The organism is Pseudomonas sp. 2024-210 (genome assembly GCF_045062345.1).
Classification (GTDB): domain Bacteria; phylum Pseudomonadota; class Gammaproteobacteria; order Pseudomonadales; family Pseudomonadaceae; genus Aquipseudomonas.
The window spans coordinates 225,279-282,949 of record NZ_JBJGEJ010000004.1 but is presented as its reverse complement, the minus strand read 5'-3'; the positions used below and the strand labels follow the sequence as shown (position 1 = coordinate 282,949).

Here is a 57,671-nt window from a genome sequence, read left to right as displayed (position 1 = left end):
CGCTGGGTAAAAAGGTCACATTGACTGAAGATTGGTCTGGCGATGACTTTGACTCACTGTACGTACTGACCCTGACCTGGAAAGACGGCAAAGCCACCCTGACCAGCCGCCTTGATAAGCAAGGCCTTGATCATGGCACACAGATCTGTCCAACCTGATTAATGCACTCACCCTTTTGAATTCATAAGTGAAAACGCCCACACTCTGACGCACTCTTTGGAAAAATTGCTGTCATACCCGGCAATTACTGCTCCAAACAGTAGTTGAACCGAATCTGACACGATCAACCCCTTATTATTTGCGAACGACTCAAGGACTGGCATGAAGCTCAACGTTATAGGTTTGCCGTGGGTCATGGTGGCTGTATTGGCATTGGCGGGCTGCGCCACCCCCACACTGGTGACCTTGCAAAATGGCACGCAATACCTGACTAAAGATCTGCCCAGTACAACCAACAAGGATGGTTATTACGAGTTTGTGGACATTGCCGGCAAGCCCATCAAGGTCAAGGCCGATGATGTAGCCACCGTCAAATCCGAATAATGCAACGTCTCGGCCGGCCTGCTTCATGCGCTTTTGCGCGCTCGGAACAGGCCGCCAAGATTGCTTTGTGCCATCATCAAACGCCCGTGCCAGAGCGGTTAATTAAGGTTTAGTTAAGTTTGGCCCGCTACTGTGGCCTTGAGTCACCCCTGACTCGGACTTACTTACCCGGCTCTGCCACAGAGGATGAATGATGGATCATAAAGTCACACAGCTGCAGGCTGCAGCAACTGCCCATCCCGAAACGGAGCATGTCGACGCAGCGCTGCAGCAGATCGTAGAAGGATTTTTGCATTTTCATCACGAGGTCTTTCCCCAACAAAAAGACCTGTTTAAAAAACTGGCGACGGCGCAACGACCACGGGCCATGTTCATTGCCTGTGCCGACTCCCGAATCGTTCCCGAACTGATCACCCAAAGCGCCCCTGGCGATTTGTTTGTCACCCGTAATGTCGGCAATGTGGTGCCGCCTTATGGCGAGATGAATGGCGGCGTCTCCACCGCCATTGAGTACGCCAATCTGGCACTGGGTGTTCAGCACATCATTGTCTGCGGGCATTCTGATTGTGGCGCCATGCGCGCCGTGCTCAACCCACAAAGCCTGGGCAAAATGCCCACCGTCAAAGCCTGGTTGCGCCATGCCGAAGTCGCCAAAAGCATGGTGCAAGACCACTGCAACTGCACCACTGAAGCTGACAGCATGCATGTCCTGACCGAAGAGAACGTGATCGCTCAGTTACAGCACCTGCGAACTCACCCCTCCGTGGCGTCACGCATTGCCAACGGCCAGTTGTTTATCCATGGTTGGGTCTACAACATCGAAACCAGCCAGATTAAAGCCTATGACGCAGAACAGGGGCTCTTCCTGCCTTTGGACAATGCACAGGCAATCCCTTGCGCGACCCCTAAGGCGCGTTTCTAAACCATCACCCACGGGTTAAGGCAGTGGCCGCTCTTCAAGCCGCCAGGTTTCGCTGCGCCTCAACAGTCCTTAGGGAGAATCATCATGCGTGCTGCTCAACTGAAAGCGGTATTGCCACGGGAGCTGCTGGCCTCTGTGGTTGTATTTCTGGTCGCCCTGCCCTTGTGCATGGGCATTGCCATCGCCTCCGGTATGCCACCGGCCAAAGGCTTGATCACCGGCATCATCGGCGGGCTGGTGGTGGGCTGGCTGGCCGGTTCGCCCCTGCAAGTCAGTGGCCCGGCAGCCGGTTTGGCCGTGCTGGTGTTCGAATTGGTTCGCCAGCATGGCATCGCCATGCTCGGGCCAATTCTGCTATTGGCCGGTTTTTTACAACTGGTGGCTGGACGGCTTCGTCTGGGCTGCTGGTTTCGCGTGACCGCCCCGGCCGTTGTCTACGGGATGCTCGCGGGCATTGGTGTGTTGATCGTGTTATCGCAAGTGCATGTGATGCTCGACGGTGTGCCCAAACCCTCAGGGCTGGACAACCTTTCGGGCTTCCCGGCAGCCGTCGCTCAAGCCATTCCGAGCCTTGGCTGGCAAGCCGGTCTGCTGGGCCTGAGCACCATGCTGGTGATGTGGACATGGGACAAATGGCGCCCACAAAAGCTGCGCTTTGTGCCCGGCGCCTTGCTCGGCGTTGGTTTGACCACCGGGGTCAGTCTGCTGCTGGCCTTGCAGGTCAAACGCGTTGAAGTCCCGGACAACCTGGCAGAAGCGATTGACTGGTTGCGCCCTGCTGATCTGTTGAACCTGGCCGACCCCAACCTGCTTATCGCAGCCTTTGCGGTCGCCTTTATCGCCAGTGCGGAAACCCTGTTATCGGCGGCGGCGGTCGATCGCATGCACAACGGCCAACGCTCTGATTTCGACAAGGAACTGACCGCCCAAGGCGTGGGCAACATGCTGTGTGGCCTTGTCGGTGCGCTGCCGATGACCGGGGTCATCGTACGCAGCTCAGCCAATGTTCAGGCCGGTGCAACCACGCGTCTTTCAGCGATTTTTCATGGCGTGTGGCTGCTGGCCTTTGTAATGCTGCTGTCCAGTGTGCTGCAAAGCATTCCAATCGCGAGTCTGGCGGGCGTATTGGTCTATACCGGCTTTAAGCTGGTCGACCTGAAGGCTTTTCGCGGTTTGGCACGTTATGGTCGCATGCCGATGTTCACCTACGCGGCCACCGCGCTGGCAATCATCTTCACCGACTTGTTGACCGGAGTGCTGGTCGGTTTCGGCCTGACGCTGGCAAAACTGGCGTGGAAGGCATCGAGGCTCAAAATCAGTTTGGTTGACTTGCCGCAAGCAGACGAAATGGAATTGCGTTTGAACGGTGCTGCGACCTTTCTCAAAGTGCCTGCCTTGACTCAGATACTGGCCAAGGTGCCCGCTGGATGCACCTTGCATGTGCCGCTTAACTACTTGAGCTATATCGACCACGCCTGCCTTGAACTGTTTGAAGAGTGGGGCCGGGCCAATGCGGCCAAAGGGTCTAAATTGATGATCGAACCTCGTGGCCTCAAACGCCGGTTGGAGGGGCGCTTGCGTACAACGACGGGCATAGGGTCGGCCCCTGCGCAAGAGACTCTCGCGTAGCAGCTGCCGAAGGCTGCGTTCGGGGGCGGCTACAGGTTTGCAAAGCTCAATTGCGGTTCGGTAGGCGATGCCTGTGGCCGCTGACGAGGCACGAAGGCTGCGTTCGGCGGCGCAGCCGTCGTCAACCTGTCCCACCGCATACTCCGGATTTACGGCGACTGCGTCGCCGATCGCAGCCTACGGCAGCGGCTACAGGTTTGCAGTGTGCGGGCTGGCCAAAATCAAACTGCGGTAATGCCCCGGGTTAGAGCCGCTCCATTTGCGAAAGGCCTTGTAAAACGAGCTGGTGTCGGCAAAACCCAATCGCTGGGCAATGTCGGCAAAGCTCAATTGCGGTTCGGCCAGCCACTGGATCGCCAGCTCCTTGCGCACGCCGTCTTTGAGCCCTTGATAAGTCTGCCCCTCGTCGGCCAAGCGCCGACGCAGGGTGGACGCTGACATGTGAAACCCTTGCGCCACACCCTCTGTTTCCGGCCACTGGTCGGCAGGCAACAACCGCAGATCCTGTTTGATCTGACTGGCCAAACTGAGCGGATCCCGGTATTTGACCAGAATGTTGGCGGGCGCTTCTGCCAGAAAGCATTGCAGCTCCTGCGCCGTGCGTTTGATGGGCACATCCAGACAGTCAGCCGCGAAAATCATGCGCGTACGCGGACGATCAAAACGCAGATTTTCGGAAAACATCACGCGGTAGTCATCGCAGTAATCGGGGGCTGCACAGCGCAGTTCAATGGCCAGAATCGGAATCCTGCGCCCGGCCAACCAGCAGGCTACACCGTGCACAATCATCCAGTAGGTAAAGTAGGTGAAGGCACGATTGGGGTCGGTGGCAGGCTCGTGCAAGACAATCTCTGCCAGGCTTTGCTGACGAACCAAGTGGGCGGGCAGAAGCTCCAGCATCAACGACAAAAAGCCCAGCATCAGCTCCACCCCTTGCGCCAGGGTGGGCTGGGCCATGGCCGCGCGACACATGAATTCAAGGCTGCCGGCCCTGAGTTTGCGCGGGTCCATGCCAAAAAACTCATCGTCCTGACGCCGCGCCAGCAGTCGCCACAGCCGTGCATAGACCGTGGCCGGTACACGGGAATCCAACCGATTCAAGAGCGCCGGGGCGATCCCGACCTCGAGCAGCACGTCGTCTCTGCGACTCGGTGACGCGCAACTGTGCAACAGCGCTTCGCGCACCAGATGCATGGAGATGGTGTCTTTATTCAACATTGGCCTTGATCCAAGCCCGTGACCGGCAGAAGCCGCTCATCTTAAAAGGCTCGGATCAAAAAGCCAGCACCACAGCGCATCGTGGCTCAATCAGCGATTGTCCACCGTGGTGATTTCACGACGCTCGGCCATGCTCTGAGGCACGCTGGCTTCATCGGTGAAGAATTGCTGATACCACTCGCGCAGCTGATAGACCGGGCCATCACCTTCCGCCAGCACCGGGTTATTGATGCGAATCTTGTGGGTCCAGATATCCACGTCCTGATAGAACGAGTCACGGTTGCGCTGCACGTAGTCAATGGCCAGTGCTTCGTTTTGCTCATCCGTCCAGCCCGGTACTTTTTTCACCATGCAGCCGAAACGCAGTTCAAAACTGTTGGGACCAATCGGTATATGGCAGTTGAGCAGGATCGACTTGATTTCTATCCCGTCGAACATGGCACTCATGCGGGTGAAGTGCGTGGCCGGGCCAAAATAGGCCGACTCGGCGACCAAATCACCGCCCAGACGCTCAGAGTCACCATGGAAGATCTGATGGGCGATATGCCCTTCAAAAATGTTGTGAAAGTACTTGGTCGGGGTGCCGTGAACCGGGCCGAAATGCTGTGCATCTACCAGGTTGTCGACCAACTCGCGAGGGTTGGTGTTGATGATCAGCTTGTCCATGTGCCAGGAATGCAGCCACTCGTCGCTGTCCATCTCCGGCAGGTGCGGGATAACCACGTCATCAGCGGGCGGTTTACCTTCAGGGTTGTTCCAGACAAACAGCAGTTTATTCACTTCGCAGGTCTGCCAGGCACGGGTTTTGGCTTTGGGTGGAATGCGCTTGCAGTACGGAATTTCAACGCATTTACCACTGGCGTCGTACTGCCAATGGTGGAACGCGCACACCACACGATCGTTTTCAATCGTGCCTTGGGACAGGTCAGCGCCCATGTGCGGGCAGTGGGCGTCGAGCACACTGATCTCGCCCTTGGACGTGGCGAAGGCGAGTAAACGGGTGCCGAACACATTCAGGGTATGCAGCTTGCCATCACGGTACTCATCGGCATCCCCCAGACAATGCCAACCGCGGCCAAAGCGCGGAGCCAAGGCATTCTCGACGTGGATTTCAGCGAGTTTAGTCATTTTTATTATTCCTCAGGTTAAAGGGCCAGGGCGCCTGCCTGAGTGATCTTCCCCGAGGAGGGAAGCGTGCTCATCGTTCACTTGGACTAGGTAAAGCTTTTGTAGCCGCTGACGAGTAATGCGAGGCTGCGATCGAGCGCGCAGCGGTCGCAATTCAGGGTTCTACGACGGCTACGCCCCCGAACGCAGCCTTCGTTCCTCGTCAGCGGCTACAAGCAACAGACTGCCTCAGCGCCAATCAGCCACAATCCCGTGCTCACGGGCAAAGGGCTGGCAGTGAATGGTTTTACGCTGATGATCAACCGCGGCCTCATCAGTAGCCAACCACAGCATGACCGCCGCAGGGACTTCAGGTGGCGCCGACCCTGCACGCAAGGCAATCACGCCTTTGTCACCGATGGTGGCGCGCAAGGCATCCGTGGTCACAACGCCGGGGTTGAGGGTATAAGCACGAATCCCCTGGTCGCCCAATTCCACTGACAAAATTCCCGACAACCTCGACACGGCCGCTTTGCCAGCGCCATACGCATACCCCCATCCGCCCTTGCCTGCCGCCACCGGCGGGTCACTTTCACCGGCCCCCGAGGTGACATTGATGACCACTCCGCCGCCCTGCTCCAGCATCTTGCCCACCACGGCGCGGGTCAGCAGAAACGGGGTCATGACATAGCCTTGAAACACTCGCTCCAGTGTCTCGGGCTGCAACTGCATAAAGGGCAAATTAAGGTCACTGCCCTGATAAATCGCGTTATTGACCAGTACATCGACCCGGCCATACTCGGCAAACACCGCCTCGCTGGCGGCCAGTACGGAGTCACTGTCCAGCAAGTCCATCGGCACCACCAACGCCTTGCGTCCCAGTTCACGAACCGCCGCTGCGGTGCCGTTCAAGCTGCCGGGCAGTGCCGTGCCGTCTGGGTTGCGCAGGCCATGAGCATGGCTTTGGCCCTCCTCCAGGCTGCGGGCGCTAATGGCCACATCAAACCCTGCACGGGCAAACGCCAAGGCGGTTTCGCGACCAATGCCGCGGCTGGCGCCGGTAATAAATGCCACCTTTCTCATGGGTCATCCTTAAAAGTCAGAAACGTTGCGCACGAACCATCGCGTCCATACCGCCATCGACAAACACCACGCTGCCGGTGACAAAACTGGCCTGCGCGGATTGCAGAAACGCCACCACAGTGGCGATTTCTTCTGGATGCCCGGCACGGCCCAGGGGCGCCACAAACTCACGCACCGACTTGCCAAACCGCGCGTCATCCTTGGCCGCCTGATGCAGCGGAGTTTCGACGGCACCCGGCGCAACGACGTTCAAGCGAATGCCTTGGGCGGCCCAGTGCACCGACTTGAGCCGCGCTTGACAGGTCACGGCGTACTTGGAGCTGGCATAGGCAATGTGCGGCTGGCCCAGAGTGTCGGCTAACGTCAGTGCTTGCGCCTCGTCACCGGCGAGCATCGCACTGACCATCGGCTGCTGGTCTGCACCGGCGTGTGTCGCCGCCACCGAGCCAATCACCACTGCGGCCGGATGCTGACCTTTAGCCAAGGCGTCGGCCAAACCGTCGAGCAGCTCACTGACACCAAAATAGTTAACCGCCAGCACCAGACTGCTGGACGTGGCTGTCACCCCCAAGCCTGCACAGCACACCAACCCGTCAAGCACCCCGTCGGACTGCTCAAGCACCTGTGCCACCGCCGCCTGACGACCCTCACGGGTCGACAGATCAGCGACCACCTCGGCATTGGCGCGGTCTATTCCAATGATGCGGTGGCCTGCGGCGCGCAATTGGGCACACACCGCAGCGCCGATTCCAGACGCAGAACCGCTGACAGCTGTAACGGGCATAAGACATTCCTTGATGATGCAGGCACGATCCGTGCCTGACTGACGAGTAACCGACAGGGTGTTGGGTCCCCCTATCGGCCAATAGGCAACGCTTAAGCGCTTTGACGAGCCGCGCGCGCCAACTGCGGCGCCGGGACAATCACCGACTCAACTGCGCGCAAGGCGCACTTGGGCTTTCCCAAGGCGACCACACTGTTCAGTAAAATCCTCACCAGCTCGGTCTGACGACGCACCCCGGTTTTGGAAAAGATCGAACGTAAATGAGCCCGCGCCGTGTTGCGGCGTATGTTGAGGTTTTCCGCGGCTTCTTCCAGAGACAAGCCGTTCGCCAGCTCCATCGCCAATGCGGTTTCAGCTTTGGTGAGGTTGAACAGTTGCTTGGTGACGACCTCACTGGCCAGCGATTTGCCCACCGAGTCGCGGATATAGATCACCGCCGCAGGTTTGCTTTTGCCTTCGGCCCATTCCAGTGAGGGAATCGCTTCCACCACCAGGCCCAGACTGACCTGACCCGAAGGCCGGGTCACAGACATGGCGTCTGCCGTCACCCCACCGTCGCGCACTTCAGGGCAAAAGGCGTGCTTGATGAGGCGTTGCAACTCGCGGTTGTCACTCGGGTAGGTGGCTTCCAGACGGCCACCGACCACCTTGAGGCCATCGGCGCTTTTAAGCATTTCTTCGGCGACAGGATTGAGGCGCAGCACCTTGCCGCTCTCGTCGAGCACAATCGTGGCCACCGAGAGCCGATTGATGGCTTGGGCGTAAAGCTCGCTCATGGACTCACTGCGGTCCAATAAGTTGTGCAAGTGCAAGGCCCGACGCAAATGCGGCAGGAACATGGCGCACAAGGCGCGCTCTGCATCAGAGAATTTAGGCGACGATTTTGGCCGGGTGATGCGAAAGCGCAACTTGCCGCCGTCCGGCGTGGAGATGTCAGCGCCCATCACATGAAATACGTTTTGCGGGCCGCAGTAGGCTTTGAAGTAAGCCGATTGCACCCAGTCAGTCTCGGTCATGATGTCTTCGACCGTGAACACCTGATCCAGCGCCTGGCCAATAAAAGGCGTGTTGGTCTGTGGATACGTCTGGTAGGTCAGCTCACCTTCACCCTCAATATCACCCGCCACAATCATCAGGCCCAAATCAGGCTGATCGGGCACGCGTAAAATCAACGTCGCGTAGTTGGCCGCAAACATGCTGCGCACGGCACACAGGGTGCGACCCATCACTTTCGGGTCCAGTGCGCCATCATAAAAATTGCCGACCATTTGATCGTAATCGGACAATTCGAGCCCCAGACTGGCCAGGGTTTGGTGATTCAAGGTCACTTTATCCACGGACTTTCCCTCGCAACGGGCAAGGCTCAATGGCCTGCCCTTTTTATTGTTCTTATTACTCGCGCCACAGCGTAAGAAAACTCCTTAACAGCTGTGTGAAAAAACCAAGCGTGTCTTTATGCTGCTTGCCACTCCACTCCGTCAAGCCCTCTATTTCAACGGTTTGACGCGTCTTTAGCGGCCACGCTCTGTTTGAGTGGGTAATGGCCCGACGATGCACTTTTAAGGGGCACTTTTACCTTCACCAGCGGCCGTCCCAAGTTGAACCAAGCGGCTAGCGCGGGCAGCAGGAAGATCGCACCTAACACATTGACCAGGAACATAAATGACAGTAATACGCCCATGTCTGCCTGGAACTTGAGGGGTGCGAATGCCCAGGTACAGACTCCGATGGACATGGTCAGCGCGGTAAATACCGCTGCGGTTCCGCGCTGACACATCGCCTCATAAAAAGCATGGCGCAGGTCCTTGCCGTCCCGCATTTCATGAGCGATCCGCTCATACAGGTAAATCCCGTAATCCACCCCTACGCCGACACCCAATGCCATCACCGGCAAGGTGGCCACTTTCAGGCCGATGCCCAGCGTCGCCATCAAGGCATTGCACAAGATGGCCACAATCGCCAAGGGCACGAGAATGCACAATACGGCGCGAAACGAGCCGAACGTCAGCCAGCAAAACAGCGCGACCGACCCGAACAACGCCGCCAGCATGATCACTTCGGCCTGCTTGACCGCCTCATTGGAGGCCGCCATGACCCCGACATTGCCGCCCGCCATCAAGAACTGCACTTCATTGCTCTGCAGCCCGGCGATGATGCGCTGGGTTTCGTTCACCACATGGCTGACCGTTGCACCTTCATGATTGGTCAAAAACACCAGAATCTGCATGCGCTGACACCCTTCAGTCACCAGCCCGTCATCCGGCATGTAAGCGCGTGCGCCTTGGCTCAGGCCGCGTTCGGAGCCTGGAATGGCCGACCAGCGCGGATTGCCTTCGTTGTTGCCGGCAATCACGTTTTTGCCCATGCCTGCGACGCTTTGCACCGACTGCACGCCCGCCACGCTGCGTATTTGAAAGTCAAACGACTCGATGGCGCGCATCACCTGCGGTGCCAAACAGCCCTCTTCAATGCCCTTAACCTGAACAAACACCGACATCACATCCAGGCCAATGGAATAACTGTTGATGATCTTCTGGTTATCCTGGTTGTAACGCGAGTCGGCACGCAGCTCCGGCGCACCGGCGCCTATGTCCCCGGTGGCCAGATCCCGCGCCTTATAGGCACCTACTCCGAGCAGCAACAAGCTGATCGCAAACACCGCCAACGCAGGTTTAGGCTCGGCCAGCGCCGACAACCGCCACCACAGTGCGTGCTTGCCTTGCGCCGCTTTAAGGCCCTGGGCCAAAGCCCGGGGTTCAAGCTGCAAATACGAGAGAATGATCGGCAGCATCAGCTTGTTGGTGATGATCATCAGCATCACCCCGATGCACGCTGTCACCCCCAGCTCATGCACGATGGGAATATCGATCAGCATGATCACGCCAAAGCCCAGTGCGTTCATCAGCAACGCCAGCGAACCTGGAATGAAAATCTTGCAAAAGGCCGTGTGCGCCGCCTGTACTGACGGGCTCCCGGCAAGAACGTCCTGTTTCCAGGCGTTGGTCATCTGCACCGCATGAGACACCCCAATGGAAAAGATCAGAAACGGCACCAGAATCGACATCGGGTCGATGCCCAGGCCCAGCAACGGCAACAGGCCGAGCAACCACACCACGGGCAACAGCGCCACCACCAGCGCAACCACTGTCAGCCGCCAGGAGCGCGAGTAAAACCACAGCATCACTCCGGTTATGACAAAGGCAATCACAAAAAAGCCGATGACCGTGGTCAACCCTTCAATCACATCGCCCACCAGCTTGGCGAAGCCGACGATATTGATTTCGATATCGGCATTGCTGTACTTGGCGCGAATGTCTTCAAGGTGCTTGGCGACGTCAGCGTATGACACCGACTTGCCGGTTTGCGGGTCAAGATCCTGCAAGTCGGCCCGCACCATCGACGAGGTTAAATCGTTGGCAACCAAGCGCCCGACCTGCCCCGAGCGGCCAACGTTATTGCGCACTTGGGCTAAATCATCAGCAGAACCGGTGAAGCGTGGCGGCACCACCACATCACCAAAAAAGCCCTCTTCGGTTATTTCGATGTAGCGCACATTGGCGGTAAACAACGACGTCACACTGGCGCGGCTGACGCCGTTGATAAAGAACACATCGTCCGTGACCTTGCGCAGGGTATCGAGGTACTCCGGGTTATAGATATCCCCCTCGCCCTTCCACTTCACACTGACCAGAAAGCGATTGGCCCCGGTGAAGTACTGACTGAAATTGAGGAAATTGACCATAAACGCATTACGCACCGGGATCTGCTTGTTAAAGCCCGGATCGAGTTGAGTGTGCGTAGCGCTATAACCGAGCGCGACGGTCAATACCACGAACAGTGCCAACAACCCTTTGCGCCACTCAATCAACAGGTCAGCCATGCGCTCGACCACGCGAGTGGTCGCTGTTTTATCAACATTCATCGGCTGCCTCCCAGCGCGGCAACACTGCCATCAGTGCCCTGGAACACACCGCGTTCGCCCCCCACCAGCAAGCGTTGAGAACCTGCCAACACCGCCGACGTCAACGTGCCCAACCCCGACAAGCGCGTAGCACTGACCAGATGGCCATTACCATCAAGACGCACCAGAGAACTGCCAGCACCGACAATCAACAAGCCGCCGCCATTGGGCAGCAGTGCATGGCCATATAACGGCGAGGTATTACCCACATCGACCGCAGACCAGCTCTTGCCGAAATCCTGACTGACAAACACATGCCCGCGCATACCGTAAGTGACCCAACGATCAGCCGTCAGACGCACCACCCCAAACAGCGAACCGTTATAGAAAGCAGGGAGCTTTTCCCAGCTATGACCGCCATCGGCACTGCGCATCACCAGCCCCTGCTCGCCCACCAGCATGCGCTTGCCATCGCTGCCGCCGTCCATGCCATTAAGGTGCGCACTGTCGACTTCCAGCGGCTGGGCTTGCCAGGTACGGCCGTCATCCTCGGACTGATAAAACTTGCCAAAACTGCCAAACGCCATCACGCGTTTACCGCCTGCATTCCAGATACCCAGCAAAGGCTCAGCGACCTCGGCGTCGTAACGCACCTCAGTCCAGTGAGCGCCCTCGTCTTCGGAGCGCAGAATCCAGCCATCGTGGCCCACCGCCAGAAGACTTTTATCGGCCAGTGCGACCAGCGCGGTCAGGGTCAAATCGCGTTGAGGGGTGACCACAGCCGACTGCCATGACGAACCCTGGTCATCGCTGAGCAAAATATTGCCGCGCTCGCCCACTGCCACGACCCGTTGATCGAGGTAAAGCATGCCATTGACTTGTAAGCGGTCGGGCCGCAACTGAGCGGACGCGACGTCTTGAGATGTGTGAGGGGTAAACGTGAAAGCAATGGTGGCCGCGACGATCAGGCACACCAGGTAACCGATCATCGAGCGCATGGTCGGCACCTCGCGGCGGGAGGCAAATGCTGGGCAAAAGACATGCGGCCAGTCCTCTTTTTATTATCGTGGATGCTCGAGCCACCTCGGCGGTGAGGTGGCGGGAACCTGCCTTGGATAATCAGACTGGCCGGTCATGGACACATCGTCCAAATGGCCTAGCTGAGGGCCGGTGTTGTTTTTTTGGGGGGTTCCTGTAGCTGCTGCCGAGGAACGAAGGCTGCGTTCGAGGATGCAATCGTCGTCAGGTCTTTGAGCGCGGTGTTTCTGAAAACGACGCAGCCTCGCAGAGCTCGTCAGCGCCTACATGGGGCGTAAACGCCAACCTAGTACATCCAGCAAGTCGCAGCCATCACGAAGCAAAATCATTACAACTGTGGCGATTTGTTTGAGGTCGACCTTATCGGCCAGCTCAAGGTCACGGTGGGCCAGGGTTTCCATTAATTGGGTCGCAGCCAGTATGCGGGCTGCTGCATTGGCATGGAGCACATCGGCCGGGGCGTTGCGGTCAATCAATAAGGCGGGGATCAGGCAGTCGATGGCGGTCATCGGGATAAGCGGAGTGTTCGTCATGAGTCATTTCCTAAATGTTTGATGAGAGCCACCCGATTTCGTCGCCAAACAAAAACAGGTGGCCACTGTGCGCGGGTTGGCGAGCCGGAAACATTTAGGAACCCCGGCAGATCCAAAGATCTCCCACGCACAGCAGCCATAAAGCATCGCGTTGCAAAATACACGCTCAGCCAAATATAACAACTGCTCTCTAAATGTCTTCAAGGTCGCCAAACCCGGTCGCCGTTAAGCGAGCGCTGACTATAGGCGTCGCCAAGTCTGCCCCGCAATCGGCAAACATGTACGAAACATCCCGAATTCAAGTGAGGGAAAACAGGCTTCTAGCTTTTAGCTTTTAGCTTTTAGCTTTTAGCTTTTAGCTTTTAGCTTGCAGCTTCCAACCTCCCTCCCTGCCGCCACGGAAACAGTGGGAACGACACTGGGGCCCATCACAGGAGGCTGAACGCAGGTGCTGTTATGGGGGTGGCGAGGCAGGACGCCGAGCCAGCCGCGATCGGGCCAAGGATGGCCCGTCGCGGCGGGCCCCCATAACAGCACCGGAGTGAAGGCACCGGGCGAGCCTAGGCGAGCTCGGCCGTATGGTAGGGCGCAGACCTTTTGGGTACTTTTGGGGCGTTTGCCAAAAGTACCTCGCCGTAAGGGCGAAACCCGTAGAAAGAATTTACACATCCAATGGATATGTACTCAGTGCTCCAGTTATATAAACCGCGTACATATCCATTTCATGTATCACCGCTTTCTACGGGTTACGCCCTTACGGCGTGTCACTTTGCAAAAGCGGCAAAGTAACCAAAACGCTTCCGCCCCCGCGTACGGCCCTCGCTTCGCTCAGGTGTCCCTCGCTCCGGTCCCGCTCCGTGGGCACGCCGTGACGGGCCATCCATGGCCCAACACGGCTCTCCCGGCATCCATGCCGGTCGACCCACTCCGCGAAACCTCCTCTCGGCCTCCCGAAGGGGCGGCAGATCAAAAGCCAAGTCAAAAGCCAGATCAAAGGCCGGATCAAAGGCCGGATCAGAAGCTAGATCATGAACCGAGTTATCTCGGGTTTACCCTTACGGGCGCTCGCCCGTGTGCTCATTGGCACTCAAATCCGTATTACCATCCCATCCCCCACCCAAAGCAGCAATCAACTGCACGCTAGCAATCAACCGGCTTTGCAACAGGTTCAGCACGGTGCGCTCATTGGACAAGGCCGTCGTTTGCACCGTGACCACGTCCAGATAGGCAATCAAACCCGCCTTGTACTGGTTAGTGGTCAAACGCAGCGACTCACGCGCTGACTCCAGCGCTTGCTCCTGCACCACCGACTCATCCCCCAGTACTTTCAACTGCACCATGTAGTTCTCGACCTCACGCAAACCATCGAGCACGGTCTGGCGGTATTTGGCCACGGTCTGGTCATAGATCGCTTCGTTGCGATCGACCTCTGCCGAACGCTGGCCACCATCAAATAAAGGCAAGGAAATTTTCGGACCCACCGACCAGAATCGGTTCGGTACGCTGATCCAGTCCTGGTATTGGCTGCTGCTGTAGCCACCCGACAGGCTCAAGCTGAAGTCAGGGTAATACGCCGCTTTGGCCACGCCGATGTTGGCGTTGGCCGCGATGATCGAGCGTTCCGCCGAGGCGATGTCAGGACGTCGCTCCAGCAGTTGCGAAGGCAGGCTGACCGGAATCTGCGGCAGGTTCGGCACGTCTTTGACTTCCGCCAGCTGGAACCCTGACGGCGCTTGCCCCGTGAGGACCGCAATGGCGTTTTCAAACTGCGCACGCTGCCAGATCAGGTCGATCAGGCTGGCCTGGGTGGTGCGCAGTTGGGTTTGCGCCTGGGCCACGGCATCTTTGCCGGAGATACCCGCACGGTATTGGTTTTCGCTCATTTTCAACGAACGCTGGTACGCTTCAACGGTGGCTTCGAGCAGGCGTTTTTGCTCATCAATCACGCGCAGTTGCAGGTAGTTCTGCACCAGTTCCGATTGTTGGCTCAAACGCATCGCCGCCAAGTCGGCCAGGCTGGCTTCGGCGCTGGCTTCGTTGGCTTCTAGCCCGCGACGCAGTTTGCCCCAGACATCGGCTTCCCAGCTCACACCCACTTGTGCATTCAAGGTGTCGCGGATGCCGCTGCTCGATTGGGTCAGGCTTGAACTGGAACTGCCTGAGCCTTGGCTGGAGCGGGTTTTTCCCACGCTCAGGTCGGCGCTCGGGAAGAAGGCGCCACGCGCGGTGCGCACCAGTGCCTGCGCCTGACGAAACTGCGCTTCGGATTGCGCTACGGTCTGGTTGGAACGGTTGAGCGTTTCAACCAAGGCATTGAGTTGCGCATCGCCATACAGCTCCCACCAGGCGCCACGGGCCAAGGCATCACTGGGGTTGGCTTGTGTCCAGCCCGCCGCTTCTTTGTATTCAAGCGGGGCTGGCGCTTGCGGGCGCTGGTAGTCAGGACCAATCGCACAGGCGCTCAGCAACAGACCGGTAAGCGCCAGGCTCAGCCCACGGGCAAGCGCCCAACGTTGGGACGACAGGGCCGGAGCAAGGGTAAGCAAACGAGAGGTCATAGCGAAGTTTCCAGAGCAGCATCAGTGCGTACGCCACGCCATTTGTTGAAACGGTGGCGTGCGCGGTCGAGATAGAGGTAAACCACCGGGGTGGTGTAGAGGGTCAGGATCTGGCTGAAGATCAACCCGCCAATAATGGTCAGACCCAGCGGTTGGCGCATTTCGGCGCCTTCGGCGGTGCTGAGCAACAGCGGCACGGCCCCCAGAATCGCCGCCAGTGTGGTCATCAGAATCGGTCGCAGACGCTGCAAGCAGGCGCTGCGGATGGATTGTTCGGGGCTGAGGCCCGCATGCCGTTCAAGCTGCAACGCAAGGTCGATCATCAGGATCGCGTTTTTCTTGACCACACCAATCAGCAGGAACAAGCCCAACAGTGAAATCAGGCTGAATTCGCCCCCCGTCAGGTAGATGCTCAACAACGCCCCGACACCCGCCGACGGCAGGGTCGACAGAATGGTCAGCGGGTGGATGTAGCTTTCATAAAGAATCCCCAGCACCAGGTACACCGCCAACAACGCGCCAAGAATCATAAAAGGCTGACTCTTTTGCGTGGCCGCAAAGGCATCGCCCGTACCGGCCATTTTCGCGATCACGTCTTCCGGCAGGCCCAGTTTGGCAATCGCCCGCTCAATCGCAGCGGTGCCCTGCTCCAGTGACACACCAGGCGCCATGTCGAAGGCAATGGTCTCGGAAGCAAACTGGCCTTCGTGCTCGACGCGGTCGTCTTGCAGGCTGTTTTCGTAGTGGGCAATGGTGGACAACGGTACCCGCTGACCCTCCGCGGTGATGACCTGCACCTGATTAAGGGTTTCAGGGTCCTGGGCGTATTTGGGATTGACCTCCATGACCACCTGATACTGGTTGAGGCTGTCGTAGATGGTCGAAATCTGCCGCTGGCTGTAGGCGTTGTTAAGCACCGCCGTGACCATGTTCATGTCGATGCCCAGACGCTTGGCCTGATCGCGGTCGACCACCAGCGTCACCTGCTGGGCACCGCGCCCTTCGCGAGCATCGATGGCCGTCAGTTCGGGCAGCGCTTTAAGGGCTGCCACGACTTTCGGGTACCAGGTGCGCAGTTCGTTGAGGTCGCCACTTTGCAGGATGTAGGAGTACTGCGAACTGCTTTGCTCGCGGCCACCGCCAAATTGCAAGTCTTGGTCAGCCATCAGCATCAGGCGCCCGCCAGGGACTTTAGGCAGGGTGTTGCGCAGTCGCTCGATGACTTTTTGCGCGGAAATCTTGCGCTCGGAGACCGGCTTGAGGCGCACGATCATGAGCGCGTTGTTGGTGCCGCCGTTGCCGCCGATAAACCCGGCCACACTTTCAACGGCCGGGTCGGCCAGCACCGCCTTGCGGAAGATTTCCATTTTCGGCTGCATGACGCTGAATGACAGGCCATCGTCGCCGCGCACGAACCCGATCAATTGGCCGGTATCCTGCTGAGGCATAAAGGTCTTGGGCACTGTCACGTACAACGCCACATTGACGCCAATGGTCACCAACAAGCTGAACAACGTCAGGCGTTTGTGCCGCAATACCCAGTCCAGCGAGCGCGCATAGCCTCGCATCATGCGTTCGTTAAGCCGGATGCTCCAGCGCTGCATGGCGTTTTCACTGCCCGGTACGTGGGGCTTGAGCCAGCGAGCGCAGAGCATCGGGGTCAGGGTCAGCGACACCACCAGCGACACCACAATCGAGGCGGCCAGCGTGATCGAGAACTCGCGGAACAGACTCTCGACAATCCCGCCCATAAACAGGATCGACAGGAACACGGCCACCAGCGACACGTTCATCGACAGCAAGGTAAAACCGACTTCCTTGGCGCCCATGTACGCAGCTTTCATCGGCGCGATTCCGGCGTCGATATGCCGCGAGATGTTTTCCAGCACCACGATGGCGTCGTCCACCACCAGCCCGGTGGCCAGAATCAGCGCCATCAGCGACAGGTTGTTCAGCGAGAAACCGTACAGGTACATGATGGCGAAGGTGCCGATCAACGACACCGGCACCGCTAACGTGGGGATCAACGAGGCACGGAAATTACCCAAGAACAGGAACACCACGATAATCACCAGCACCACGGCGATCAGCAAGGTCATTTCGGCTTCGTGCAAGGTGGCCTTGATCACCGGCGAGCGGTCCATGGCCACTTCCAGCTTGACGCTGGCGGGCAGCACGGCCTGCAAGGTCGGCAATTGCGCCTTGATGGCGTTGACGGTCTCGATGATGTTGGCCCCGGCCTGGCGGTTAACCACCAGCAGGACGGCCGCGTCATTGTTGAAAAAGCCACTGTTGTAGCGGTCCTCAACGCTGTCCAGCACCCTGGCCACATGATTAAGGCGCAAGGCGGCACCATCCTGATAACGGATAATCAGCGACTCGTAATCCTTGGCTTTTTCCAGTTGATCATTGGCCTGAATCTGCCAGTTACGCTCGCCATCGGACACCGCGCCCTTGGGCCGACGCACGTTGGCACTGGCAATGGTGCTGCGCACTTCATCCAGCGACACCCCGTACTGGTTCAGCAGTTGCGGCTCCAGCTCGATACGCACCGCCGGCAGCGAGCTGCCACCAATTTGTACTTCACCCACGCCCGGCACTTGAGACAGGCTCTGCGACAGGATGGTCGACGCCAGATCGTACAGCTCGCCCTTGGACAGCACCTCCGAGGTCAGTGCCAGCACCATGATCGGCGCTTGCGACGGGTTGACCTTTTTATAGGTCGGCATGCTTTTCATGCCGCTGGGCAGCAGGTTGCGCGAAGCGTTGATGGCCGCCTGCACTTCGCGGGCCGCACCGTTGATGTCGCGGTCCTGATCGAACTGCAAAATCACCCGCGTCGAGCCCTGACTGGAGCGACTGCTCATGGTGTTGACCCCGGCAATCGAGCCGAACGAGCGCTCAAGCGGAGTGGCCACCGTGGACGCCATCACCTCGGGGCTGGCCCCCGGCAAACTGGCTGAAACCACAATCACCGGAAAATCGATTTGCGGCAACGGGGACACCGGCAACAACCCAAAGCTCACACCACCCAGCAGCATGATGGCCAGGCTGAGCAGCATGGTGGCGACAGGGCGCCGGATAAACGGCCCGGACAGGTTCATAGGCTGCAGCTCCAAGCTTCAAGCGACAAGCTGCAAGTCAGAGGCTTGCGCACGGCCTGCTTTTCGCTTGCAGCTTGAAGCTTGCCGCTTATAGCTAAACCCCTCACTGCTGCACCTCACGAAGTTCAGGTTTCGCCCAACGCTGCGACAGCCGATCAAAGTACAAATAGATCACGGGGGTGGTAAACAGGGTCAGCACTTGGCTGACCAGCAAACCGCCCACCATCACCAGCCCCAGGGGCTGGCGCAATTCTGCACCGGAGCCGCTGGCCAGCATCAGCGGTACGGCGCCGAACAGCGCCGCCAGTGTGGTCATCAAAATCGGCCTGAAACGCAGTAACGCCGCCTGATAAATCGCCTGCTCCGGGGCCATGCCCTGATTGCGCTCAGCATCGAGGGCAAAGTCGATCATCATGATTGCGTTCTTTTTGACGATACCAATCAGCAGGATGATGCCGATGATCGCGATCATGCCCAGATCATTGCCACTCAGTATCAGCGCCAGCAAGGCCCCCACGGCCGCCGACGGCAAGGTCGAAAGAATGGTGATGGGGTGGATGTAACTTTCGTACAGCACGCCGAGCACGATGTACATGGTCACGATGGCGGCCAGAATCAGCAGCAAGGTGCTCGACAACGACGCCTGAAACGCTTTCGCCGCGCCCTGGAACTCGGTTTGAACGCCCACCGGCATGCCGATGTCTTTTTGCACCTGGTTGATCAATTCGACCGCTTCGCCCAGCGCAACACCGGGCGCGAGGTTGAACGACACCATCACCGAGGGGAACTGGCCGATGTGCGAAATCGCCAGTTGAGCTTGTCGTTCTTCCACTTTGGCCAGACTCGACAGCCGGACTTGCCCGCCATCGGTGGTCTTGACGTGAATCTGGTCCAACGCCTGCGGGCCGATTTTCTCGCCTTCTTTGGCTTGCAGCACCACGCGGTATTGGCTGGCCTGGGTATAGATGGTGGAAATCTGACGTTGGCCAAAGGCGTCATACAACGCGTCGGTGATATTGGCCACTGTCACCCCAAGGCGCGAGGCCGCATCACGGTCAATCACCAGATACACCTGCAAGCCTTTGTCCTGAAGGTCGCTGGCCACATCGGTCAGCTCCGGCTGATTGGACAGCGCCGTGACCAACTTTTGCGTCCAGGTGCTGAGCATCTCGGCATCGGGTGAGGTCAGGCTGAATTGGTACTGAGTACGGCTGACCCGGTCTTCGATGGTCAAATCCTGTACCGGCTGCATGTACAGGCGAATGCCCGACTGCTTGTCGACCTGCGGTTGCAGGCGGGCAATCACTTCAGAAGCCGTTTCGCCACGATCACCGTGAGGCTTGAGGTTGATCAGCATGCGCCCGCTGTTGAGGGTCGCGTTATCGCCGTCCACACCAATGTAAGACGACAGGCTTTGCACCGCAGGGTCTTGCAGAATGAGCTGAGCCAGTGCTTGCTGACGCTGGCTCATGGCACTGAACGAGATCGACTGCGGCGCTTCGGTAATCCCCTGAATCACCCCGGTGTCCTGCACCGGGAAAAACCCCTTGGGCACGACCATGTACAGCAATACGGTGAGGGCCAGCGTGCCGATGGCCACCAGCAAGGTCAGCGGTTGATGCTTGAGCACCCACTGCAACATGCGGCCGTATTCGGTGATCATCCAGTCGATGAAAGCACCGCTGGCCCGGTAGAAACGACCCTGCTCATCAGGCTTGGGTTCGGCTTTGAGCAGGCGCGCGCACATCATCGGCGTCAGGGTCAGCGAGACCACCAGCGAAATCAGAATGGCCACCGCCAGGGTGATGGCAAATTCACGGAACAAACGCCCCACTACATCGCCCATAAACAGCAACGGGATCAGTACGGCAATCAGCGACAGGGTCAACGAAATTAACGTAAAGCCGATCTGCTTGGCGCCCTTGAGCGCCGCCTGCATCGGGCTGTCGCCTTCTTCGATGTAGCGCGCAATGTTCTCCAGCATGACGATGGCGTCATCGACCACAAAGCCGGTGGCTACGGTCAGGGCCATCAGCGTCAGGTTGTTGATCGAGAACCCCGCCAGGTACATCACCCCGAACGTGCCGATCAGTGACAGCGGCACCGCAATCGAAGGAATGAGGGTGGCGCTGACACGGCGCAGAAACAGGAAGGTCACCATCACCACCAAGGCGATGGCGATCAGCAATTCCAATTGCACATCGCGCACTGAAGCGCGGATGGTTTGCGTGCGGTCGGTCAGCACTGTCACGTCGATACCGGCGGGCAGGTTGTCGGTAATGCTGGGCAGCAGCGCCTTGATCCGGTCCACCACTTCAATCACGTTGGCACCCGGCTGGCGCTGGATATTGAGCAATACAGCCTGATTTTCATTGGCCCAGGCGGCAAGGCGCTCGTTCTCGGCGCCATCGACAATCTCGGCCACGTCCTTGAGTCGCAACGGCGCGCCGTTGTTATAGGCGAGGATCAGCTCGGCGTATTCCTCGGGCGTTTTCAACTGATCGTTGGCGTCGAGCATCGACACCCGGGTCGGGCCGTCGAAGTTACCCTTGGGCTGGTTGACGTTGGAGGCATTGATCAGCGTCCGCACATCTGCGAGGTTGAGGCCATTGGCGGCCAGCGCTTCAGGGTTGACCTTGATGCGCACCGCCTGACGCTGACCACCCGCAATACTGACCATGCCGACGCCGCTGATCTGAGCAATTTTCTGCGCCATGCGCGTATCGACCAAGTCATTGAGCTTGGGCAGCAGCATGGTTTTTGAGGTGATCGCCAGGGTCAGCACCGGGGTATCGGCCGGGTTGACCTTGTTGTACACCGGCGGAGCCGGTAAATCGCTGGGCAACAGGTTGCTGGCCGCGTTGATCGCCGCCTGCACTTGCTGCTCGGCGACATCCATGTTGATGTCCAGGTTGAAGCGCAACGTGAGCACCGAGGCGCCCCCGGAACTGGTGCTGGCCATTTGCGTCAGACCGGGCATTTGCCCGAACTGGCGCTCAAGCGGTGCGGTGACCGCGCTGGTCATCACGTCAGGGCTGGCGCCCGGATACAGCGTCATGACCCGGATGGTCGGGTAATCGACCTGAGGCAAGGCCGACACTGGCAACAAACGGTAGGCAATGATCCCGGACAACACGATGGCCAACATGCACAGCGTGGTTGCGACCGGGCGCAGGATAAACAGCCGCGACAGATTCATTCGTGCGCCTTGCCCTTGCCGTTGGCTTTGGCATCCGCAGGTGAGGCATCGGCCTCAGTCCCGCCTTGCAGGTGCTGCGCCGGGGTGGCCGGCACCTCGGCGCTGTCGTTGACCACCTCTACGGCACCGCCATCACGCAGCCGGTCGGTGCCTTCCAGCACAACGCGATCACCGGGTTCAAGCCCTTCTTCAATGACCGTCACATCACCGTCGGTGGCCCCCACTTTGACGCTGCGGATCTTGACCTTGTTGTCACCGTCCATGGCATAGACAAACGAGCCATTGGTGCCGAATTGAATGGCCGCCGTCGGGGCCAGAATCGCATTTTTCAGCGTGTCGGCCAGCAGGTGCACATTGACGAACTGATTGGGGAACAGCGCCTGATCGCGGTTCTCAAACAGCGCCTTGAACTTCAACGTGCCGGTGGTGATATCGATCTGGTTATCAATGCTGCTGAGCACGCCCGTCGCTAACTCTTTGGTGTCGCCACGGTTCCAGGCTTGCACCGGCAATTGAGCGCCACTGCGGTAACGCTCCAGCACCAGTGACAGGTTGTTCTCCGGCAGGGTGAAGCTGACCACGATAGGCTCGGTCTGAGTAATCACCACCAGCGCGGTGGTGTCATTGGCGGCGACCAGATTGCCCACGTCCAGTTGTCGCAAGCCCACACGGCCGCTGATCGGTGCACGAATCTTGGTGAAGTCGAGGTTGAGTTTGGCGTCGTTGACCGCCGCCTGATTGGTTTTAACTGTGCCCTGATACTGACTCACCAGCGCTTCGGCGGTGTCCAGCGTTTGCTTGGCGATACTGTCTTCGGCATACAGGCCGCGATAGCGCTGCACATCGACTTGAGCGTTTTTCAACTGGGCCTGATTCTGCAGTAGCGTGCCTTCAGCTTGCAGCAAGGCATTCTGGTAGCTGCGCGGGTCGATTTCAGCCAGCAAATCGCCCGCTTTGACCATTTGCCCTTCCTTGAAATAGACCTTGACCAACTCGCCCGCCACCCTGCTGCGCACATTGATGGTATTGAGGGCCGTCACTGTGCCCAGCGCCTTGTAGTAAATCGGGAAGTCCCCGCGCGTCACGTCCGCCACCCGCACTGGCACGGCTTGAGTCGAACCGCCAAAGCCCGGACGCGCCATCCCCGTACGACTGGTTTGCCCGGCAGCTTGCGTTGCTTCGGTTTTTTTCGCTGACGACGGCCATAGCCACCAGCACAGGCCAATAATGACCAGCAAGACCAGCAGAGCAACCAGCCAGCGACGAGAAGAGTGGGAAACAGAGGATTGCATTGAATGATCAACCAGTTGGGCGCGAGCGCTTATTATCAGGAGGCTGAACGATAAGCAGTGTCGGCGGTTATGAAAAGGCTCTTTACCGGGTATTTACGTTACAGAGGGTAGATGACAGGAAAAGTGGCAGTTTTTACCCGCCGACTCGTAGCAGCTGACGAGTCGTGCGAGGCTACGATCGGCGGCGTAGCCGTCGTAGAACCCTTCAACTCGGTAAATCAACTTCACCACGGCAAATGGGTTGGCTGTTTCAGATACACCGTGCGCTCAGTGTTTGCGACGATTGCATCGTCGAACGTAGCCTCGCACGACTCGTCAACTGCTACAGGGGTCTGCGTGCCCCCGCCCGCTACAAAGTCCGCACCAAAAAAAACGGCCTGGCAATCAATGCCAGGCCGTTTGGGTGTTGCGTGCGGCTTACTTCAAAACAGCCAGTGCTGCTTCGTAGTTTGGCTCATCAGCGATTTCTTTAACCAGCTCGCTGTGCAGCACGTTGTCGTTCTCGTCCAGTACCACAACGGCACGGGCAGTCAGGCCTTTGAGCGGGCCATCAGCGATTGCAACGCCGTAGTTTTCGATGAACTCGCTGCCGCGCAGGGTCGACAGGTTCTGCACGTTTTCCAAACCTTCAGCACCGCAGAAACGGGCTTGTGCGAACGGCAGGTCTGCCGAGATATTCAGCACCACAGTGTTTGGCGCTTCGTTGGCCTTCGCGTTGAACGTGCGGACCGACGTTGCGCAGGTCGGGGTGTCTACGCTTGGGAAGATGTTGAGCACTTTACGTTTGCCGGCAAAGTCAGCCAACGTCACATCGGACAAATTACCTGCCACCAGCGAAAAAGCTGGCGCCTTGGCGCCTGCTGTTGGCAGTTTGCCGTTGACTTGAACAGGGGTGCCTTTAAGCGTTACTTGAGCCATGAACGATGTCCCTCTAAACAATGTTTGAAGAGGCCGAAGTTAAACACGAAACAGTCACGCCACCTATGACCCGCACACAAAATGTCACGATCAAACTGGCATAGGCTCAACGACGGACGACGCTTGCGACACGTCGCCCGTCAACAACCCCGTCTATTCGTTCTTGAGTTTCAAATAGGACTGATGCAAGTCTCTGGCCCAGCCATCGATCACGGTTTTGAAATTATCGGCCTTCAGTTCCTGAGTGTTGTTATCCAGCGGCTTGCCCGTGCCCTTGCGCACGACCTGTGCGACAACAGCCTGACTTTGCCCGTCAATCAAAACGGCCTCGGTTGACAACTGGGTTTCCTGATCACGTATACCCGTTGCAGTGCTCACCGCCGCCGCCACCAGCGCCACAGGAATGTATTCATAGGGCGCCAGGCCCTCGGTTTGGCTGCTGACGGCAGTGATAGCCGGCCTTACAACAATTACGCCCGGCCCCGGAGCGCTGGCCAAAGGCAGCGATTTGCCCAGCTCGCGTTTTAAGGCCTGATCGTAGTAGGTGGTAATGCCATTCAACGTTTTTTGCGAGATTTTTCCGGTGGGCTGAGGCGCCGGGTACAGCTGGCTCGGCTCGATGTACACGCTGGTGTATTTGTTCAAGTCGAGCTTGGGATCGATCCAGCGCATGACCTCGACACCCGAAGGCGATTTCGCCTCTTTAAGGTGACTGTAATCCTTCAAAAAACCGGAGTATTCATTCGGTTGCACCGTCTTACTGGAACAACCGACGACCCCAAGCGTGGCGAGGCACACCGCCCCAAACATTAGCCCAAGCTTCATGCTGTAACTCCTGTAGAAAATGAAACCGCACAGATACGGAAACTTAGGTATAGCTAAACATCGGCAAAACGCCGCAGATCGGGCTTGAATTACTCAGGAAAAATCGCTTGCCGGGTTGCACAATGCAGGGATTGCGCGGCATTCTGCCCGCCTGCCTTCAACGAACTTTTGATCCAAAACACACTCCATTTATATAGCCATTTCTTATTCAAGACTGAGACGCCCCATGACTTCCAAGCTGGAACAACTCAAGCAGTTCACCACCGTGGTCGCAGACACCGGCGACCTCGAAGCGATTACCCGCCTCAAACCCGTTGATGCCACCACCAATCCTTCGCTGCTGCTCAAAGCGGCCGCGTTGCCCGGTTACGCCGATTTGCTGAATAACGCCATCGAACACGCCAAGGGCGATGTCGGCCTGGCGTGCGACCTGTTCGCGGTGTCGGTGGGTAGCGGTATCTTGAAAGCCATTCCAGGGCGGATTTCGACTGAAGTCGATGCCCGCCTGTCGTTTGACGAAGCAGCCCTGCTGCAAAAAGCCAACCAATTGGTCGAGTTGTATGACAAGGCTGGCGTTGGCCGTGACCGCGTGCTGATCAAGCTCGCTTCGACCTGGGAAGGTATCCGTGCGGCTGAGAAGCTGGAAAAAGCCGGTATTCAAACCAACCTGACGCTGCTGTTTTCGTTTGCCCAGGCTGCAGCCTGTGCCGATGCGGGCGTGTTTTTGATCTCGCCGTTCGTGGGCCGGATCTACGACTGGTACAAAAAGTCCACCGGCATTGACTACACCGGCTCCGATGATCCGGGCGTGCAATCGGTCACCCGCATCTACAACTACTACAAAGCCAACGGCTACGGCACCGTAGTCATGGGCGCGAGCTTCCGCAACACCAACCAGATCGAACAATTGGCCGGTTGTGACCGCCTGACCATCAGCCCCGACCTGCTGGAAAAGCTGGCCCAGGAACAAGGCACGCTGGAACGCAAACTGGCCCCGGGCAATGCGGGCGAACCGCGCCTGATCCTCAGCGAAGCGCAGTTCCGCTGGGAATCGAACGAAGACGCCATGGCCACTGAAAAACTGGCCGAAGGCATCCGTCAGTTCGCCCGAGATCAAGAGAAACTGGAAGCGTTGCTGTCAGGTAAATAACCCGATGTACGCGTAGCAGCTGACGAGCTCTGCGAGGCTGCGATCGGCGGCAAAGCCGTCGTAAAACCATGCAACCCGGTTATTCAGGCACTCCCTGAGCGGCCGGGTTCACGAGGACTGCGTCCTCGAACGCAGCCTCGCAGAGCTCGTCAGCTGCTACGCGTTTTGGCGATTCAATAACGCATTGCAATAACGCTCGACCCCCTCCTCCAACGTCAACATCGGCTCGTTATAACCCGCCTCACGCAAGCGGGTCAGGTCGGCGCAGGTGTACACCTGATTGGCCCCTGGCAATGCGGGCGAACCGCGCCTGATCCTCAGCGAAGCGCAGTTCCGCTGGGAATCGAACGAAGACGCCATGGCCACTGAAAAACTGGCCGAAGGCATCCGTCAGTTCGCCCGAGATCAAGAGAAACTGGAAGCGTTGCTGTCAGGTAAATAACCCGATGTACGCGTAGCAGCTGACGAGCTCTGCGAGGCTGCGATCGGCGGCAAAGCCGTCGTAAAACCATGCAACCCGGTTATTCAGGCACTCCCTGAGCGGCCGGGTTCACGAGGACTGCGTCCTCGAACGCAGCCTCGCAGAGCTCGTCAGCTGCTACGCGTTTTGGCGATTCAATAACGCATTGCAATAACGCTCGACCCCCTCCTCCAACGTCAACATCGGCTCGTTATAACCCGCCTCACGCAAGCGGGTCAGGTCGGCGCAGGTGTACACCTGATACTTGCTTTTAAGCGCTTCAGGAAACGCAATGTAGTGCAGCACACCCTCCAGCAGCGCTGTTTCCAGGCTAAGCGCAGGCCTGTTCTCAGCCACTCGCACACAATTGATGGTCGCCAACGCCAGTGCATTGAATGAGCGCGCCAACCCCGTCCCCACATTGAAAATCCCGCTGGTCTGCGGATTGTCCAGCCAATGCAGATTGACCTTGACCACATCCTCAACCGACACAAAGTCGCGCAGATGGCCGCCCGCCGGGTAACCGCCATAGTCTGCGAACAATTCAACATGCCCGCGTTCGCGGTACTGGTTGAAGCAGTGCCAGACCATCGACGACATTCGCCCTTTGTGCTGTTCGCGCAGGCCGTACACATTGAAATAACGCAAGCCCACTATCTGGCTGCTGGCCGTGGGCAGTGCCTGACGCACCCGTTGATCAAACAGAAATTTGGAATAGCCGTACACATTCAATGGCTCTTCACATTCACGGGCTTCACGAAAGTCGCGTCGGGCACCATAAACCGCCGCCGAGGAGGCATACAGCAACGCAATGGATTGCGCCTGACAGGCCTGCAACAGGTCACAGCTGTACTGATAGTTGTTGTCCATCATCAGCCGCCCGTCACGCTCGACGGTGCTTGAGCAGGCGCCCTGATGCAGCACGGCACGCACATCCGCCCATTGTCGGGCGGCAAATCGGGGCAGGAACTCGCGTTTATCGAGGTAATCAGCAATGTCGCAATCGGCGAGATTGCGGCACTTGTCACCGTCAGTCAGATCGTCAACGGCAATGATGTCGCGCTCGCCGCGCAGGTTCAGTGCCCTCACCAGATGGCTGCCGATAAACCCCGCAGCGCCGGTCACGATGATGCTCATCCCTAATCACCTCTCTAAAAGAAGTGACCTTAGACTACGCGGCACAGCGACGTGGGGATTGACGCGAATCAACACGGGGTGTCGCCGCCTCGGACGGCAGCGACACCCCACTGATCAAGGGATCAGCGAATACACCAGTGACGAAATCGCGATCAAGCCGACCACGGTGACGAACACGTTGGAGAGCTGACCCGAGTACTGACGCATGGCCGGCACGCGCCGGATCGCATACATCGGCATCAGGAACAGAATGGCCGCGATCACCGGGCCGCCCAGGGTTTCAATCATCCCCAGAATGCTCGGGTTAAGCGTGGCCACCGCCCAGCACACCACCAGCATGAAAGCGGCGGTCAAACGGTCGAGGGTCTTGGCCCCAGGCCGTTTACCGGTTTTAAGCACCAGACCTTTAAGGCCTTCGCTGGCACCGATGTAGTGCCCCAGAAACGACTTGGCAATGGCCACGAACGCAATCAACGGTGCTGCAAAGGCAATGGTCGGGTTGCTGAAGTGGTTGGCCAGATAGGACAGGATCGACAGGTTCTGTGCCTTGGCCTCAGCCAATTGCGCAGGCGACAAGGTCAGTACGCAACTGAACACGAAGAACAGCACCATGACGACCATCAGCAGGTGCGCGCGAGAAAGGATCTGTGAGCTGCGCTGATCGGCGTTTTGGCCATAGCGGCGCTTTTGATCGACGGCGAAGGCGGAAATGATCGGCGAATGGTTGAAAGAGAACACCATCACCGGAATCGCCAGCCATAAGGTGTGCAACAGGGCCGACGGCGCCGGCAGGGTGTTGGCTGTGTTCAGAATGCCGCCGTTCCAGTGCGGGATCAAAAACACCGCCAAAAACAGCAACGCCACGATAAACGGGTACACCATCATGCTCATGGCCTTGACGATCACCTGCTCGCCGCAGCGCACCACGGCCAGCAAACCGAGGATCAGCACCAGCGACAGAATCGCCCGTGGTGGCGGCGTGACATGCAACTGGTTGAGCATAAAGCTGCCCACGGTGTTGGTCAGTGCCACGCTGTAAATCAGCAGAATCGGAAAAATAGCCAGGAAATACAGCAGCGTGATCAGCGCACCGGCCGTCAATCCAAAATGCTCTTCAACCACATCCGTGATGTCTGAGCCTTCTCGACCCGACAAAACGAAACGGGTCAAGCCACGGTGTGCGTAAAAGGTCATGGGGAACGCCAGCAGCGCCAGGATCAGCAACGGCCAAAAGCCGCCAATGCCTGCGTTGATGGGCAAGAACAGCGTACCTGCGCCAATGGCCGTACCAAACAGGCCCAGCATCCAGGTGGTGTCATGACGGTTCCAGCGACTCAGGGTCGCCGGGGTTTCGTCGAAGCGTTCATCAACGCTATTAGCCTGGTCATTCATCCGGTCGAATCTCCGCTAGCCGGTCGTTACCACGCGGCCGGGGCGAACGGAAAACACCTTACAGACCACGCCCCGGCCATAAGAGGGGCGCGATTGTCCGGGATTAGGCATAAGAAGCAAAGGGTTAGCTGAGCAATGGTGAAAAATCTTGTCACACAACAACGCATTAGATGTACACCTGTTGATACAATCTACCCGTCCACTTTTCACTGAAAAGGCCTGCCCTGATGCCCTGCTCGCTTCGTTTCACCGCACTGTTCGCATTGCTGTTATGCGCTGGGGCCCATGCCGAGCAACTGATGATCACCTGGCCCGCCGACTGGGAGGTTCAGGCCCTGCCGCCAGCATCCGACAGCCACAACCTGCGTCAGCGGGCGGTCAAGAATGACGCCAATGGCGACCCGTTAATGGTCATGGAGCTGACCCAGACCACGCTTGCGCCCGAGCATCACGTCAATATGGACGCGGTGCTGCTGCAAATGCGCAAGACGCTGCAAAAAAATTTCGCCAGCGCCGGCTATCAAAGTGCTTGCAACAAGATTCATGACAGCACCTTGGGTGGCCTCAAAGCACTGCAAACCACGTGCAAGATCACTCAGAACGGCAACCACGTGATCACCCAGACCCTCGTGGCCGCCACCCAAGGCAGTAGCGCTTATGCCCTCTCCTACGCCGGGCCTGCTGAGGGTTACAAGGCCAACGAAGCAGAGGTCAATGGCATACGTGCCAGCTTGCAGCTAAGTAAACCTTAGGCCTTGGCGGCCATGGCGGTCACCTCAACCCGCATGCCTTCGACCGCCAGTGCAGCCACCCCAACGGCGGCACGAACGGGCCACGGCTTGGCAAAGAAGCGGGTGTAAACCTCGTTGAAGGCTGCGCGGTCAGCCATATCCGTGAGGTAAATGGTCAGGTGCATCACTCGGTCCATCGAGCTGCCCGCCCGTTCCAGTGCGACTTTAAGCGCCTGCAAGGTGCATTCACTTTGTTCGGTAATTCCACCCAGCTCCAGACTGCCATCGGCACGGGTCGGAATCTGGGTGGACATCAGCACACCGGCAAAACCGGCTACGTCAGATGAAATCGACGCTGCATCAGGATCAGGAGTGAAGGTGATGTCGTGGTTAGCCATGCCATTAGCCTTGGAGTCAGGGAAAAGAAGGCCGCAGTATAACGGGCTGAATCGCTATCAGCACAAACCTGAACCCCCGCTTGGCTTTCACACGGGATATGGCCACAACAGCACTCATTGCTTCACTGTTTTGCCTTCTTGGGTGCAGCTGGTTTTCTCAGTTGTTTGATGCCATGTTTGCTCTTGACTGTAATCGTTCCTACAGGATCGACGGCTGGCAGAATGTCGTTCAACGGCACTCGAATAGTTGCATCGTAGGTCAGGCATAGTCTGGGGCGATTACCCAGCGCCTGCCAAAAATTACCAAGGCTATTCAAGTGCTCCGAAGGCATCAGTCGTGAAAAAAGACTACCGCCACCAGGCAACTCCCGATTGTTAATCAGCGCACCGGTGATCCAGCTGATCACTTTCATTTGCTGACTGTCCGGCCCCTGACCGGACTCTCCCCCGTCCGAAGGGTCCCAATACGTGATGAGGTAAGAGCAACGAAGATAAACATTGGCCACTGCGTATTTCTTGTCAGCTTTAACGTATTGACGAGGCTCACCCTCACGCAGTTCAAGGTCTTCGGTCAGTTGGTAAAGAAATACACTCACGGTGGGTGATTCTACCGGCGAATCGAGTTTTGGAAGATCAAAACGAATAATGACGTCGGTGCCCAAGCCGACGTTCAAGACGTCTTCCAGGGCCGTGTTGAGCTTGATTATTGCGCTGTGTGTATTGTCTTTGGTCGATTTCATCTCGCATTCTCCACGACGCTCATGAATAGATTTTTCCCAACTTGCCCATCTCGCGCTTGAGTGCCTGTTCAAGGTGGCGAAGCTCGACACACCGGGACTCATCCTCGGCTGCCAGCCACGTTGCCAGTAACGCCACATTGCGGATGTTAGAACCGGATATTTCTACTCGCCGGGCTAGGTCGGCGAAGTCGATGGCATCACTTAATGCAAGACCGTGGGGCCAGATGGCCTGCCACATCCGTTCGCGCATGCTGACATCAGGCATGCTGAAACGGGTCATGAAGGTGATGCGTCGATTGAAGGCGGTGTCCAGGTTAGCGCGGTTATTGGTCGACAAAATGACCAGACCCGGATGCTGCTCCAAACGCTGTAATAAGTACGACACTTCAATATTGGCATGACGATCATGGGAGTCCTGGGTGGCGGTGCGTTTACCGAACAGCGCATCGGCCTCGTCGAAAAATAAAACCCCGCAGTCGCGCTCTGCCAGGTCGAAAATTTTTGCCAGATGCTTTTCCGTTTCACCGATGTACTTGTTGACCACCGCTGACAAGTCAATCTGCATCAAGTCCACACCCAGCTCGCCCGCCAGCACTTCAGCGGTCATGGTTTTACCGGTGCCCGATTCGCCATAAAACAACGCGCTGATGCCGGTGGCACGCCCAAGCTTATGGCCAAAGCCCCTATTCAAGACCCCGTCGCGCTGACGGATGGCGCTAAGAATTTCCTGGAGCTGTACCTGCACTTCGCTGCTGACGATCAAGTCATCAAACGTGCGTACCGGTTCGATTCGGTGAACCAGCGATCCAAAATCCTGATGCATGCGCACCTGTAACGCCCGACGTAAATCGCCCTCATCAGGCGAAGTCGAGTCGCAGCGCTGAGTCGCATACAAGCTGGCCTCTTGCAGGGTGATCGCCAAGTGCGCATGTTGCAGTGGGTAGCGCTGCGCCAAGGTGGCAATGTCGACACTTTCTTCAACCCCCAGCGCCCCAACCTGTAGATAAAAAAGGCGCGCGTCGATATGCACAACGTCATTAGGCACCTCAAGCACCACATGGGGCAGATTGCCCAGACGCATGACCGGCAAGTGCCGGGCAATGACCACCAGCACAGGCCCTGTATGCCGGGCCAGACGCGATTCAAGAAACGCCAGCAAATGCGGGCGGTTGTCGCGCAATGGCCCTGCACCGCTCAGCATCAAACCCGCCCCGCGTAAACGCACTTCGCGCAGCGCCTGCGTGACCAAACTGCAAGCCTGTGTGAGGTCATCGGGCAGCAGGCTGAGGTTAAGCAGCAGTGTTTGCCGTTTATTACGCGCCAACACTTGAGCAACCAGACCCGCGACACTGGCTTCGGTGGAGGTGCGCAGCACCACGCACATCGCCCCCTGCCGGCTAGCGGGCTGGCAGCAACGACTCAGGTGCTCGGCGAACGGATGTTCGATGGACTGTGAAGACGGCACCACCCAGGATGCGCACAATTCCAGGGCAAAGGGCAACGCCTGATGCCCCAGCAGAAAGTGGAATACTGCAGGGTCTAGGGTCAAGGGCGTTTGCAGCGTACCGCCTAACACCGGGTCGGTTTTGAACAGCCCGTGTGAAAACAAGGTCGCGCCGGGGTGCAGATACAGTTGCCCGTGGGCTTGCTCAATCACATTGCTGCACAGCAGCGACAACGCAAACTCAGCGGTGATGGCCGAACGGTTCTCACCGCGCAGGCAGGCAATCAGCGTGCTATACCCGGCATCGAGCATGGGCAACAGGCACAACAGCAACACATCACGCTCAAACGGGTTGAGATCGAAATGCCCTAATAATTGGTCCAACCGACTGCCGGGGCGCAGCGTGCCACGCCAGCGGTACTCAGCCCAGCCGGGGATTTCCTGCTCCCAACGGGTGACCCCCACTTGAGCCACAAGGTTTTCCAGCAACACGTGCGCGTTAGGCAGCAGCATCTGCGACAGATTCGACATCGTGCTCTGGTCCAATAAATCGCGGATGCGCCGTTTGAAACGGGTATCAACGTCTTCGAGCTGAGCGGTCAAGTCCAGCAAATAGTCGGTCATTGCGTTGAATACCCTCACTGTCGCCGTTAGGAGTAGCGCATCCCTTGCGTCATCAATGCCCCTGTAGCCGCTGACGAGGCACGAGGCTGCGATCGGGCGCGAAGCGGTCGTAATTGAGACACCATCGGTGTGTCAGAAATATTCGGTGAATCAGGTTTTACGACCGCTTCGCGCTCGATCGCAGCCTCGTGCCTCGTCAGCGGCTACTATTTTCACCCCACAGACGTCGCCTCATAAAAGCTGAGGTACAACGGCTGCGTTAACCACGGATAGCTCAGCACCGAGACAGGCCACGGCACCGGCGGTGGCGTCTTGGCACCCGGCTCCAGCTCAATTTCAAGCGACCATTGCCCGCCTTGCAGGCTCAACTTCCCAGGTCGCTGTAGAAAACGTTCGCGCAGTTCTGCCAGGGTAAAATCCGACCAATTGTCCAGAGGTGCAGTGGGCGGTCTGGCCAGCCAGGCATCCAGTTCGGTGAGGTCGTCGGGGTTGTCTTCAAACCCGTCTGGCACTGCCAGCGGCAAGCCTATTGGCATGCCACACAGCCAGCGCAACAACGCCGAATCCGGCCAGTCCTCGCCCCTCAACAACGGCCCTTCACCCCATACCAGCGCTTGCAGACAGCGCAAGGCATGGAAATTACTTTCGGGTTGCACCCATTGCTGATCCTCCAGCAGGCCCATTTTTTTAAACAAAGAAGGCAACAAGGGCCAAAGCAGCACCAGCCCGGCTTCATGGATAGGCCAGGTCATGCCTGCGTTGATGCGGATCGGGGGTTCAGGGCGGGGGGTGGGTTGAGCACTCAACGGCAGTGGACTGATCGACAGCGGTTGCGCGTTCGCTGGGGGTAAATCCAGGGGACCTGAACGTGCGGGCGAGAGAGAGGCACGTACGGGCGTAGGTGTGATTGTGGCCAGTGCTTCGGCCAAACAGGTCTTAGCTTCGGCAGTGGAGCACAGCAAGTGCAACCACTGACGGACTTCGACACGTAAGGGATAAGCCAGCAGGCGGGGTAACCAGGTGCGCAGGGTAGTGACGTCGATTGCCACCGGTAGCGTTTGTAACGTTGCAGGAGGATTGGGTACTGGAATCTGCGGATGGCGCTGCAAATACACCAACGCACTTAAGGGTAAAATCGCAGCCAAGTTCGTTCGAGTGACGTTGTCAACAAGGACTTCTTGAGACAGAACAGTAACGATCGAGTTAAGGGTTAAAGAGCCAAGGCGATTGAACCAGAATCGTAATTTGACAGGTTGCAATAGCGATTGTGCGAGCTGGTATGGGGCCGGACTGGAGGTAAGGTAAACATTAGGCAAATAGTGATATTCTTTAAGTTCTTCCGAGGTTTCGGGCAACCCATAATTATCTACCCTATCCGCCGAATAGACGTATTTCGAAGATTCATTATTTGCTGCATTGGAGTCTTGCAACACATCGCTTTCTAAGTGCGCTTCCTGCCACATACTGACTTGCTGCCTTAATTGCGAATACAATCGCGCTTGAAGCTCAACCTCCCAACTTGAGAGGTTTAGCGTTCCAAGCTTAATAACAAGCCTATCAATTTTTAAGGGCGGTGAAATTGAAAGAATCTGATCAAGGCCTGTCACGAGGACATTATTAAACAAGGAACTCGTTAGCGCCAGCAACACATCACCCTTAAGAGATGAGTTGTTGCAAAGCCTAAATCTAATGCACCTTACTGAACTACTGAGCTGTTCGCCGTACATTAGTCCTCCACAAACACCATAATCTCTGTTTAGAACCCACACATTTCAAAGAAGCAATGTTAAGTTATAGACAACTCAACCCCTCCGTTCGCCCTATTAAAATTAAAGCTCGGAAATAGTAAAGTTCCAATGAAGCGTATTACCCCCGCGGGTCAGCCATACATCAAAATCGCCATTAATATTATCCCCATCGAGATATACGAAAGTAAAGTGACCTCTATCAAGTGACGAATACTCAACCAAAGGCGCCACCCCCTGCCAAGTAAAAGCACTCATGTAGGGTCCAAACACATAACTCCCAGTAGCAATCCCTCTAACCACTACGTGCGTAAGAGACATCCTTGTAAAAAAAACACTTACCGCATTATCACCTGCCCAGTGAGTCGCTTGGTAAAGCTTTGCAAATATGTACTTCCAAGAATCTGTGGCCAATGAAACAGTATTAGCATCGACAGTAATCCCTACACCTGGACCTACACTAATTTTTCCATCCTCTCCTGTCAAACCATCCCCGGCCGCAGTTCCAGCATTCAGACTAACAGTGTCTGCCCCGACAGTAATCCCTAGACCTTGACCAACACTAATTTTACCACTACTGCCTGTCAAACCACTCCCGGCCACATTTACAGCATCCAGAATAACTGAATCTTCAGCGATAGTAATCCCAGCACCCGCACCTATGTTAAATGCACCACCAGCTCCTGACAAACCATACCCGGCCACAGTTACAGTATCCAAACTAACAGTATTATCACCGACAATAATCCCATTACCCGCACCTACGTTAAATACACTATTAGCACCTGTTAAACCAGCACCAGCCAAGCCATCTATATCAACACCCAAAGCAGAACCCTCCGCCTTTATAAATCCGACTCCTAAACCTGGTCCTGATGAACCCTCCTCCCCCTCCACGCCCAACAACTTATGCAAATAATGCACATACTCAATCAACATCACATAATCCGCTTCCCGTGGCACGGCGCCTGCTTTGAAGAGATCCTTGACTTTCTTAAAGCCATCCTCTAACTCAGGCAATGCTTTAACGCCTTCAACTTTGGTTTCACGCTTGGCCATAGCCTTATTCCCTCTGCAATAGTTATTTGAGAAGCCGTTTAAGTCACGTCACGCGGTATATACACGACTTGCGCCGCCTCAACTTGTTCTTTAGAGCCGTCCTCCCACCGACTGACAGGCGGCTCAGTCGCCTCTTGATACCACTCACTGCTCATCTCTTCTGGGTCAACAATATGATAAGTTCCAATCCCTTTCCCCGGCGCAGGCAATTGCCCCAATGACAATTGCTTCATCAGTTCATAACTGGTTTGTCCTAACCGTGACTCGGATGCTGCTAGCTGCCACGCTTTATAATTCTGCCCAAAATATTCGAATTCATCTTCACTCAACCAATGCACATCCGCCTGTATGTGGGCGGGCATTTCTTCGCGGACTATTTGTGCCACCCAGGCCATAACTTCTTCAGGACGGTCTTCTTTGAGCCACCGATCACGGTCAAGTACGACACCCACCTTGAGCGAAAAACGATCAACAATTTCAGCTTCAACGCGATACCAAAAAACTTGATTATTAGCCGCTGGCCATGCAGTTGTTGCCTTCACCAACAGTGTGCCATGAGGAATATCAACCTCAGTAACTTCAGCGGTAAATTCCACGGGCTTAATCAAAGACGGATCAATCTTCACAGTGTCCCCCTTTTTAAACAGATGAACACTGTAAGGCACGCTCATACGATAGAGAGATTCAGCACGTGGATTTGAACCTGCGGAGGTCACCACTTCATAATCCAATTTATAATCCATACGCCTCAGCCAGACATTACTGTTGTTACAGGTGATGAGATCCTCAAGTCCGTCTAGCTGATCAGCATATCCACTCAACTCCTTATTATTACTCAGGTCTAGATAGATAATATTCGAATCTACCCGTACCACCAAAGCCCAGAGAATGATAATTTTAGGATTATCTACCACTAAACTGATCAATTGCCCCGCAACGGGTAACTCGTCACCTTCAAACACCAACTTAAGTTGCTTGACATCGTTGTCAATCGTAACAAGTGTCGCCAACTTAACTGTGCGGTCGACAAAATCAACATTGGGCATTTCTGGCAACAAGGTAATGTAATCGATCACATAAACGGGTAATTTTTCAAGTTCAGGCGTTTCAGAGAAAATTTTAGCGCCAATACCCAGTCGAAAGGCCAGTCGTTTATTGAACGCTGTCACCGTATTAACCGGTACGTTGGCTCGCCCATAACCCAACTCGGCCCATTGCGCCAACGCAGCACGCTGGCTTTCAAAAAACTCGTCATCTACTTGCGAATCTGATCCTGTTTTATTGAAGACCCGTGGCGCTCGCTGGCTGCCAAAGTAGCCCAGCAAGTAATTAATAGTGGCCAGCCCTTTTTCATAATCCTGAAAATAACCTGAACCTATAGCGCCCACGGGCTGATCAAAGGAAAGTAATTTCGACAAGCCGGCCAGTTCTTTACAGCTATTATCAACCCACTGTTGAAAGAGTGAGAGGAAATCTTTTAAACGCTGGCGCTCTACCGTCTCTGTTTCATCCCGTTGATTGTCATCGTTAAGGCCATAGCAGTCGGGCAAAAGCCCCGGTATATCTAGAGCATCCTTCAGAGATCCAAGGAATTGACCCTGTGGGCCTGTGACCTGAGTATGAGGTGTTCTCGTTGGCCAATTGATGTAAGGCTTCACCTCGTCTGACGTTAAATTCTGACGTTGGCCCCGTTTGAAAAGTCGCAAGGTAGAGTCATCCCCCGTAATATATGTATCTGGGTACTCATGCCAAAAAATGAGATGTTGCCCTTTGCTCACTGTTTTTACCCAGTCGACCTTTACAGCATCCCAACTTAGACGCCGCACCTGTTTAATCCCATCAATTTTTAACAATTCAAGCGGTAACTTACGTAAATCGATGGATTGGCCTACCGTGTAATCTACATCAGGTAGAGGTTGGGTAATCCACCCGTTATCCAATTTCGGACCGTTGTACAGTGTCTCTATTGATCCTCCGGAAACTAGATGGGCCTCTTCAACGTCGCGCCGTGGCCAAGGTGCATAGAGCTTAGTGACTGTTTCCCATATCATGCCTATCACTCGCGCCGGTTCTTGACAATCATCGTCAAGTTCAACGTCTATATAGGGGCGCAAATATACATAATTCCAAGTCACATCTTTAATTAACCGTACTTGCTCTCCTAAGTTACGATGCCGGATCAAGTAGCTGTTGATCATTGCCATTAATTTAGGCCTGTACAACCATGAATAGGCTTCAACATAAAGCCTATAACCGCCAAGCAAGACCTGTGGCGCACTATCAATTGTTACGGTGTTATTTGAAAAGGTGAATGTGCCATTTTCCGAATCGTAAAAATACTTATAACGTTCAGCCTCCGACTCTCTCACCAATTGCGCATTACGAAACATGAAAAAACCATCTTCGTCACACAAATCCATAATCCCACGGCGGTAATCATCCTCAGTGACAGGAGACACCGTCAGCGCTTTTTCTGGCCCGAAGGCAGGGTCAAAAACCGGCTGCCCCTGCCCCGGCGTGAGCAAATCAATGAGCGGATGGGTATGCCGATAGCTCAAATCGGCGATGGCGTAGGTGGCCGCTTGCAACAAGGTGGTGCCAGGGTCATGTTCAGCGGTATCGGTCCACTCTAGATGGCCATGTTCCAACACGATCAAACTCGCCATCTGCCACAAGGTGTCGAAGTGAATGAACTCGCGTAGTTCAGGCACGGTATTGATCAGGTTTTGCTCTACATCAGCCGAAATGATCGCGCTATTGAGGTCATCTGAAAGGCTCATGGCGTTGTCCTCAATGTACGTTTTAGCCTGACTCTATCTCTAGGACCATTGGATGGCGTCCACGCCAGTGCCCTAACCAGTACCAGCACCTCAGAAGGCTTAGCGACTATCGAAACCTCCCTGTCATTAAGCTTAAGCAAATCAACGCTCTTGACCCAGGGCATTTGCAGGATCGCCGTCAGCACTTCGTAGTAATCAAGATTGACTCCCACGGCCACCGCACCCGCTCCGCCAGTCGTGCCCCAAGGCATAAAACGTTCGGCCAGGGTGTCCTCCACCTGCTGGTAGCCATAGCCTTCGCTGATGCCATCTATGAAGCTCAGTTTGTAATAGACGTTAACGTCTGTGTAGACCGGGTTATTCAGACTGAACAGCAGCCACGGGGACGCCAAGCTGCGCACGTAAGCAGCCATTTGGCTCAAACGTGCACTGTTAAGTTTTGGCCGTAGAGGGTCGCTGTTGTCTTGTTCACCCAGTTCCGGAATCACCACCAGTTGCAAGCGAGCCTGATCCTCTAACCGAGTTGGCGTTGCCTGTTGAACGGTGTCCGCTATCCGCACATCGTGCAGTTCTGTAAAGCGCTCCAACAGCAGTTCAGAAATATCGGCACGGGTCACGATGCGTCCCCGGTGGGCCAGGCGACGTGCCACACGGTTCATGAATGCCGAGGCATCTTCTGCGGGCAATCCACCCACTGAGGGCCAGGGCTGGATAAAACCCTGCACACCGTCAAGACCTTCCACGGCATGGGCGATGGTCTCGCTGGGTAATACCGCATCCAGGCCACTGACGCGGGTCGCCAATACTGCGTTGCTCAGCAGGCCGTACACCCAAGGGGTGTCGGCAGGCTCGCTGGCCAATGCTTTTGTAGGGGATGCCCAGGTACCTTTTATCCAGTGACGACCATTACTGCCTTCAGCATCCACTTTCAGCCAGGCATCCTCAGGCAGACGCGTGCGCCAAAGACCGGATTGCGACAGCCCCTGGGTGTCGTCCTTCACCCATGCGTCCAGACTTGACCAGCCATCATCGTCAATCATGTACGCCCAAGTGACCTCTTGCCGTTTTGGGCTGCGCAGGTTCCAGTAGAGGCTCAGCTCTTGACCGGGACGCACGCCGGTCCAGCCAATAAACAGTTCTGCACCTTCATTCAGCAAGGGCGCGCGGGTGTATCCAAAGGGGGTCAATACCTGTTGTATGTCTTGCTCGCCATTGAGTTCTGCGCTGTATTGATAGTTGACTTGCAAGCGTTTCAGCAGCGCGGTACAGGGCGGTTTTAAGGGTTCGCCCTCAGCGTTGGCGATGCCCAATTGTTGGCGGTATTCAGCATGCCGAAAGTCCTGACCCGCCAGTTCAAGGCACAGGCTTTGGCCCTCACGCGGGTCGTCGCTGTCTGTTTTGCCACGACTCTGGCAAGCAAACTCAAAGGTCAAAGGCCGGGCAACCGGCGCACTGTTACGTTTGCCACTGTCCGCAAACAGCGGCTGGGTGGCAGGGGTAACGGGCGTCTGTGTTCCGAGCAGGGAGGCTTTGAGCTGGAAGCCGGTGGTGGCCATTTTCGGTGCCAGCGTCGTCTCGCCCAAATTTTTATAGTGGGCGTACCACGCGGCGAAGGATTCTTCAGGCAAACCCAGCCATTGCGGGATCAAGGTGACGGTCACGCTGCCGGTGGGCTTTACCCAGTCGCTGCTCGATAAGTAAAAGGCATTGCCACACAAGGGTTCGTAGCCAAAGGGGTGGACTTGCTGATTGATGGCGCCGCGCCCGGCGTCGGTCGCCATGCGCACATCCCGGGCGGCAACGACCTCAAGGGTCAGGTGGGTGACTGCGGGCACTGACAGGCCATCCAGGTGTTGCAGTTTGAGCATGGGCACACTGTAACCCCAGCCATCCAGACCCGGGACCGCCTCAATGGCCGGCGCCAAGGCATCCACATTTAAGATGAGGCCGTTATCTGCCCAGTCGGCACTCAGTGCTTGCCATTGGCCAGCTCCGCTAAACCAGGCCAGCAAGCGATCCGGGCGGGCAGGTTGCGTCGCAAAGGTCAGCTTCAGGGTGCGTTGCCCACGGTTCAGGGCAAGGGCCGGACTGGCAATAATGCGCCCTGCCCGGTTTCGCACGTCCACTGCGCTCGCGGGTAAATTGGCACGTGCCGATGTGGCGTCAAACAACCGCAGCCCGCCCTCGGGCCAGTCAATACCATCCGCCTCGCTATACACATACGTAGCCTCCGGAACCCCCGGATCCTCCGCAGAGGCAAACATGGCTAACGGCAGCGACCAACCCAAGTCACTGAAGTGACCGCCGTTGGCGACCACGTTGCTGTCCAGTGCATACTGCTGCGGGTTCTGTTGCGCATCCTGCCCCCCATCGAGCAATGTGCCAGCCGGAATCAGGCGCTCTTTTATGCCCGATACCAACTCAACACCCACCACCACGCGATCAGCTACCGGGGCACGCTCACTCAGGCCCAGCATTTTGCGGTAATACAGGTCGCGATGACGCGCAGCCACGGTATTGAGCAGGGCTTGCGGCGTTTCCAGCTGGCGCAGAAATGCCAGCAGAAAGGCCTGCTGTGGAGGTAAGTCGCCTTGTGGAGCATTGAGTAATGCCTGAAGCCCAACCAGCAAAGGATCATCCTCCTTTGGAAACCAGAACTTATCCCACTCAAGGTCGCCTGTTTGCTTTTTGGCCTCTTCCAACCACCTTTGCAGGTGCCATTGCAGTGTCCGGTCATCCAGAATGAAAGGAACACTGGTAATTTCGTTAGCATCCATAGAAATCAGACCTTACTCGTGGCGCGGCAGATGTGGCCCTGCGTGTGAAACGGGGCACCGTGCTAATCAGTGTTTCGCCAGCCCTGCCCTGTGCTTGATCGCTCTGGGTGAGAGCGACGGGTAGAAGCGCTGCGTATTACCGCCGAAACGTATCCAGTCGATCATGACGGGCTCCCAATCGGCGCAAGGTGCTGAAACCACTGTTTAAATCCAGTTCGATGCCGACCGTTTCGAGCTGGTCAATGCCTTGCAGGCGGTAGCTGACCTGGATGTACAGGTGGTTGGGCAAGCCGGAAACCTGTTCGACGCGCAAGTCGTCAAGGTCAACTCTGGGCTCGTCACTCAACACGCTGTCTGCGATGCGAATTCGCAAGGCTGCCAACAGATCACTGCTGATGTTTTCAAACACCACCGCTTGCAGGCCACAGCCGTAGTCGGGGCGCATAATCCGTTCGCCCGGCTCGGTACGGAACAGGATCTCGAGGCTTTGAGCGATATCCTCTTCGTCCAGTACCATGACCGGCCCTGCTTGCGTAAATTCGGGTGGGAACTTCCAGCCTCGCCCGTAGATGCCAACCCAGCTATTCGCCATGTTTGAGCTCCCTTCAGTGTTCTTCAATCCAAGCCATCGCGGTGAGGGAGTGGCCCTGGAGAAGGTTAATTCTTGAGGTCTATTTTTGGCCCTTTAATCACTACGCCTGTGGACTCCATCGCCATGCTGTTTTGGTCGCTAATCAGATTGAATGAGCCCTTTTTCAGATCAAACAGCCAGCTGTGCTTTTTGCCCTTACTCACATACTGGAAACCCTTGAGCGCGTTGTCTTCGCTAGGCTCGAACGGCGCTTTGTTTTTGGGGTTGTGCAGCGCACCCAAAATCAACGGGTAACGCGGATCGTCATCGACAAAGGTGACAATCACTTCATCGCCAGCTTCGGGATACAGGCACAAGCCCATGTCTTTACTGGCATACGGACTGCCCATGCGGGCAAACAGGGATTCTTCGACGCCCAACATGGGAATTTTGATCAGCAGCCTGTTCAGGCCGCTGTCGTCTTTTTTGTAGCGTTGCACCACGCCAATAATCGGTCGGGTGTTGCGCGGCAGGCTGGCACTGTCCTGCGCTTGCACCAACGGCATGCCGGTGGCCACCACGCAGGTCCAGTTGCCGCGCATCCACGTGTGCTCCAGCATGCTGATCACGCCTTTGCCGGAAAAACCGCTTCCAAACCCACGGAGTTCCAGGGTGTCGCCCAATTCATAATTAAGGGTGATTTCACCTTCACCTGCATATTCGCGCACACGCAGCCACACCTGGATGCCAGCAGCCTGTTGCGCCAGTTTCCGGGCATCCGCAAGTGCCTGAGCCTCATTGTTCTGCGACCACACCGACTGTTTGAGTGCGAGCCCAGGTTTGACACTCAGCGGTTTTATTTGGGTGGCCAAAGCACCATCGCCAATAGTTTTGGCCTTGCCGGTGACGGTACTGGAGAGTTTTTGCTCTCGGACATCCCAGTACTGCAAAGTCACGTCGCCTGATTGCACGACATTGCTGAACCGCCACTGGGCATCTTCCACTTTCACTTCTTTTTTCGGGTCGTCGCTGATGGCATTTACCACATGAATCTTTCTACCCAGTAACGGTGGCCGGCACTCGACCTTTTTGCGGGTGGGGATAAGCCACACGGGGTAAGCCGCCAGACGGCTTTGCAGGAACTGCCAGTCGGAACAGTCCCACTGAATCATCTGCTTGTGCACAGTGCTCATTTGTGAAACTGAGGCGGGCACCTCGTGCTCATTCAACAAACCTGCAACGATCTGATCATCGTTCTTGTCCTGAAAAACCTGACTACGCAGGGTGTTGACCAGACGCTGCAAGGGGTGTTTGACCAGCAGCCGAAACTCTTTGTCCTTGAACCCCACACTTTGCTCCACGATTAAGCCTTTAAAGACTTCCAGTGAGCCCTCTTTGATCGTCAACTCCTCGCCCGGCCTGCACTTTTCGGCCAGCGCCGAACATTCTTTCCACCAAGTGGTTTTGCTGCCTTTAGGGCGTTGCAACACGATGCTCGCTTCGGGAATCCACTGCACACTGCGGCGTATTTCGACCCGAACGGCCACAAAATTCTCCAGCACCTTGCCGGCACACAGGATTTGCGGAGGCAGCGGGTTCATACGGCTGGCTCCGGCCACAATAAGCTGTCGCCCGGCTCGAAGTCATTGAGATGCACAAGGCCATTGGTCAAGGCCAAATCCAGATAATCGACTGCTTCGCGGCCCGGCGTATTACTGGCGAGCAAGGGCAGTGAACAGCCCTGCGGCACTCGAACCAGACTGCGTTGAACATTGGCGAACCAAGTACCCTCGCCTTCGTAGGCTCGTTGCGTACGCACGCCCATCCACTGCGCGTGGGTACTTGAGCGTCGTTGCAGGGCAATACGTCGACGTACCGCGGGGGTTGCTCCTGTCGGTGGCTTGGCCCCTTTGGACGCGGGGGAGGCAATAGGATGATCAGACACCAGATCCAGCTTGACCCTGGCCCTGAGCGGTTCACCATCGCTGTCGAAAATTTCCTGAGTCACCGTCAGGCTGACAAAGCGGCCGATAAAACTGCCCGTCCCGTCCCATGGCTGATCGCCCCAGGTTACTTTCAAGTAACGTGTTTCTCCCGAGGTGCCATCTTTGCTTCCACACAGTTGACAAAGCTTGGATAACTGATCGGTGACAGAGGCCAGATTGCCCGGCAGCAAGCCGTCAAAAACCAGGGGTAAAGACAAGCCGCCATTGCCCATGCGCTCAAATCGCATACCGTGGTTGGCATCGCTCACCGCTTCATTGGGCGAATAAACAGCTGCGTAGGTCTGATCCAGCTGGGTGGGGTTATACATCGCCGTGAAACTGCCCACCGAGTTGTTCTTTTTAATATCGTCGTGCTGCGCGTAAGCCGTAATGGTTAATTTGCTTAACGCCCGTTCAAAAATCGCCATGGTGCTTCCCCTTCACGATTTCGCATGGCTTCGCGCAGAGCTTCGCGCATCTCGCGTCGCCACTCTGCCCTGAGCTGCTCTATTTGCTGTTCGTCCAATACCGTTGACCCTGGCGTGCCACCGCCTTCTATGCGGGCTTCTATGATCAGCTCTCTGATTTCGATCATGCGTTTAATCCAATGCGCAGCATTTCGCTGTAAGAGAACTCCAGCGTGTTGAGCAACACTTCGCTGCTGGAGGCATTCAAATCACTGGTGCTCCAACCGATCGGTAACACATCGCTGAAGGTCCACGATGCCATCGGCACGCTGGTTTCATGGTCAAGCATGATTACGATGACGGTCATGTAAGACATGCTGAATTCTTCGAGGGAATCGTAGAGCCGATATTTGAGCGAGGAGTGCGATCGAACGCCTTCGTGGAACGTGATGGTGCCGTGGCTGACACGCTCCGGCAGGTACACCACGCCCGTGTTGTCGCCGCCTTGGTACAAAGGCTTGACGTCAAGCTTGTTACCAAGGCCCGAGATGCGGGTGAATGCATAATCGGAAGGTAAAGGGATGTAATTCTTGAAAAAAGTGGCAATAAAGCGATGGCTCAATGAAGGCCACACCAAACTCTCATGCACATTTCGTAACAGGCTCATGACACCACCTCACTTCGGTTGGGTGTGGACAGACGGGTCAAGATCTGTGTTTCACCGGTGTGAAGTTGCAAATGCAGTTCGATAAATTCGGCCGGCGCGTAAAACGCCAGGTTGATCTGGATAATCAGCAATCCGTCATCGAGATCAGCACGTGTCATGCTCACGCCCACTCCAATCTTGATGGTGAAGGCATCGGCTTCAACGGCCCCGGCCAGTCCCCCTACTTTCCATAACTTGCGCAGCCACACTCGGATGACGCCCTCGAGCCGCAGCCAGGTCATTTCATTATTCGGCTCGAACAAGGCAAAGCGCACCACTTCACGCAACGAGGCCTGCACATAAGATGCGGTGCGGCGCACTTGTACGTAACGCCAGGGGTTGCTTGCCGATTCATCCGAGGACAGCAACGTTTGATCACCCCAGACCCGCACCCCCCGACGCTGAAAAGAGCGAATGCGATTGAGGGAGGCGCTGGGCGAAGCAAGCGACGGCCTTGTTAGTTGAGTGGGGCGCAATACTTCCGGGAGTTCTTCGTTGGCGGGGGCCTTCCACACACCTCGCTCACGGTCAGTTCTTTGCATCATGGCGATGACGGCTGATGAGCAAGGGATTGACTTGGGGTTGGCTGGGTTTGCCTGGTAGGCCGAGTAAGTAATCAGCGGGGGCCAATAAAGGGCGCCGTGGGAGCGGTCTTCGGCGGGATCACACAAAACCTCTCTTAGAATATGAATGACCCTACTAGGGTCATCTGGCCCGTCCAACACCACGAATACATGATCATCACGGGCGGACGAGCTGAGCAGAAACTGTATGACATCGCGCCACGCTAAGATGTTGTGCTCTTCTATCAAGCCCAAGTCTGGAACTGCCAGCAGTGTGCATTGCGGAGCTTGCGCCCAGACCTGCGACCATGGAACTTTTTGCAAGACAGCTAATAAAGTGTCAGGACTGTTTCCATACCTTCCAAAGGTACCTAAAGACAGTACATAACAGCGTTCACCGCCTACTTTGAAGTAATGTTCAAGAGCGTCGTATAAGGCAAATTCATGATCACTTCCTGGCTGCTCAGAGCCACCAAAACTATCAACGAACTCAGGAAAACTACTCAACACATGAACTTCATTTGCGCCTTTCTCCGTGAACCCTGCAAACAGCGGCAAGGCGGTCGGCAGTGCAGTGGGCTGCGAACGCGCAGCGCCATGCACGACGCGCACACCGGGCTCGGCATAGGTGGAGTTGGCAAAGTCAGACATAGTCGCCAACCTCGGCAAGGGCTTTAGAGCCGGCCTGTTCAATGTTTTGGGTAAACCGCAAGACCACAAACTCAACAGGGCGTACAGCCGCCAGGCCGATCTCGACGATGAGATTGCCTTCTTCAAGGTCCTGAGCGGTCATGGTGACGCCTAAACCCACCTGTACGAAGTAAGCCTCTTCAGGCTTCTTGCCCTGCAAAGCACCTTCTTGCCAAAGCGCGTATAAATAGTTGTCGATTGCAGCGCGCACGGTCTCCCAGGTGGCAGAGTGATTGGGTTCAAACATGGCTTTACCCAAAGCGGCCTTCACATCACGCTCCACACTGTTGAACAAACGCCGAACCGGCACGTAAATCCAGTTCTTATCGGAGTTTTGCGCCGTGCCTTTGAGCGTGCGAGCCCCCCAGACCATGATCCCCTTGGAGGTAAATGAGCGAATGGCATTGACGCCTGCGGCATGCACGTCGGTCAGTTTTGAAAGGGTCATATTAGGGGGGGTGGCCGTTGCGGCAGTGCCGCTAATCTCGACCAGTGATTTAACCCCCGCAACTGCAATATTGGCGGGCGCCTTCCAAACACCGCGAGTTCGGTCAGTCAGCGCATAAAGACCGGCCATCGCCGGGCTGGCACGCAGGTAGATGGGTAGATACTCATAACTGAAATTCCCCATACCATTGATTATCATTGCATGAGTAGCCGAAGCAGTTTCAGAATCTGGATCGGCAGGCTGATTTTCAACTGGGGGTTTAATACCCTCTATCAACTGAGCAAGCGTATAAATACCATTTTTATAACCTGTTAATAAAATTTGTTCAGGAGCGATTTCAACTTCAGCAGGCTTGTAAAAAGTCCGAAAAGCTGGATAGTAGGCCGCGACATATGGGTGGTCTTCAAGTCCTGCAGGCGCAGCTCCATTCGGAGAGTCCGAAATCAAAAAATACCCTTGATTATTTGATAGCAGTTGACTCAGGGCACTATAGACAGCCGAATCAATTTCGGGAGTCAAATATTCACAATATACTAACAAAGAAATATCAGGATACTCTTCAATCGCAGTAGCTAAGAGTTCTGGTTTGTCATCTCTCAAATTAAGCACATAGCACTCACCTCCCCCATTCTCGAAATAATGACGAACTGAGAAACTACCCCGCGCAAATTCTATCCCCTCCAAATTATATATTGGAAAAACTTGGACTTGTTCCTCACCTTCATCCTCGCGCTCATCACCTGCACTTAGTTTTGACTTCGACTTCGACTTCGACTTCGACTTAACAGAAACCTCGTCAGGGGAACTTAATCGTATCAACAAATTATTAGAGTAAAATTTCTCTAAAAAATTCATCCAATTCTCAACACGCACACATTTGTCCGAATTGACGCCCTCCTTTGCGGAAAACCTTCCGACAAATACCGGAATGGCCGTTGAGCGCCCAGAAATCGACAGCGCAAGGGACGCATCTTCGGAGATATAAACCCCCGGAAAAGTGACTTGAACAGCCATAGCTTTGACTCCCTTGCTCATACCGTAATTGAGTGAGTAGCGGCGTTAAATTTAAGCCTGCCCATCTTGGGCTTGGCCAGTAAAGCACTAAGGCAACGCCATATTCTGAGTAAATTTCAGAATGATAAATTCTGCGGGCCGTACAGCTTTAAGACCGACGTCGACAATAAGCTTGCCTTCTTCAATATCCGTTTCGCTCATGGTCAAACCCAAGCCCACCAGAACATTGAAAGCCTCTTCAGGCTTGCCCCCCTGCAACGCGCCTTGCTGCCAAAGTGCATACAAGTAGTTATAAATAGCCGCCCTCACTTTCTCCCAGGTCGGTTGGTTATTGGTCTCAAACATCATGGCCCGCATGGCGTTCTCAATATCATGCTCCACCATGTTAAATAACCGCCTCACTGACACGTATCGCCACCGATCAATATCCAAAGAAAGCGTGCGCGCGCCCCACAACAAGGTGCCCTTGCCCGTAAACTCACGAAACAAGTTCAAGGGTTTTTCATAATCGTTGTAGAGGCCATGAACTTCTTTGGAAAGATGCTGCTTTAATGAAAGACCACCCGCCACGGCTATATTGGCAGGCGCCTTCCATACCCCACGCGTGCTGTCAGTACGGGCAATTAATCCGGCGGCTACTGCGCTGGGTGGTACATCAACATTGTCGTTATTTACAAACCATGGCCCATATACAGCAGCATGATCAGTAGAAGGGTAGTTTTTCATAACCTCTGCTGGTTCATTTGGTAACACCCCTAGGAACTCGGTCGCTCTAGAAGGAGAATCAAATAAAGCGAAAGTGTTACAACCGGCTGATCTGAGAATATCAATCTTATCAAAAAAAGCGGATTCAAGTCCCATTACGCCGAGCCCAGCCTCCACTATCAAAGTGACAACGCCAGGATTGCTTAGCAAGTTTATATCTAAATCCCTAACAGCGCTCACATAACATCTACCCCCCCCATTAATATAATAATATTTAAGTGAATTATACAAAGACTCACGAATTTCTAAAATATCTAACAACGACACAAAATCAAGCCAACTATCCACTTTAATTAATTCGTAAGATTTAATAGGATATTCATCGCTGAATACAAATACGGGCACTGCAGTCTCACTCGAAGAAATATTCAGCCCAGGGCTGGCATCTTCTTCGATGTATACACCGGGGTAGGCATAAGGCATACATGCTCCTCAACGCCAACTCGGTGTGGGCGTTATTTAAACAAGTCAAACCAAGTAAAGCATACCTAATTGAAAGTGACCCATCTACTCAAGGGCTCAAGGCGTACCAATATTCTGAGTAAATTTAAGAATAATGAATTCCACTGGGCGCACCGCATTAAGACCAATTTCAACAACAAGCTTGCCCGCTTCGATTTGCGTTTTCGTCATCGTTACACCCTGGCCGACATTAATATAAAAGGCCAACTCGGGTTTGCTACCCATCAACGCGCCTTGCTGCCATAGCGAGTAAAGGTAATTGTAAGCCGCAGCCCTTACTTTCTCCCATGTGGGCTGATTGTTAGGCTCGAACATCATGCCCTCCATCGCCCGGCTAATATCACGCTCGACGGTATCAAACAATCGCCGTACCGACACATAGCGCCATGGCTTGATGTTCGAGGAGAGGGTTCGCGCGCCCCACAACAGTGTGCTGCCGCCCGGAAACGTACGGAACAAGTTCAATGGCTTTTCATTGTTGTTGTAGTCGCCGTGAACCTTCTCGGAAAAACGCTTATTGGGTGTCAGGCCTCCCGCCAGAGCCACATTGGCCGGCGCTTTCCATACACCCCGTTCATTGTCTGTTTTAGCGAACAAGCCCGCAGCGGCAGCACTGGGCGGAACGTGCTGGGTTCTACCCGGCTTAATCAACCAAGGCCCGTAGACTGCGGCATTGTTGGAGTCGGTGTACTCATTCATATCATCAGTCGAATCCGTAAGCGTTGGGATGCTGTCAAGTATTGCAAATACAGTTTTACCCGCGCCGGTAATCTGACCGAGAGCGCTGCTGAATTCAGTATCAGTAACAGCCACCCCTGCCGATACCAACAACGTGATGTCATCTTGAGCAGGCACTAACTTCTCTAAGTTTTTTACTTGACACAGATAAGCCCTGCCGCCCCCACACTGAAAATACGCTTCCATAGAGAGGTAAAGCATGCCCTCAACATCGGGCTTTCCATTTGCCTCTTTTTTTACCAGCCCTAGAAAATCCAGCCAGGAATCAACTCTTTCCAACTTGTCAGACTCAACTTTTGTGCCATCGTGTGCAAACACCGGTACGGCGGTCGCACTGGATGAAATGGAAAGCCCCGGGGTTGCGTCTTCTTCTATATAGACGCCGGGATAGGTATATGCGGGCATGAAAAACTCCTTCACCACTGTTCAATGGGGAACGTCGCGGGGTTAGTGAAATTCTACTTTCAGACGATCTGCCATCAAGGTGACTTCTTCCATCGCCACTTCATTACCCGATGCACTCAAACTTGGGCCATTTAAGGCAGTGATAAAGGCATTGCTGACGTTCCAGGAGATCAATAGCTCAGTGCCGGTTTCGTCTGTCAGGCTGATCAGAATGTCTTTCTTGTCCACCGTGTTAAATGAGATGGAGTTAAACCAGTCCGACAGTTCTTTTCGACGCTTGGCCATACCTCGACGCAGGGTGATATTGATTGGCTGGCGCTGACCCGGCATCAAGCACCAGTGGCCTGTACCGTCTTTGTAAGTTATGGTCTCAACCGTTTGGTTCAACCCGGAGACTTCGCTGAAGGCCATCGCAACATCGCCAACGGTGACCACAAACCGGTAGGTGGGGATCGGACACATTTCCGAAATTTCGAGTGCTGAAGTGGCCATTAGGCCTCCTGGCTGGAACCGCTGAACAATTTTCGCACGGGTGATAAGGACACCTACCCGGGCACTGTTTTGACATCATTCTTTTCACTGAGAGAACGGGCACTCTTGACCACAACCCACCGTTAAATTAACCCTAGACCAATAAAACTTGAGTCAAGTTGCCGCCCGTCAAAATTGTTTAAAAATGTTCAAAACAGGATAACAAGAATCAGGTTTGATCCAGTTCGCTCACTTTTTTTCTCCCGCCAACATCGTTAAGGCATGCCAGCTTTGCAGCGCTGATACCCATTTGAGGGGGTTTCATTTGGGGAAGGGATTGGGTTGAGGTCGTGAGGCCATCTTCAACAAATAGGTTTGTTGAGCGCTGTACGTGCCGTTATTCTTGAAGCGCCACAGTAGGAAATTGGCTACACAATTCACTCTGACAGCCAAAATCTTGCACACTGCCGGCAGATCGGCGTCGATAAATAGTTCGCGGTATTCGTTAGCCTGCCCCGAGATTAACCGCTAGGCTTGGCCTTCCTACTTCACGACGCCCTGCCCATGATTGACTCAACATTTTCTGTCGATATTGAGGCTATACGCCGTATCGATGCCGTGCCGGTCATTCTAGGTATGGTCAAACACCTGACCGGAATGCGCTTTGCTGCGGTGGCCCGGGTGACTGAACATAATTGGGTAGCGTGCGCGGTCGACGACTCAATAGATTTCGGTCTATCCCCCGGCGGTGAACTGGTGCTCGAGTCGACCATTTGCCAAGAAATTCGCCAACACCACAGGCCGGTCATTTTTGCCAATGCCAGTCATCATCCTCTCTACTCTCAGCACCACACACCCAAAACTTACGGATTAGAAAGCTATATTTCTATTCCCATCATTAAGGCAAACGGCGAGTTCTTCGGCACTTTGTGTGCCATTGACGTAGTGCCTGCCACGCTTGATGAAGCTGCAATCATCAAGACATTGACCCTTTTTGCGCAATTGATTGCGATGAGCCTAGACACCCAGCATCACCTGGATACCACCCAGGCGGCACTGGAAGATGCCAATGAAAATGGCCGTCTTCGAGAGCAGTTCATTGCGGTATTGGGTCATGACTTGCGAACGCCGCTCAGTGCCATACAGATGAGCGCTGAACTGCTGGAAACCAAAACGACCGATAAACGATCATTGGGTCTTATATCGGCCATCCACAACAGTTCGGTGCGCATGGGCCGCCTTATTGAGAACGTTCTGGATTTTGCACGGGGGCGTTTGGGGGGCGGTATTCCTATCAGAAGTCAGTGGGTCGACGACCTGGCACGAACACTTGAATTGACGGTGGACGAAGTCAGGGCGGCGCACCCCAAAGCCGTCATAACCCTGTCAATGGCGTTACCCGCCGGTGTTCACTGCGACCCTTTGCGCATCAGCCAGCTACTGTCGAATTTGCTGGGTAATGCGGTCACCCATGGCTCTGATTCGAGCCCCGTCGATGTCTGCGCCAGTATGGAAAAAGACCACGTTGTTTTGTCAGTGACAAATCAAGGGAACCCCATACCCGGCACATTGATACCCCTGCTATTTCACCCCTTCACCCGATCAGAGGCAGGACAACGCGGCGAAGGGTTGGGGTTGGGCCTTTATATTGCCTCGCAGATCGTCACGGCCCATAACGGCACGTTGACAGTGACTTCAACTGAAGCGACCGGCACCCGGTTTGTCGCCCGATTTCAGGCTCGGATGTGCCGGATTTAACGCTAAGAACAGCCACACTTCAGGCGCATACAACTTCGCACGGAGCAGTGTCGGCCAGTGGCCTGCCCGCCCCAACCGGCCGCCAAGCGCGTTACTTTTCAGGGTGTTCGCTGGTGACCGAGTCAGCGGCTTCCACATCTGACATGTCTTCTTCGAGATGCGCATCGTCCTTGGACGTCACTGGGGTTGCAGTGTCTTTGGTTTTTTGGTCAACACCCGTCTCGTTGTCTGTGATCCCGGCACGAACTTTCTGAGACACATTGCCTGGTGCATTTTCGTCGATATCCATGCTGGCTCTCCCTTGAGTAGCACGGGATGCCCGCGCTTAAACATGTGAGTGATCAAAGCATGACAAGTGCCGTGTACTGGACGAACGGCAAATACTATAACCCCCCCCGTAGCAGCTGCCGAAGGCTGCGTTGGAGCGCGAAGCGGTCCTGATCTCCACCACTCTAATTCGGTACGCACCGTTGAACGGCGCGTGATAAAGGAAAGGCGTTTAACGTACTAAACAGTTCTGACCACCAACGCTTTTTGTCGACGATACAGCACCGTCGTCGCCGTGAACCCGCAGACCGCCGCGAACATCAGCCAATACGCAGGTGAAGCCTTGTCGCCCGTGGCCTGGACAAGCAGCGTCGAGATCGCCGGGGTAAAACCGCCAAACACCGCGGTAGCCAAACTGAACGCCAGTGAAAACCCGACCACCCGCACATTCTGTGGCATCACTTCGGTGAGCGCCGCCACCATGGCGCCGTTGTAAATACCAAAGAAGAATGAGAAGTACAGCAGCACAGCGAGCAGTCGTTCGAAACTCGCCGCCTCTGCCAGCCAGTGCATGGCGGGATACGCGGTAAAGATGCACAGCAGCGATATGGCCAGCAACAGGGGGCGACGACCAATGCGGTCAGAAAGCGCGCCGCCGATAGGCAGCCAGAAAAAGTTGCTGATACCCACTAGCAGTGTGACCACCAAGCTGTCGGTGGTACTCAGGTTCAGCACTGTCCTGCCAAAAGTCGGTGTGTAGACCGTGATCAAATAGAATGTGGTCGTAGTCATGGAGGCCAGCAAACCACCCGCCAGCACGGTGCGCCAATTATCACGCATCGAGCGGAACACCTCGCGGGTTGTTGGACGATGGCTACGCGCGGTGAAGGCTGCGGTTTCTTCCAATGAGCGGCGAATGATGAAGATGAACGGGATGATCACGCAGCCAATGAAGAACGGAATACGCCAGCCCCAAGCGGCAATTTCAGAGGCTTGCATCGAGGCATTGATCGCGTAGCCCAATGCCGCCGCAACGACGATCGCCACCTGCTGGCTGGCCGATTGCCAACTGGTGTAGAAACCGGTGTGGCCGGGCGTGGAAATCTCCGCCAGATACACGGAAACACCGCCCATTTCTGCGCCAGCGGAGAAGCCTTGCAGCAGCCTGCCCAACAACACCAGAATCGGTGCCGCCACGCCGATGGCCGCATAGCCAGGCACTAATGCGATCAATACGGTACCGGCTGCCATGATCGACAGCGTCACGATCAGCCCCTTGCGTCGGCCTACCTTGTCGATGTACGCCCCCAGCACAATGGCGCCTAAGGGACGCATCAGGAACCCGGAGCCGAATACGGCGAAGGTCAACATCAACGAAGCAAACTCGCTGGTGGCTGGAAAGAACGTCTGGGAGATGTAGGTTGCGTAAAACCCGAACAGGAAGAAGTCAAACTGCTCGAGAAAGTTACCGCTGGTGACCCGCAAAATGGCGCCCACTTTGGACCCACTGCCTCGGTTTGTTGTTGTTTTCATTATGGTTACCGTTGTGTTCACTATTATTGTTGGAGTTATGGCTTTAACCGTCAGTCGCTGCCGGCGTTGATGGGATTGGGTTGACGCTTCTCGATGGCGTGTTTCAGCAGCGCTGCGCTACGGAATATTCCATGTGCGAATTTGCTGTAGGGCATGGTCAAGAAAAACGCCATGACCAAGCCGAGATGAATAGCCAACATCAAACCCAAGGCACGGGTGTCGCGAAAAGCCAGAAGCGCCAGGCCGCTTGCACTGACCAGAAACAGCAGCGCGATGAAGCCGCGATCCATGGGCTTTTGCTTCTCATCGCCGTGCGCAGGGTTGCGACGCAGGTTCAGCCAAAGCAGCCCCGCCGGACCGATCAGCAGGCCGATGCCACCGGCCATACCCAGGATCACCGGCAAGCTGAAGATTGGATACGGCGCCGACCAATTCAACAGATAGTGAAAGAGTGTGGCGACTCCGGTGGCGGCGAAGCACAGCATGAATCCGTAGAAGGTGAGATGGTGGAAACGGCGCCGCCACAAGGTGAATTGATCGTCGGCGTTGTTGCAGCCTTCGCCATGGCCGCCGTCTAGGTATTTGAGCTTCGCGACATTGGCCGTGGCCTCCAGCGCAGCCGACGTTTTCAATGGCAGCGGCGCGGCAACCGGGGAAACGTTACGCCAGAAGCGCCTTACCCCCAAGGTCAGGGCAAGCACCGCAAAGCCGAACACTGAGCCAAACATCAGCGCCAAGGTGTTATGCGGGAAAATCTCATAGAAATCACCGCCGGGAATGGGCGTAAACAGGTTGCCCATGAGCATCAGGGTCAAGCATAAAAACAGGGCAAGCCCTCCACCCGACGCCAGTGCCAGGGTCAGGCCGTTGCGCTGATACAACTTGCCCATCACTTGCGGCCAAGCGTATTCGGCGTAGGTATCCAAGCGCACTTTGGCCATGGCTTTGGGGATATTAACGTCGAACTCGTGTGGGGCGGCGTACTGACAGGCGTGCAGGCATGCGCCGCAGTTATGGCACAAGTTCGCCAGGTAATGGACATCGGCCTGAGTGAATTCCAGGCGCCGCGTCATCGCAGGAAATACCGCACAAAAGCCTTCGCAATAACGGCAAGCGTTACAGATGGTCATCTGGCGCTGCACTTCGCTTTCGTCAAGATTCAACACCGGGATTAATGTGCCCGATGCCTTGGGATCAAACAGCTGCATGTAGAGACTCCGTCGTTACAGATGACACACCAAAGCCGACCGAAGCCGCTGCCTGCACACCGGCGATGCGACCAAAAGCGGTTCCGATAGCCATGCCGATGCCGGCGGTATAGCCCTTGCCCAGAACGTTGCCGGCCATCATTTCTCCTGCGACAAACAGGTTGGGGCTCGCTTTGCCGTTGAAATGCACGGCAGCGGTTTCGTCGGTAGCAAGGCCCAGGTAAGTGAACGTCACACCGGGTCTAAGCGGGTAAGCGTAGAAAGGAGGTTTAACCAAGGGCCGCGCCCAATGAGTTTTGGCGGGCGTCAGACCTTGGGTGTGACAGTCATCCAACGCCGTGTGATCGAACGTGCCAACATGGCAGGCGTTGTTGTAGTCCTCGACCGTCTTGACGAATGTGTCTTGAGGCAGCTTCAACTGCCGGGCAAGGTCTTGCAGCGTATTGGCGGTGGTGCCAGGAAATACCGGCGGCATGAAGCGGCCGATGGCTTGTTGATCAATGATCGAATACGCCTGCTGACCGGGTTGGCCGGCCACCAACCGCCCCCAGATTGCATAACGTTTCGGCCAAAAATCCTCACCTTCGTCGTAGAAACGTTCGCCATCACGGTTGACCACCACACCCAGCGATACACAGTCGATGCGGGTGCAGATGCCGCCGTCGTAGAGGGGAGCACGGGCATCAATCGCAACCATGTGTGCCTGAGTCGGATCGCCGATCACATCCGCGCCCAAGTCGAGCATGCGCCGCAGCAAAATGCCGGTGTTGAATCGGGTACCCCGAATCAGGAAATTGTCCGATGGCCATTCACCGCGTTCGTTCTGCCCCCAGGCCTCGCGCAGCCATTCTCGGTTGGATTCAAAGCCGCCGGCCGCCAACACACAGGCCCGGGCTTCGATACGTTCTGCGGGAAAATGCTGACCATCCACCTCATGTTCGGCCACATGGGCGGCGACGAAATTCCCGTCATCCAACTCGATGTCGGTCACTTGCGTGTTGTAGCGGACCTTCACACCCAGGCGCTCTGCGCTGCGGTAATAGGCATTGACCAGCGCTTTACCGCCGCCCATGAAAAAAGCATTGGTCCGCGCCACGTGCAGCGCGCCGGACAGCGGCGGCTGAAAATGCACGCCGTGCGAACGCATCCAGTCGCGGCATGATGACGATGCCCGAATGGCAATGCGCGCGAGCTTTTCATCCGTGAGGCCACCGGTAACCTTCAACAGGTCTTGCCAGTATTCTTCTTCCGGATAGGCATCGATCAGCACGTCCTGCGGTTCGTCATGCATGCACCGCAGGTTACGGGTGTGTTGGGAGTTGCCACCGCGCCAGATTTTCGGAGAGGCTTCCAGCAGCATCACACTGGCGCCCGCTTCTCGCGCCATCAGCGCGGCGCATAAGGCAGCGTTGCCACCCCCTATGATTAATACATCGATCATCATCACTCCTAGATGTGCAAGGAGACAGGTACGAAGGGCTCCTTGCGAGTGGGACGAACGATAGAGAGGACACAGGGTGACCGAAAGGCTGCTTTTAGCGCGGGGTGTTTAATTTTTCTAAAGGCTTGGTCATCAGGGGGCGTTCATGGATCACGGGTGAAAAGAGGTTTACCCGTCTATTCCTTCTATCCAAGTAGCACCCGGCCACAGTTTGTCGGCCACTAACTGTCGCGCCACATCGACGAGCACCAGACGCGTTGCCAGTGCCGCGGGTGAGAGTTCGTCGTCAGCCAGTGTCGCCAGAAGATTACGCCGGCCCACATGGAGGTCGGCGATCCTGACCATCGATAGCCCGCAGCGATCTTTAAAGGCGGCGGCTGCCCCCGGTTGTATGGTTGCGGCATGACCGGCCCGAACCGCATTCATCAAAACCGCGAGACCGTCGACCTCCATGATGACATTGGGGGTAAGGCCGACCCGCTCGAACGCGCTCGTCAGTGTCGAACGCAAGCCATGTTGAACGCTAGGCATCACCAGCGGCAGGCTACCGAGATCGGCCAGTTGCACGCTGTCACCCGAAGGCGCATGAGGCAGGCCGGATGCTGCAATGACAAACAGCTTTTCATCGAGCAGCGGAGTCACGCTCCAGCGTTTACCGCCTTCGAGCTGGAACAGGATGGCCAAGTCAATTTGTCGTGAGTTGAGCTGCGCCGCCAAGTGGCCGGAAAGCATTTCCACCAAATGCAGTTGGATGTCCGGATAACGCGCACGCATTGCGCTGATCAATGGCAACGCGATCACCGTCGCCGTGGTCGGTGCCAGGCCAACGCTGACATAACCGCTCATTCGCCCGCGATGGGCGGCCATGACTGCGTTTTCCGCCTGGCGCAGGGTCAATTGAGCATGATGTAGAAATGCAAATCCGGCGCTCGTGGGCGTCACCCCGGTAGAGGTTCGATTGAGGAGACGGGTGCACAGTTCGCTTTCCAGCTTGGCGATTTGCTGACTGAGGGCTGACACCCCAACCTCCAGCTCCAGTGCCGCACGCCCCAAACTGCCAAGCTCGATAATTTTGACGAAATAGCGCAGTTGTCTCAGTTCCAATGTGGCTGTTCCTTGCTAATTTGTTATTCAACTACCTGAACACT

General features: G+C 55.9%; 45 protein-coding genes and 1 pseudogene (1 of these 46 only partly in view). 8 read left to right on the top strand and 38 right to left on the bottom strand.

Going from position 1 to position 57,671, the window contains the following annotated elements:
* The 4 genes from ACI7MX_RS08205 to ACI7MX_RS08190 form a co-directional block, all read left to right on the top strand.
* Nucleotides 1-158, top strand: partial view of a histidine phosphatase family protein gene (locus ACI7MX_RS08205; protein ID WP_314490452.1) — the 3' portion only. The gene continues 517 nt to the left of window position 1, outside the view; 158 of the gene's 675 nt are visible here — the last part of the coding sequence; the start codon falls outside the window, past its left edge; it ends in the stop codon at nucleotides 156-158.
* A 163-nt stretch (nucleotides 159-321) separates the two neighbouring features.
* The gene (locus ACI7MX_RS08200) at nucleotides 322-543 is read left to right on the top strand and encodes a YgdI/YgdR family lipoprotein (RefSeq protein WP_314490454.1); all 222 of its coding nucleotides are present in this window, start codon (nucleotides 322-324) and stop codon (nucleotides 541-543) included.
* Between the two features lie 193 nt (nucleotides 544-736).
* The gene (locus ACI7MX_RS08195) at nucleotides 737-1,465 is read left to right on the top strand and encodes a carbonic anhydrase (protein ID WP_314490457.1); all 729 of its coding nucleotides are present in this window, start codon (nucleotides 737-739) and stop codon (nucleotides 1,463-1,465) included.
* An 84-nt stretch (nucleotides 1,466-1,549) separates the two neighbouring features.
* Nucleotides 1,550-3,094, top strand: coding sequence for a SulP family inorganic anion transporter (locus ACI7MX_RS08190; RefSeq protein ID WP_405591935.1), 1,545 nt, complete (start codon nucleotides 1,550-1,552; stop codon nucleotides 3,092-3,094).
* A gap of 189 nt (nucleotides 3,095-3,283) precedes the next feature.
* Here the strand turns inward: ACI7MX_RS08190 and ACI7MX_RS08185 are convergent, their stop codons facing one another.
* From ACI7MX_RS08185 to ACI7MX_RS08120, 14 genes are all read right to left on the bottom strand, one after another.
* Nucleotides 3,284-4,312 (bottom strand): AraC family transcriptional regulator, encoded by a 1,029-nt coding sequence (locus tag ACI7MX_RS08185; RefSeq protein ID WP_405591938.1) that lies wholly within the window; start codon nucleotides 4,310-4,312, stop codon nucleotides 3,284-3,286.
* Nucleotides 4,313-4,402: 90 nt separating this feature from the next.
* On the bottom strand, nucleotides 4,403-5,440 hold the full coding sequence (locus ACI7MX_RS08180; RefSeq protein ID WP_314490467.1) for a Rieske 2Fe-2S domain-containing protein: 1,038 nt from the start codon (nucleotides 5,438-5,440) through the stop codon (nucleotides 4,403-4,405).
* A gap of 228 nt (nucleotides 5,441-5,668) precedes the next feature.
* Nucleotides 5,669-6,502 carry an SDR family NAD(P)-dependent oxidoreductase gene (locus tag ACI7MX_RS08175; protein WP_405591941.1) on the bottom strand — a complete coding sequence of 278 codons (834 nt, stop codon included), beginning with the start codon at nucleotides 6,500-6,502 and terminating at the stop codon, nucleotides 5,669-5,671.
* 16 nt (nucleotides 6,503-6,518) lie between these two features.
* Nucleotides 6,519-7,286, bottom strand: coding sequence for an SDR family oxidoreductase (locus ACI7MX_RS08170; RefSeq protein WP_405591944.1), 768 nt, complete (start codon nucleotides 7,284-7,286; stop codon nucleotides 6,519-6,521).
* 92 nt (nucleotides 7,287-7,378) lie between these two features.
* Nucleotides 7,379-8,623, bottom strand: coding sequence for a helix-turn-helix transcriptional regulator (locus ACI7MX_RS08165; protein ID WP_314490475.1), 1,245 nt, complete (start codon nucleotides 8,621-8,623; stop codon nucleotides 7,379-7,381).
* Nucleotides 8,624-8,778: 155 nt separating this feature from the next.
* Nucleotides 8,779-11,208: an efflux RND transporter permease subunit gene (locus tag ACI7MX_RS08160; RefSeq protein ID WP_314490478.1), complete on the bottom strand. Its 2,430-nt coding sequence runs from the start codon at nucleotides 11,206-11,208 to the stop codon at nucleotides 8,779-8,781.
* A complete protein-coding gene (locus ACI7MX_RS08155; RefSeq protein WP_405591949.1) occupies nucleotides 11,205-12,185 on the bottom strand; it encodes a WD40/YVTN/BNR-like repeat-containing protein in 981 nt (326 codons plus the stop codon). Before ACI7MX_RS08155 ends, ACI7MX_RS08160 begins: the two co-directional genes overlap by 4 nt.
* A 303-nt stretch (nucleotides 12,186-12,488) precedes the next feature.
* Nucleotides 12,489-12,758 (bottom strand): short-chain dehydrogenase, encoded by a 270-nt coding sequence (locus ACI7MX_RS08150; RefSeq protein WP_405591952.1) that lies wholly within the window; start codon nucleotides 12,756-12,758, stop codon nucleotides 12,489-12,491.
* Nucleotides 12,759-13,813: 1,055 nt separating this feature from the next.
* On the bottom strand, nucleotides 13,814-15,316 hold the full coding sequence (locus ACI7MX_RS08145) for an efflux transporter outer membrane subunit (protein WP_314485872.1): 1,503 nt from the start codon (nucleotides 15,314-15,316) through the stop codon (nucleotides 13,814-13,816).
* Nucleotides 15,313-18,420, bottom strand: a complete 3,108-nt coding sequence (locus tag ACI7MX_RS08140) for an efflux RND transporter permease subunit (protein WP_405588402.1) — start codon at nucleotides 18,418-18,420, stop codon at nucleotides 15,313-15,315. Before ACI7MX_RS08140 ends, ACI7MX_RS08145 begins: the two co-directional genes overlap by 4 nt.
* A gap of 103 nt (nucleotides 18,421-18,523) precedes the next feature.
* Entirely contained in the window at nucleotides 18,524-21,619 is a 3,096-nt protein-coding gene (locus ACI7MX_RS08135; RefSeq protein ID WP_405588399.1) for an MdtB/MuxB family multidrug efflux RND transporter permease subunit, read from the bottom strand.
* Nucleotides 21,616-22,926 (bottom strand): MdtA/MuxA family multidrug efflux RND transporter periplasmic adaptor subunit, encoded by a 1,311-nt coding sequence (locus ACI7MX_RS08130; RefSeq protein ID WP_314485950.1) that lies wholly within the window; start codon nucleotides 22,924-22,926, stop codon nucleotides 21,616-21,618. Before ACI7MX_RS08130 ends, ACI7MX_RS08135 begins: the two co-directional genes overlap by 4 nt.
* A 402-nt stretch (nucleotides 22,927-23,328) precedes the next feature.
* On the bottom strand, nucleotides 23,329-23,829 hold the full coding sequence (tpx, locus tag ACI7MX_RS08125) for a thiol peroxidase (RefSeq protein WP_405588396.1): 501 nt from the start codon (nucleotides 23,827-23,829) through the stop codon (nucleotides 23,329-23,331).
* A gap of 153 nt (nucleotides 23,830-23,982) precedes the next feature.
* Complete coding sequence (locus ACI7MX_RS08120; protein ID WP_314485880.1) at nucleotides 23,983-24,654, bottom strand: DUF3313 domain-containing protein; 672 nt, start codon at nucleotides 24,652-24,654, stop codon at nucleotides 23,983-23,985.
* Nucleotides 24,655-24,880: 226 nt separating this feature from the next.
* Here ACI7MX_RS08120 and tal point away from each other — a divergent pair, with 226 nt between their 5' ends.
* The gene (gene tal, locus ACI7MX_RS08115; protein ID WP_405588393.1) at nucleotides 24,881-25,804 is read left to right on the top strand and encodes a transaldolase; all 924 of its coding nucleotides are present in this window, start codon (nucleotides 24,881-24,883) and stop codon (nucleotides 25,802-25,804) included.
* A gap of 280 nt (nucleotides 25,805-26,084) precedes the next feature.
* Nucleotides 26,085-26,246 (top strand): annotated as a pseudogene (locus tag ACI7MX_RS08110) (transaldolase family protein); the annotation flags it as partial.
* 156 nt (nucleotides 26,247-26,402) lie between these two features.
* Here ACI7MX_RS08110 and rfaD read toward each other — a convergent pair.
* Both rfaD and ACI7MX_RS08100 read right to left on the bottom strand, forming a co-directional pair.
* Nucleotides 26,403-27,401 carry an ADP-glyceromanno-heptose 6-epimerase gene (rfaD, locus tag ACI7MX_RS08105; RefSeq protein WP_405588390.1) on the bottom strand — a complete coding sequence of 333 codons (999 nt, stop codon included), beginning with the start codon at nucleotides 27,399-27,401 and terminating at the stop codon, nucleotides 26,403-26,405.
* A gap of 114 nt (nucleotides 27,402-27,515) precedes the next feature.
* A complete protein-coding gene (locus ACI7MX_RS08100) occupies nucleotides 27,516-28,793 on the bottom strand; it encodes a serine/threonine transporter (RefSeq protein ID WP_405588387.1) in 1,278 nt (425 codons plus the stop codon).
* A gap of 227 nt (nucleotides 28,794-29,020) precedes the next feature.
* Here ACI7MX_RS08100 and ACI7MX_RS08095 point away from each other — a divergent pair, with 227 nt between their 5' ends.
* Nucleotides 29,021-29,545, top strand: coding sequence for a DUF4946 domain-containing protein (locus ACI7MX_RS08095; RefSeq protein ID WP_405588384.1), 525 nt, complete (start codon nucleotides 29,021-29,023; stop codon nucleotides 29,543-29,545).
* Here ACI7MX_RS08095 and ACI7MX_RS08090 read toward each other — a convergent pair.
* The 17 genes from ACI7MX_RS08090 to ACI7MX_RS08010 all read right to left on the bottom strand — a co-directional run bounded on the left by ACI7MX_RS08090 (nucleotide 29,542) and on the right by ACI7MX_RS08010 (nucleotide 50,337).
* Nucleotides 29,542-29,922: a RidA family protein gene (locus tag ACI7MX_RS08090; protein WP_314485889.1), complete on the bottom strand. Its 381-nt coding sequence runs from the start codon at nucleotides 29,920-29,922 to the stop codon at nucleotides 29,542-29,544. The genes ACI7MX_RS08095 and ACI7MX_RS08090 overlap by 4 nt on opposite strands.
* Before the next feature lie 122 nt (nucleotides 29,923-30,044).
* Complete coding sequence (locus ACI7MX_RS08085) at nucleotides 30,045-30,662, bottom strand: DUF4255 domain-containing protein (protein ID WP_405588381.1); 618 nt, start codon at nucleotides 30,660-30,662, stop codon at nucleotides 30,045-30,047.
* 19 nt (nucleotides 30,663-30,681) lie between these two features.
* The gene (locus ACI7MX_RS08080; RefSeq protein WP_405588379.1) at nucleotides 30,682-32,730 is read right to left on the bottom strand and encodes an ATP-binding protein; all 2,049 of its coding nucleotides are present in this window, start codon (nucleotides 32,728-32,730) and stop codon (nucleotides 30,682-30,684) included.
* Nucleotides 32,731-32,942: 212 nt separating this feature from the next.
* Entirely contained in the window at nucleotides 32,943-34,457 is a 1,515-nt protein-coding gene (locus ACI7MX_RS08075) for a contractile injection system tape measure protein (RefSeq protein WP_405588376.1), read from the bottom strand.
* A 102-nt stretch (nucleotides 34,458-34,559) separates the two neighbouring features.
* The gene (locus ACI7MX_RS08070) at nucleotides 34,560-35,534 is read right to left on the bottom strand and encodes a hypothetical protein (RefSeq protein WP_405588373.1); all 975 of its coding nucleotides are present in this window, start codon (nucleotides 35,532-35,534) and stop codon (nucleotides 34,560-34,562) included.
* 38 nt (nucleotides 35,535-35,572) lie between these two features.
* Complete coding sequence (locus tag ACI7MX_RS08065) at nucleotides 35,573-38,314, bottom strand: hypothetical protein (protein ID WP_405588370.1); 2,742 nt, start codon at nucleotides 38,312-38,314, stop codon at nucleotides 35,573-35,575.
* The gene (locus ACI7MX_RS08060; protein WP_405588368.1) at nucleotides 38,311-41,091 is read right to left on the bottom strand and encodes a hypothetical protein; all 2,781 of its coding nucleotides are present in this window, start codon (nucleotides 41,089-41,091) and stop codon (nucleotides 38,311-38,313) included. Before ACI7MX_RS08060 ends, ACI7MX_RS08065 begins: the two co-directional genes overlap by 4 nt.
* A 136-nt stretch (nucleotides 41,092-41,227) precedes the next feature.
* Nucleotides 41,228-41,683 (bottom strand): GPW/gp25 family protein, encoded by a 456-nt coding sequence (locus ACI7MX_RS08055; protein ID WP_314485903.1) that lies wholly within the window; start codon nucleotides 41,681-41,683, stop codon nucleotides 41,228-41,230.
* A gap of 65 nt (nucleotides 41,684-41,748) precedes the next feature.
* A complete protein-coding gene (locus tag ACI7MX_RS08050; RefSeq protein WP_405588364.1) occupies nucleotides 41,749-43,263 on the bottom strand; it encodes a phage baseplate assembly protein V in 1,515 nt (504 codons plus the stop codon).
* A complete protein-coding gene (locus ACI7MX_RS08045) occupies nucleotides 43,260-44,075 on the bottom strand; it encodes a hypothetical protein (protein ID WP_405588361.1) in 816 nt (271 codons plus the stop codon). Before ACI7MX_RS08045 ends, ACI7MX_RS08050 begins: the two co-directional genes overlap by 4 nt.
* The gene (locus tag ACI7MX_RS08040; protein WP_405588358.1) at nucleotides 44,051-44,242 is read right to left on the bottom strand and encodes a DUF5908 family protein; all 192 of its coding nucleotides are present in this window, start codon (nucleotides 44,240-44,242) and stop codon (nucleotides 44,051-44,053) included. Before ACI7MX_RS08040 ends, ACI7MX_RS08045 begins: the two co-directional genes overlap by 25 nt.
* The gene (locus tag ACI7MX_RS08035) at nucleotides 44,239-44,721 is read right to left on the bottom strand and encodes a phage tail protein (protein WP_405588355.1); all 483 of its coding nucleotides are present in this window, start codon (nucleotides 44,719-44,721) and stop codon (nucleotides 44,239-44,241) included. Before ACI7MX_RS08035 ends, ACI7MX_RS08040 begins: the two co-directional genes overlap by 4 nt.
* The gene (locus ACI7MX_RS08030; RefSeq protein WP_405588352.1) at nucleotides 44,718-45,974 is read right to left on the bottom strand and encodes a phage tail sheath family protein; all 1,257 of its coding nucleotides are present in this window, start codon (nucleotides 45,972-45,974) and stop codon (nucleotides 44,718-44,720) included. The genes ACI7MX_RS08035 and ACI7MX_RS08030 overlap by 4 nt, the downstream gene beginning before the upstream one ends.
* Nucleotides 45,967-47,475: a phage tail sheath family protein gene (locus ACI7MX_RS08025; protein WP_405588349.1), complete on the bottom strand. Its 1,509-nt coding sequence runs from the start codon at nucleotides 47,473-47,475 to the stop codon at nucleotides 45,967-45,969. Before ACI7MX_RS08025 ends, ACI7MX_RS08030 begins: the two co-directional genes overlap by 8 nt.
* 87 nt (nucleotides 47,476-47,562) lie before the next feature.
* The gene (locus tag ACI7MX_RS08020; protein WP_405588347.1) at nucleotides 47,563-48,663 is read right to left on the bottom strand and encodes a phage tail sheath family protein; all 1,101 of its coding nucleotides are present in this window, start codon (nucleotides 48,661-48,663) and stop codon (nucleotides 47,563-47,565) included.
* Nucleotides 48,664-48,759: 96 nt separating this feature from the next.
* The gene (locus ACI7MX_RS08015) at nucleotides 48,760-49,845 is read right to left on the bottom strand and encodes a phage tail sheath family protein (protein ID WP_405588344.1); all 1,086 of its coding nucleotides are present in this window, start codon (nucleotides 49,843-49,845) and stop codon (nucleotides 48,760-48,762) included.
* Between the two features lie 42 nt (nucleotides 49,846-49,887).
* A complete protein-coding gene (locus ACI7MX_RS08010) occupies nucleotides 49,888-50,337 on the bottom strand; it encodes a phage tail protein (protein ID WP_314485921.1) in 450 nt (149 codons plus the stop codon).
* A gap of 543 nt (nucleotides 50,338-50,880) precedes the next feature.
* Between ACI7MX_RS08010 and ACI7MX_RS08005 the strand changes: the two genes are divergently transcribed.
* A complete protein-coding gene (locus ACI7MX_RS08005; protein WP_405588341.1) occupies nucleotides 50,881-52,074 on the top strand; it encodes an ATP-binding protein in 1,194 nt (397 codons plus the stop codon).
* Between the two features lie 91 nt (nucleotides 52,075-52,165).
* On the opposite strand, the gene ACI7MX_RS08000 is transcribed toward ACI7MX_RS08005, so the two are convergent.
* The 5 genes from ACI7MX_RS08000 to ACI7MX_RS07980 form a co-directional block, all read right to left on the bottom strand.
* Entirely contained in the window at nucleotides 52,166-52,363 is a 198-nt protein-coding gene (locus ACI7MX_RS08000) for a hypothetical protein (protein ID WP_314485925.1), read from the bottom strand.
* Between the two features lie 218 nt (nucleotides 52,364-52,581).
* Nucleotides 52,582-53,874, bottom strand: coding sequence for an MFS transporter (locus ACI7MX_RS07995; RefSeq protein ID WP_405588338.1), 1,293 nt, complete (start codon nucleotides 53,872-53,874; stop codon nucleotides 52,582-52,584).
* 50 nt (nucleotides 53,875-53,924) lie between these two features.
* The gene (gene tcuB, locus ACI7MX_RS07990; protein WP_314485929.1) at nucleotides 53,925-55,082 is read right to left on the bottom strand and encodes a tricarballylate utilization 4Fe-4S protein TcuB; all 1,158 of its coding nucleotides are present in this window, start codon (nucleotides 55,080-55,082) and stop codon (nucleotides 53,925-53,927) included.
* Nucleotides 55,069-56,523, bottom strand: a complete 1,455-nt coding sequence (gene tcuA / locus ACI7MX_RS07985) for an FAD-dependent tricarballylate dehydrogenase TcuA (RefSeq protein ID WP_405588335.1) — start codon at nucleotides 56,521-56,523, stop codon at nucleotides 55,069-55,071. The genes tcuB and tcuA overlap by 14 nt, the downstream gene beginning before the upstream one ends.
* 168 nt (nucleotides 56,524-56,691) lie before the next feature.
* Nucleotides 56,692-57,627, bottom strand: a complete 936-nt coding sequence (locus ACI7MX_RS07980) for a LysR substrate-binding domain-containing protein (RefSeq protein WP_314485933.1) — start codon at nucleotides 57,625-57,627, stop codon at nucleotides 56,692-56,694.
* Nucleotides 57,628-57,671 lie beyond the last annotated feature (44 nt).

Bases quoted from the DNA above. Each gene is read 5' to 3' on its own strand.
- tcuA (WP_405588335.1), bottom strand. From the start codon at position 56,523: ATGATCGATGTATTAATCATAGGGGGTGGCAACGCTGCCTTATGCGCC.
- ACI7MX_RS08185 (WP_405591938.1), bottom strand. From the start codon at position 4,312: ATGTTGAATAAAGACACCATCTCCATGCATCTGGTGCGCGAAGCGCTG.
- ACI7MX_RS08030 (WP_405588352.1), bottom strand. From the start codon at position 45,974: ATGTCTGACTTTGCCAACTCCACCTATGCCGAGCCCGGTGTGCGCGTC.
- ACI7MX_RS08010 (WP_314485921.1), bottom strand. From the start codon at position 50,337: ATGGCCACTTCAGCACTCGAAATTTCGGAAATGTGTCCGATCCCCACC.
- ACI7MX_RS08085 (WP_405588381.1), bottom strand. From the start codon at position 30,662: ATGAAATCGACCAAAGACAATACACACAGCGCAATAATCAAGCTCAAC.
- ACI7MX_RS08005 (WP_405588341.1), top strand. From the start codon at position 50,881: ATGATTGACTCAACATTTTCTGTCGATATTGAGGCTATACGCCGTATC.
- ACI7MX_RS08170 (WP_405591944.1), bottom strand. From the start codon at position 7,286: ATGCCCGTTACAGCTGTCAGCGGTTCTGCGTCTGGAATCGGCGCTGCG.
- ACI7MX_RS08065 (WP_405588370.1), bottom strand. From the start codon at position 38,314: ATGAGCCTTTCAGATGACCTCAATAGCGCGATCATTTCGGCTGATGTA.
- ACI7MX_RS08025 (WP_405588349.1), bottom strand. From the start codon at position 47,475: ATGGCTGTTCAAGTCACTTTTCCGGGGGTTTATATCTCCGAAGATGCG.
- ACI7MX_RS08160 (WP_314490478.1), bottom strand. From the start codon at position 11,208: ATGAATGTTGATAAAACAGCGACCACTCGCGTGGTCGAGCGCATGGCT.
- ACI7MX_RS08145 (WP_314485872.1), bottom strand. From the start codon at position 15,316: ATGACCTCTCGTTTGCTTACCCTTGCTCCGGCCCTGTCGTCCCAACGT.
- ACI7MX_RS08135 (WP_405588399.1), bottom strand. From the start codon at position 21,619: ATGAATCTGTCGCGGCTGTTTATCCTGCGCCCGGTCGCAACCACGCTG.
- rfaD (WP_405588390.1), bottom strand. From the start codon at position 27,401: ATGAGCATCATCGTGACCGGCGCTGCGGGGTTTATCGGCAGCCATCTG.
- ACI7MX_RS08000 (WP_314485925.1), bottom strand. From the start codon at position 52,363: ATGGATATCGACGAAAATGCACCAGGCAATGTGTCTCAGAAAGTTCGT.
- ACI7MX_RS08015 (WP_405588344.1), bottom strand. From the start codon at position 49,845: ATGCCCGCATATACCTATCCCGGCGTCTATATAGAAGAAGACGCAACC.
- ACI7MX_RS08095 (WP_405588384.1), top strand. From the start codon at position 29,021: ATGCCCTGCTCGCTTCGTTTCACCGCACTGTTCGCATTGCTGTTATGC.
- ACI7MX_RS08070 (WP_405588373.1), bottom strand. From the start codon at position 35,534: ATGGCCAAGCGTGAAACCAAAGTTGAAGGCGTTAAAGCATTGCCTGAG.
- ACI7MX_RS08035 (WP_405588355.1), bottom strand. From the start codon at position 44,721: ATGAGCCTGTTACGAAATGTGCATGAGAGTTTGGTGTGGCCTTCATTG.
- ACI7MX_RS08190 (WP_405591935.1), top strand. From the start codon at position 1,550: ATGCGTGCTGCTCAACTGAAAGCGGTATTGCCACGGGAGCTGCTGGCC.
- tpx (WP_405588396.1), bottom strand. From the start codon at position 23,829: ATGGCTCAAGTAACGCTTAAAGGCACCCCTGTTCAAGTCAACGGCAAA.
- ACI7MX_RS08200 (WP_314490454.1), top strand. From the start codon at position 322: ATGAAGCTCAACGTTATAGGTTTGCCGTGGGTCATGGTGGCTGTATTG.
- ACI7MX_RS08045 (WP_405588361.1), bottom strand. From the start codon at position 44,075: ATGGCGATTTTTGAACGGGCGTTAAGCAAATTAACCATTACGGCTTAC.
- ACI7MX_RS08140 (WP_405588402.1), bottom strand. From the start codon at position 18,420: ATGAACCTGTCCGGGCCGTTTATCCGGCGCCCTGTCGCCACCATGCTG.
- ACI7MX_RS08150 (WP_405591952.1), bottom strand. From the start codon at position 12,758: ATGACGAACACTCCGCTTATCCCGATGACCGCCATCGACTGCCTGATC.
- ACI7MX_RS08020 (WP_405588347.1), bottom strand. From the start codon at position 48,663: ATGCCTTATGCCTACCCCGGTGTATACATCGAAGAAGATGCCAGCCCT.
- tcuB (WP_314485929.1), bottom strand. From the start codon at position 55,082: ATGCAGCTGTTTGATCCCAAGGCATCGGGCACATTAATCCCGGTGTTG.
- ACI7MX_RS08055 (WP_314485903.1), bottom strand. From the start codon at position 41,683: ATGGCGAATAGCTGGGTTGGCATCTACGGGCGAGGCTGGAAGTTCCCA.
- ACI7MX_RS08080 (WP_405588379.1), bottom strand. From the start codon at position 32,730: ATGACCGACTATTTGCTGGACTTGACCGCTCAGCTCGAAGACGTTGAT.
- ACI7MX_RS08100 (WP_405588387.1), bottom strand. From the start codon at position 28,793: ATGAATGACCAGGCTAATAGCGTTGATGAACGCTTCGACGAAACCCCG.
- ACI7MX_RS08050 (WP_405588364.1), bottom strand. From the start codon at position 43,263: ATGAACCCGCTGCCTCCGCAAATCCTGTGTGCCGGCAAGGTGCTGGAG.
- ACI7MX_RS08120 (WP_314485880.1), bottom strand. From the start codon at position 24,654: ATGAAGCTTGGGCTAATGTTTGGGGCGGTGTGCCTCGCCACGCTTGGG.
- ACI7MX_RS08180 (WP_314490467.1), bottom strand. From the start codon at position 5,440: ATGACTAAACTCGCTGAAATCCACGTCGAGAATGCCTTGGCTCCGCGC.
- ACI7MX_RS08060 (WP_405588368.1), bottom strand. From the start codon at position 41,091: ATGGATGCTAACGAAATTACCAGTGTTCCTTTCATTCTGGATGACCGG.
- ACI7MX_RS08175 (WP_405591941.1), bottom strand. From the start codon at position 6,502: ATGAGAAAGGTGGCATTTATTACCGGCGCCAGCCGCGGCATTGGTCGC.
- ACI7MX_RS08075 (WP_405588376.1), bottom strand. From the start codon at position 34,457: ATGTACGGCGAACAGCTCAGTAGTTCAGTAAGGTGCATTAGATTTAGG.
- tal (WP_405588393.1), top strand. From the start codon at position 24,881: ATGACTTCCAAGCTGGAACAACTCAAGCAGTTCACCACCGTGGTCGCA.
- ACI7MX_RS08090 (WP_314485889.1), bottom strand. From the start codon at position 29,922: ATGGCTAACCACGACATCACCTTCACTCCTGATCCTGATGCAGCGTCG.
- ACI7MX_RS08040 (WP_405588358.1), bottom strand. From the start codon at position 44,242: ATGATCGAAATCAGAGAGCTGATCATAGAAGCCCGCATAGAAGGCGGT.
- ACI7MX_RS07995 (WP_405588338.1), bottom strand. From the start codon at position 53,874: ATGAAAACAACAACAAACCGAGGCAGTGGGTCCAAAGTGGGCGCCATT.
- ACI7MX_RS08155 (WP_405591949.1), bottom strand. From the start codon at position 12,185: ATGCGCTCGATGATCGGTTACCTGGTGTGCCTGATCGTCGCGGCCACC.
- ACI7MX_RS08195 (WP_314490457.1), top strand. From the start codon at position 737: ATGGATCATAAAGTCACACAGCTGCAGGCTGCAGCAACTGCCCATCCC.